Origin of the sequence: Psychrobacter cibarius (genome assembly GCF_016107535.1) — a bacterium.
GTDB classification, from domain to species: Bacteria; Pseudomonadota; Gammaproteobacteria; order Pseudomonadales; family Moraxellaceae; genus Psychrobacter; species Psychrobacter cibarius.
Genome location: NZ_JABASQ010000003.1, coordinates 173015 through 230685 on the forward strand (window position 1 = coordinate 173015; position 57671 = coordinate 230685).

Sequence of the window (57671 nt, forward strand, 5' to 3'; positions counted from 1 at the left end):
AAATGAGCATTACTTATCAGATGAGCATTCGCATCAGATAAAGCTCGCAAGTGGTTCGTTCTAAATATATTGCTGTACGAACTTACTTTGATAAGCTGGCAGTATCTTATCCCTGAGACTCTCATTAAACGGCGCTACTGCTCGTTGCATATGCGGTCTACCGTGCGCCTCTAACCATTCTAACTCGAACATTAAATCACGCATCACCTTAGGAATATCCGCCAAATAGCGGTCTTTGCCATCTCGCTCAGACAAGCGAATAAAAATTCCCAACACTTTTAAATGTCGCTGTACACCCATGACATTCATATCGTTTTCGAGCTGATCTATGCTATCTACCGTAGTCAAGCCCGCCTGCTTTTGCAACTGCCAAAAATCATTAAGCCATGCAGAGACTTGACTCTCTGGCCATTCTACATAAGCATCTCGCAGCAATGACACCAAATCATACGTATAAGAGCCGATGACGGCGTCTTGAAAGTCAATCACGCCTAAGCGCGAGCGATCCGCTTGGTCCTGCATCAAATTGCGACTGTGATAATCACGATGGACGATGACTTGTGGTTGCTGCAAAATCTCTTTTATTAAGGCTTCTTTTAAAGTATTCCATAATGCTTTATCAAACTCGACACCGATATAAGGTATAAACCAATCGCTGAATAAATCCATCTCACGATCTAATAACTCAGTATCATAATCTGGCAATTGATGTTGCGACTTTGCTGTTTCAACTGGCACAGTCTGTAGCGCGACCAACGTCTGCATTGCCAACTGATAATGCTCATCTATCTGCGCAGGCGTCGCATCAACGAGCAGATGAGCGAACTCTATCGCACCAAAATCCTGCAACACCAAAAATCCTTTCGTCACGTCTTGTGCGATGAGCGTCGGCACATTGATCGCTGGAGCCATCAGCTTAGTCACATTGATAAACTGGCGCATGGCGTCTTGTTCGTCCGCTGAATCCATGACAATATAATGTGCGACTGTCGTGTCATTACTGCCTGACAGCTGGATTCTATGGTATTGGCGAGCACTTGCGTCACCGGGTAGACTATCGAGTTGGAACGTTTGACCAGCAAATACTTGCTGCAACCAGCTCTCTAATTGTTGTAGACGGCTATTGAGTTTGGTATCGATCATATTAGGCTCTAAAAGTATTTTATCAGTCATAATGGGCATCGCAGGTTAAATATAAGTCATAAACAATTAAAGTAGTGATAAGTCAGGCAAAACCTTGTTAAAATAGCAACGTCTTGAGCCAAAAAAACTGCGATAGCAGGCGTATTGGGATATCATTCGACATCTAGCGCTGAGCATAACCTCAGCAACCATTCAAAAAACAGCTCGGCTGTATTATAAATTTTGGTAAATAGTGTAGCTGATTTGGTTTTTTTTGACTATGATTAGTCGTCATTATATGTAAAACAGCCAAATTCTTAAGATAGCATTATCAATCAGTGATTTTTTAGGCGTTTATTAACCGCCATACATGATTAATAATATGGTTACTAAATTCAGTATCGCAATCCAATAGGCTCTGCAATCATAGGTGTGCCCTTGTTATATTCTCCGCTTTACCAAAGCATCCGTTTGATCTTATTTGGTGCCTTAGGCTTGTCCAGCCTAGCCGTTAGTGCTGCGCCCAGCAATGCTGACACACAGCAAACTGAGTCGCTAATCACTGACAGTAGCACCCGTTATGTCTCTGATGTTACACCTGATGCCAATCGCAGTAGCGTCCAAAAAGACAGCGACTATAATGATATCCGCTATCAAAATAGCAATAATCAAAAAACTGACTTTCAGCGTAATACGTCTCAAAAGGCTGCTACTGATAACAATACTTCAGACAGTAGTTTTGACAATACTTTTAATGAAAGCGCCTTTAACGACAGCATCTCTAATGAGCGTGCTACTAATGAAAGCCCCCTAGACAACCGTCCTCTAGAAATTACCGCCATTAACGAGAGTGATGATAAAGGTTTTGTACCAGCATCGGATACGATTGCGACCACTCAGAACAATAGCACTGCTCAGCTTACTGAAACCACTGCATCTAAAGCCGCACAGAAGACTGGTAAAGTTGATGTGAGTGATGAAAGTATTCAAGATAGTCTGCTGCGTTTAGCAGAATTTTATGAGCTGACACCTGATACAGATGCCTCAACGTTAAACAATAGTGATAATGCGAACCAAAATGTCATTCAAAACGAGCTAACACCTACCCCGCAAACCATTCCAAAAGTGGGTAAAAACTTACAGTTATTACCGAATGCTGTAGATAGCGCCCAACGCTGCGAAGGTCAATGGGTTTATCCAAAGAGCAACCCTAACTATCAACGCTCGGTCAATGAGGCGGGAGCAACCAATGGACAGCCTGCGCCAAACTTAAATGGTCTCCCGAATAATCAAGCGCCGCTGTTTTCAGAATCAGATTATGGTTATTACGACAATGTCGACTATGCAGAGCTGTCGGGCAATGTCATCATCAATCAGGGTACCCAGCAGATAGAAGCAGAAAAAGTCTTGTTAGATTTGAGCAATGGCATTGCCGCCGCTCAAGGTAAAGTCATGTTTACTGACCAGGCGACAGGTCAGCAAGTATCACCTAGCAACGCACTAGATAGCAATGCGCCAAACCGCTCATCGAATAACCCCCAAGCCAATTTCACTGAAAAAGCATCAAAAGGCGGGCTTATTGGGGTCGCCGATAGTTTAAATTATAATACTGAAACTGGGCAGTCGACAGCCAATGATGTGGCTTTTGCTAGTGTAGAACTGCAAGCTCATGGTTATGCCAAGCGCTTGAACAGACCGAATGACAGTCAATATGAGCTAGATGATGTCATGTTTAGTACCTGTCCACCAACCAATCGTAAATGGCAGTTTGATGCCAAAAGCATTGATTTAGATACCGATACAGGTCGCGGCGAAGCCTATAACACTACTTTCCGTATCGCTGACGTGCCTGTGTTCTATTTGCCTTATTTCAACTTCCCGATTGATAATCGTCGCACCAGTGGTTTTTTATTGCCGAATGCCAGTATCAGTAGTGAAAGCGGTCTTGAGGTTGATATACCCTACTATTTCAATTTGGCACCCAATTATGATGCCACGCTCAATACCCATATTTATACCGATCGTAATCCTATGGTGTCAGGCGAGTTTCGCTATCTGACCGAAAGTTATGGCGAAGGTATTTTTAATGGTTCATATTTGCCTAATGACAAAGAGTACAATGACGAAGACCGCTCTAGCTTCTTTTATGATCATTATTGGTCATCTAAGAGCATTCCACGCTTAAGCGGTGATGCAAAATACAGCTATGTGTCAGATTCAGACTACCTCAATGATTTTGACACGCTGGGTCTATCAGACAGTACCATAAACTTACCACGCCGTGCGCGTGTCAATTATTATAATGACTATGTTGATGGTGAATTGAAGGTAGAAACCTTTCAAACTCTAGACGCTTTTACCAGTAATGGTAAACCCTTAGAAGACAAAGATAAGCCTTACTCAAGATTGCCACAGCTCAAGCTCGATTATCGACTGCCTTGGGCGAAGAGCTTCGATATTACTGGTGTACACGATTCCGCTTATTTCAAAAAATCCATCGACGATGGCTCTGAGAATGAAAAAAGTGGCGGGCGAATTTATAATAAACTCAGCGCCGTTTATCCAATGGAAAAATCTTGGGGTTATATCAAACCAAAACTGAGCTTACAACATCTCTATACTTCTTATGACGAAGACAGCTTAGCCGACAATCAGTTGAGTGATAAAGACGGTAGCCAGTCGGTATTTGTACCGCAAGCCAGTATTGATGCAGGTCTGAATTTCTATCAAGCAGGCTCGCCTTTTGGCGCATTCGACGATACCATGGGTGGCTATCGCTTGCTAAGCCCGCGATTGAAATACACCTACTCGCCATATGAAGACCAAAACGATATTCCGAACTTTAATACGCGTATTGCCTCTATTAACTATGAACAGCTGTTTTCTGACAGTTGGTTCTTAGGGCATGACCGCTTGCAAGATTTGCATTCGATTACTCCTGGTATCAATTATCGTTACATCGACGCAACGGGTGTGACACGTTTTGATGGTAGCATTGCAGAACAGTTTTATATCGATAATGGACGTGTTACGCTTGATGATCAGCAACCTGTCTTCACTTCTTCGTCTTCAGGGATGGTTTGGGATACCAGCACGCAGCCTTACAACAACTTTTGGGTTGATGTTAGTGGCGCACTGACCAATGATTATGATTTAAATTATATTACGACTGAGCTGCGTTATCAGCCGTCTGACAACAGCTTGTTTAATGTTGGATTTGTCAAACGTCAACGTGATGAAAACACCGATCAGCTGCCGCTCTCTGCTTTTACCGCATCGGCTGTCTTTCCAATCAATAACAGCTGGCGAATTTTGGCTCAAGGTCAATACGATTACAATCGTGATAAAGTTCTTGATTCGTTGGTCGGCGTTGATTACGAAGATTGCTGCTTTGGTTTTGCAGTTTATGGTCGTCGTTACTATAATGACTTAAATGTCAAAGACAAACCAACGCAAGCCATTATGGCAGAGATTAGATTGAATGGTTTGGGTAGTGGTAGCAGCCGCCTGACTCGCTTACTCTCTGATAAAATCTTGGGCTTTGAACCTGTCCAGACTGCTTGGAAAGATTAAGACCGTGCTTGTATAAATATTTTTGCTATGTATTTCATAACCCTGTTTGTAACCCTATTATGGTCAACCCTGTCTAATATTTGACTGTTAAAAGTATTAAACAGCGTTGACCAACTACCATCCGATGCGATGACATTGATGAGGAGCATCATGAGATTTTTTTCTTTACGTCAAACCAGCCGTGCTGTATTGCTATCTATGAGTGCCAGCCTTGCGCTTACATTGAGCGCCCAAGCTGCCACCGTTAAACCTGCAAAATCACAAGCGCCTCAAGCAAATGCCGTGACCGCGCAGAATAACGTCAATCGTTTGACGCCAGCCAATAGCACCGACGGTATTATTGCTTTAGTCAATGAAAATGCTATCTTAAAGAGTGATTTGATCGATGCTATCACCCAAGCACAAGCACGTGCACAAGCGGCTGGTGAACCAATAGCAAACTCAGCACAGCTACAGTCTGAGGTGTTAAATGCGCTCATATTGCGTGAGTTACAACTATCTATGGTCAAGCGCGTCGGTTTAAACCCTGATGAAGCGGCTATCAATCAACGCCTTAGTCAAATCGCTCAAGCAGAAGGGCTGACGAGCATCTCAGCTTTGCAACAGCGTTTGGACGCAGCAAAACCTGGTAGCTATGCGGCGCTACGTGCGCAATTAATCGAAGACGCAGCCATTCAAGCCTTGCAACAGCGCCAAATCGGTAACCGCGTGCGCATTAGCGAACAGGATATTGATGCATTTTTGGCCTCGCCTGAAGCCAAGCGCTTAAACCAGAGTGAGTATCAAACGATTCATGTACGAGTGCCTTACATGGATGACTACAGCCGACTATCAGAAGCCCAACGCAATGAGGCGTTAAAGGTAGCAGAAGCTCTGCGTACTCGCCTGCTTGCACCAAACGTTGATGTCGCTGAAGCGGTCGCTGCTAGCCAAGGCAACTATCCTATTCCGCTACAAGGTGGCGATATGGGCTTTCATAAAGCCGCGTCTCTACCTACAGAGCTATCAAGTGAGATTACCAAACTTGAGGTTGGCGCGGTCAGCGCACCATTAATAACGCCTGAAGGTATCGATATCATCAAACTTGCTGACAAAAAAGCCAGCGACACTATGCTGATACCGCAGTGGCGTACTCGTCACATATTGGTAAAAGTTGATGAGCTACAGACAGACGCGCTTGCTGAGCAAAAGATTAATGATTTGTATGAACAGCTACGCAGCGGCGCTGATTTTGCTGGTTTAGCATCGACCTATTCAGACGATCCCGGTTCCGCTGGCCGCGGTGGCGATCTTGATTGGGTGAGCGAAGAAGACATGATTGGTCCATTCGAAGCCATGATGAAAAATACGGCGGTTGGTGACTACTCTGCTCCTTTCAAAACTCAGTTTGGCTGGCATATATTGAAAATAGAAGGCAAACGCCAACAAGATGTTAGCGATCAATATCGTCGCAATATGGCACGTCAAGCGCTTTATCAGCGCTTAGCACCGCAAGCCAAAGAAGACTGGCTACAAGAGCTACGCGCAGGTGCTTACATCCAAGTACTTGGCTAACTGATATAGGCAACGATAAGTCAAATCTAATAATGCTTTGTCAAAAAGGGTATATGCTAATGCATGTACCCTTTTTTTATTGACGTTCATTTATGCGCTAAAAATAATCAGAAGGTAATCTCAAATATATTACAGCATGTCCAAACACAAGAATTAGGCTAAGTAAGTTTAACATCACTATTCGCTTTTTGGACTGATATAAGAGGGTATAGATTAAGAAAATTACACACAAAGAAAAGCCCCGAACCTAGGGCGATTGGTTCGGGGCTATGGCGCTTCATATTGTTGTTATTATTTCTTCCGTGCTGACTCATCCTGAGTCATAAACAGTATCCTATAAGACAGCGGGCTGACCTGTGCTTTTATTGATACTGTCTCAACACTGCATCCATGCGTATCCTTGTGTTGATGCAGGTATTGTAGGGTAATCAGTTTAATGCGACTAGAGGCTAAAGACCTTATTTAACGTAAGCATATGCTTACAGCCTCTTTTAAAATTGCATCATACGATGGCTATAGTATTAGCAGGCTATCAACCCTAACTTCTCTGCTCTTCTGCATGTTCCTTTGAGACTTTTTCACCTTCTTTTTTACCTTCTACTATTTTATTATCAGTCTCTTTTATATCTTCCGCTTCTGCAGTAGGGGCATTTTGCGCTTGATTGCTCTCCTCTTCTGGTTCGTATTGTAAAGTCGTCATAACAGGAAAGTGATCCGAACCTATCGACGGCATACGCCGAATATCCACTACCGTAAAGCAAGCACTATGGAAAATGTGATCCAGCGCCCAACGTAAAAATGGATAGCTGACATGAAACGTATTGATAAAATGTCGACCAATACGCGGATCCAACAATCCTGAGATACGTTGAAAGCGTCGCGTGGTCTTTGACCATGCTACATCATTGAGGTCGCCTGCCAATATCGCCGTTTGCTCATTTTCTTTGATGTGTTTGCCAACCATCAATAGCTCAGCATCGCGGGTAGTAGACTTATCCGCTTCCGTCGGGCTTGGCGGCATGGGATGCAAGCAATACAACCAAATCACGCGACCACTTTGCAGGCGCAGTTGGGCATGAATAGAAGGTATGTCATCAATCATCAAGTACTTAACTTCAGGATCAATCAACTCAAGCTTAGAATAAAGATGCATCCCATATAGATTATCTAGTGGCACTTTCACGGTGTAAGGATAATCAGCTTCGATTTGATGCAGCGCTTTTTCCCATTTGTTATCACTCTCTAGCGTAATTAAAATATCAGGCTGTCTTTGCTTCACCAAATCCACCAATTTTTGGGTGTCATCATTGGGCGTTAGTACGTTTGATACCATTATTTTTAGTTGATGCACCTGCCCTTCTGGCTTGTCTTTTGCCTTTTGAACTTCTTTTTTCCATAGCTTGGTATAAGGCAATACCATCCTGAGCTGAAAGGCTAATGTAATGCTTAAGACGGTAAATAACAGCCACTGTCCCAGCTGCCACTCTGACCAAAAAATCAGCATACCAATCCAAGCGATGACACCCAACACCATGATCTGAATACGCGGAAATTCAACACCGCGCACCCACCAATTATCCAGTGGTATCCAGCCCCAAATCGTCACAAATGCGATGAACCCTGCTAGCCACTGTATGCTGTAATATAATAGTGAGAGATCCATAGTATGTATTAGCCGTCTATTAAATGATGAATATCGCCATGGTTTTAACTGAACTGACGTTAGCTGTTTACTTTAGCATTTCAGAAGGTTATCGCCTACTAATGAGCATGGATTATTCGTTAACCGCTATAAAACATTACACTTTTAATTCGCCCACCATAACGAATACTACGGACGAACTTATTTTTAGGGCTATCTACTTGTGGCGAGTGAGGCATCGCCACTATCGCCATTAGGTTAATAACTTAAAGTTATACTGAACATCATTAATAGTGTATGAAAAACCACTAAAAACGGCCAAAACGCCTTGCTTTTTATGGCTATTCACGGCATTGTTATCGGCTGGCAATGCAACAATTTATGGTAAAAAGGATTGAGTTTCATGAGTAATTTAACAGTAGGCTTGGTAGGCTGGCGCGGCATGGTCGGTTCAGTATTAATACAACGTATGACTGAGGAAAAAGACTTTGACGGTATTACACCCGTGTTTTTCTCAACCAGCAACGCAGGTGGTGATGCCCCAAGCCTTGATGGTATTCATACCGGCCAATTAAAAGATGCTCATGATATTGACGCGCTAGCAGCTTGTGATGTCATCATTACCTGCCAAGGCGGCGACTATACCTCGCAAGTCCATCAACCGCTACGTGATAGTGGCTGGAATGGCTACTGGATTGATGCGGCAAGCACCTTGCGAATGGAAGATGACAGCATCATCATTCTCGATCCAGTCAATCGCGCCGTTATTGACAGCGCCCTAGCCAATGGCAAAAAAGACTTTATCGGTGGTAACTGTACCGTGTCATTGATGCTCATGGCGATTGGTGAGCTGTTTAATAAAGGCTGGGTAGAATGGGTCAGCGCCATGACTTATCAGGCCGCTAGTGGTTCTGGTGCTAACAACATGCGCGAATTAATCGCTGGCATGGGCGTGCTACACGATGCAGTCAAAGACGAGTTGGCTGACCCTGCCAGCGCCATCCTTGATATTGATAAAAAAATCGCTCAGACTCAGCGCTCAGATGATTTTCCTAAACAGTACTTTGGTGTGCCATTAGCAGGTAGCTTAATCCCCTATATCGATGTTCAGTTAGAAAACAAGCAATCCAAGGAAGAATGGAAAGGCGGCGTCGAGACCAATAAAATCCTTGGTAACGCAGAAGCTGATAAGATTGCTATCGACGGTATGTGTGTGCGCGTTGGCGCGATGCGCTGTCATGCGCAAGGCCTTACCATCAAGCTCAAAAAAGACATTCCGCTAGAAGAAATCGAAGCAGCACTTAAAAACAGCAGCAATGAGTGGTTAGACTTGGTCGAAGACGACAAAGAAGCGACCATGAATCGTTTAACGCCAGTGGCCGTGACTGGTACATTGACTGTTGCACTAGGTCGCTTGCGTAAGCTCAATATGGGCCCTGAGTATCTAGGCGCATTTACCGTTGGTGATCAACTATTATGGGGCGCAGCCGAGCCGCTACGTCGTATGCTTAATATCATCCGTGAGCAAAAAGACTAAGTTTATTTTCTTAAAAAGTCAGTACAAAAAAGACAGCAAATGCTGTCTTTTTTATGGGCATACCACTTCCAAAAATTTGAATAGCACGGCAAACAAATGCAAGTCCTACTTATAATAAGCTTAGCAAATGTGACAACGCTCATCTTATACTTTGAGGCTAGTATTACTTCGGCTTGTAAGCAATCATCACTTCATTACGGCGCAAAAAAGGCAGCGTCCAAGGCGGATTATAACGTGCCAGTTCAGGCTCGCCCGTTATAGTCAAATTTTGGGTTTGCATCCAAGATTGTAGCTCTTCCGTTTTAGTCGCTACTTTTTTACTGCCCGCCAACCCTGAGAACTTAATCACACCGTACGTCTGTGCTGGCACCTCGGTAATCGTGATGTTTGGATTATTTGGCTTTGGCAGTGTTTGCATCGTATATTGACTGGGCATAGTAAATTGTACACGCCACTTACCATCGTCTTGCTGCATGCTTACTGGTGCTGTCATCGCAATTTTTTGTGATTCACCATCACTCTTTTTGTTATTAGGCTGCATCGTAACGGGCGCAGTCATGCTAATTTTACTACTGCCGCCAGTTGCCGCTGTATTATTGCCAAATATATAGTCGGCTAACACTTTAAACCCTTCGCGACTGGCGGAGTCTTGGTCACCACTTACCAACGTTTGCGCCACTAGCTGCTTATCGTAACGACGCAGCTCAAAGTCATTCATTTGCGACAACACTGTATAATTCGGCTCTTCGGTTGCCATAGCTGCTCCTGAGGTTAATAGTGAACCACTTAATAATAAGTAGGTTACCTTTTTCATAGTATGTCTCCAGCAGTTAAAACATCGCTTAGCAATGGTTACTGTCTCGCCATTATGATTTCTACTTTACCAACTACTCATAAGTACTGTCTGTGTCTTTTGGTTATGACAAAAGACTATTAACCAAAAGACACATTTATCAGATATATCAATACCTCATAAACATCCATGTCCAAAAAAACTGCTAACAATGCTATAATTATCACCATTTTCATAGCGTAAATAGCGATAATCATATGCAATTTGTTTTACATAAAACGGCCAGCGGTGACACGCGTGCGCGCCGTGGTACGGTTCATCTCAATCATGGCGACGTGCAAACGCCAGCGTTTATGCCTGTTGGCACTTATGGTACAGTCAAGGGCATGCTGCCACGTGATATTGAAGCCATTGGTGCGGATATCATTTTAGGCAATACCTTTCATTTATGGTTACGTCCAGGTACTGAGGTCATCGATAAATTCGGCGGTTTGCATAAGTTCATGCATTGGGATAAGCCTATCTTGACCGATTCAGGTGGCTTTCAGGTATTCAGTCTAGGTGCCATGCGTAAAATCACCGAAGAAGGGGTCGACTTTAAATCTCCTATCGATGGTGCGAAAGTTTTTCTGTCGCCAGAAAAATCGATGCAGATTCAGTACAGCTTGAACTCAGACATCGTCATGCAATTTGATGAGTGTACGCCCTATCCTGCGACTCATGACGAAGCAAAAAAATCGTTAGAGCTGTCATTACGTTGGGGACAGCGCTGTGTTGATGAGCACAAAAGACTGGGCAGCACCAACGCATTATTTGGCATTATTCAAGGCAGTATGTATCCTGATTTGCGTCAGCAATCACTTGAAGGCCTGCTCGATATCGGCTTTGATGGTTATGCCATCGGTGGTCTGTCGGTTGGTGAACCAAAAGATGAAATGATAGATGTCCTAGACTACCTCCCTGATGATATGCCAGCAGATAAGCCACGCTATCTAATGGGCGTTGGTAAGCCTGAGGATTTAGTTGAAGGTGTACGTCGCGGTGTCGATATGTTCGACTGTGTGATGCCGACGCGTAACGCGCGTAATGGTCACTACTTCGTCACAGGCGATGCAGACAATGCTGGTGTGGTACGTATCCGTAACAGCCAGTATCGCAATGACGAAGGTCCACTAGATCCTGAGTGCGACTGCTATACTTGCCAAAACTTTAGCCGTGCTTATCTCTACCATCTTAATAAGTGTAAAGAGATGCTGGGCGCTCAATTAGCGACGATCCATAACTTGCGCTATTATCAGCGTTTGATGCAAGGTATTCGTGATGCCATTGAACAAGACAAATTTGATGAGTTTGTCAGCGAATTTTATAACAAACGTGGACAAACAGTACCTGAGTTAAATCTACGCTAATCATATTTTTGCCATTGTCATAGCTATAAAAAGGGCTTAAGATAATTCTTAAGCCCTTTTTAGTGTGTTGCTTTTATTATTTCTAGTTAATCAGTACTAGCCCATTAACGAGGTTACAAATACCACAAGCACGGCAATTGGTGCTACAAACTTAGCAACGATTTGCCATAATTGCCATGCACCATTAGACAGACCAAGCTCTTGCTGAATACTGCGTTGATCCATTCGCCAACCAACGAAAATAATTGCAGCAAGACCAGTTAGCGGGAGAAGGAATTTACTGGTAATTTTATCCAATGCATCAAAGATGCCATTACCCATGATAGTAAAGTCAGACCATAGGTTAAATGATAATAATGCCGCAACACCTAATAGCCAAATCACCGTACTGGCAACGATGGTTGATACCGTACGACTCATCGGTGTACGTTCTTCTAAAAACTCAACGGTTGGCTCAAGCAATGAGATTGATGAGGTAATAGCAGCAAAAGTAATAAGTAAGAAGAACAATGTACCAATGATCGTTCCTGCGCCCATGCTACCAAAAGCGATCGGTAAGCTGACAAAGATAAGACCAGGACCTGAAGCAGGGTCTAGACCATTGCTAAAGATGATTGGGAAGATTGCTAGACCAGCAGCCAAAGCAATAACCGTATCTAAAATCACAACAGTACGGGCAGTTTTTAGTAAGTTCACTTCACGACCCAAATATGAGCCATAAGCAATCATAATACCCATACCAATAGATAGGGTGAAGAATGCATGACCCAATGCTGCAAGCATCACATCGCCAGTCAACTTGCTAAGATCTGGTGTAAAGAGATAAGCCACTGCTTCGCCAAAACCACCGTTTATTACGTTGTAACCAACGATGACGAACAAAATCACGCCGAGTAGTGGCATTAAGACTTTAGCCGTGGTTTCGATACCTTTGGTCACACCAATACCGACAATCAAAGCAGTAATAGCCATAAACACGGTATGCCAAATCGTCAACGTACCTGCTGAAGCCAACATAGCATCAAAGGTCGCAGCAATAGAATCACTGTCTTGACCAATAAAACTGCCTGTACCTGCTTTAGTAATATAGTTGAGTGCCCAGCCGCCAATCACACTATAAAACGATAGAATTAAGAAACCACCTAAAATACCTGACGCACCGATGATGCCCCAACTGCGCGATTTACCTTCACTTGCTGCAACATCCGCAAAAGTGTTGACTGGGTTCTTTTGCCCACGGCGACCAATCAGCCATTCAGCGACTAGAATCGGAAAACCTACCAGCGCGATACAGAATAAATAAGCGATAACGAAAGCTGAACCACCGCTTTCACCGACCATATAGGGAAACTTCCATATGTTTCCCAAACCAACTGCTGAACCAACCGCTGCCAATACGAAGCCAAAACTTGAGCTCCACTGTGCATGTTCTTGTTTATTAATAGCCATTTTTTCCGTCCTCGTGCTTCAATTAACATCACTGATAATCTTCCTTGATTATCATAAATAGCCATGAAAAATATCAGGCTATTCAATAAACACCTCAATGTGAGGCGTCCAGCAACATTAAGAAAGAATTGTTTACAATATCGTAAAGGCTCAGTTTCTGCTAAGCCACCAAAAAAGTCAAGCGCTCATAAACATAAAAAGCCATAACAATTGGTTATGGCTTCTGGTAGTTTTATCTATAACTGACAAGAGTTTGGCTGATTAATGAATGCATACTATATATAATTTTCAGAAAAAGTCAATCGCCGTTCTAGCGCACCACACCACGACGGCTTTTTTGTAGTGAATCAATGAGCAACTGGATTTTCGGCTCTTTTGGTAGCAGCTCATTATTCAAAACCTCAAGCGCTTGCACGGTCGTCAGACCAGATCTAAAAATCATACGATAAGCTTGACGCAATACCTCAATTGTCTCTTTTGACCATCCTTTACGACGCATGCCTTCCACATTGAGACCATGAGTCGTTGCTGGATTTCCAGATACCATGGTAAAGGCGGCTACATCTTTTAGAATCAGACTTGCGCCCCCAATCAAGCTATAGTCATCAACCGTACAAAACTGATGAATACCTGAATTACCGCCAATGATCGTGTGATTACCAATAGTCACATGCCCTGCAACGCCAACATTGTTGGCCAATACATTATGATCGCCAATCACACAATCATGAGCCACATGAGTGTTCACCATCAGTAGATTATGGCTGCCTATCTTAGTGAGCTCACTATCTTGTGCGGTGCCGCGGTGTAAACTACAGGCTTCTCGAATGGTATTATGATCGCCAATCTCAAGCCAAGTACGCTCACCAGCATACTTCAAATCCTGAGGATCTTCGCCAATGCTCGCAAATTGATAAAACTCATTGTGTTGACCAATACGAGTCAATTTGGTAACAACTACATGGCGATGCAGAACCGTGTGAGCGCCAATAGTGACCTCATCACCGACGATACAATACGGACCAATGATAGCAGTCTCATCAATTTGGGCGGACGGTGAGATGAGTGCTGTTGGATGGATCTGACTCATAATGTGGACCTTTGTATGATCTGATGCGAGTAAATGGTAAAACAAATACAGCCAATTTAGTTTTATGAGAAAACCTAAGCATGGCTCTGCTGTTAAATGCGAGTGTCAATTATAATGCTTATGACCCGCTTTGACCTAATTCTTTAGACGCTTTGTTTAAAGAATTAGGTCGGCTACGAGACACAATGGCTATTAGTAAACCTTATTGTTCTTGGCGAGCAATCATTATTTGCGCACTGGCGGCTAGCTCATCGTCAACATGTACAGTGCAGTCAAATTTATAAATACCGCGCTTCTGCATCACTGTTTTAGCACGAATAGTCAGCTGATCACCAGGAATCACTCGACGCTTAAAACGGACTTTATCAACACCTGCAAATAGATATAAATAACCATCTTCTGCGGTTAGACCAGCACTGATAAATCCGAGCACGCCTGAGACCTGAGCCATGCACTCAACCATAAGTACCCCTGGCATAATCGGCTCATCAGGAAAATGACCATTAAAAAACTCTTCATTGATAGTCACATTCTTAATACCCGTAATGCACTCACCAGGCGTACAATCAATAATCTTATCTACTAAAAGAAAAGGATAACGGTGTGGCAAATAATGCTTTAACGTATGATAGGTTAATGGCAGCGTAAGACCTTGCTCAGCTAAGCTTTTCATTTCTTTATCATTCAAAATATCGATATCGGTGCTGCTCATAATGGTGCTTCCTTGCTATGTTTCAAATCGCTATGATTTTACTGTGTTTGTATATATGCATTGATATTTTCGCTAATCACGCCCAAGCTGACGGAAGCGTACAGCTGCCCGTCGCCAGTTAGCTGTCGGCATAGCAGCCGTTCCAGAGGAGTATGAACCAGCGGTTTTGATAGATTTGGTTACCATGGTCATCCCAGATAAAGTGACATCATCTGTAATCTCGATATGACCTGTGATACCGACCGCACCGCCAATAATACAGCGCTTGCCGATACTAGTACTGCCCGCGATACCCGTTTGAGCCGCGATGGCTGTGCCATCACCGATACGCACGTTATGAGCAACTTGTACCAAATTATCAATAATAACGTGATTGCCAATGACCGTATCATCAATGGCACCTCGGTCAATGCAAGTTTGACTACCAATTCGCACATGGTTGCCAATTACGACCCGTCCTAACTGAGCAATACGCTCCCAGCCAGTGGTACTAGGATCTTTTGTTGGTGCAAAACCAAAACCTTCTGCACCCACACTGACACCCGCGTGTAACCTCACATGATCACCAATAACACAATCATGCCCGATCACCACTTGTGATTTAATAACACCATCAGTACCAATAGTCGTATTTTCTTCGATCACCACATGCGCCGCAAGTGAGCTACGCGCACCAATTTGCACATAATCGGCAATCACACAAAAAGGTCCGATATTCACCTGCTCACCAATGACCGCACTATCAGCAATCACAGCGCTAGGATGAATACCACCAGACAGTGACTCACGAGCAAACAACTGGCTAGCACCAGCATAAGCTAAGTATGGGCTTGCGACGACTAACGCTATCGCTGTGGCGGGCACTTGATCGCGATATTCTGCAGTAACCAATACAGCCCCTGCCTCGCTGATAGCCAGACTAGAAATATAATGAGGATCGGCCAAAAAGCTTAACTGATTATGACCAGCCGTGGTCAAACTACCAATACTGCTGAATTTTTGACGTAACTGTTCGGCGCTGATTTCAGCCTTATTAGTGATGGGCTGACGCTGCTCAATCCGAGTGATAAGTTGCTCAATCGTTATCATAGTGACTATTAATATAAATATTATTATGAATAAGACAATCGCCAAGCTGAACAATCACCTTGGCGATCTACTAATATCTAACAGATGCTGCGTTCATTCAATTAGCTGCTATGGTTAACGACATGAACGCAAACAATCATGCTACGTTAGAACGTATTACCAATCTGGAACTGAACTTTTTCAGTTTCATCGCCTTCTTTATCACCGATAGGTACAGCATAACTTAATGAAATTGGACCAATTGGCGTATACCAGGTTATACCTGCACCCGCACTAAAGCGCATACTATTGTCTTGCGTCAGCAATGGAATATCAACAGGATTGCCATCTTTATCCACAGGGCGGTTACCAGTATTAGGATTAATAAAGTTACGATCTTCTTTATCCGAGGTATCAAATACCTGACCACCTTCGGCAAACAATACTGGACGCACTTGATCTGCCCAATCACCCTTAAACGGCATTGGCAAAATTAGCTCACTACCGAAGCTGACTAGCGCATTGCCACCGACCTCTTCTGCTAAAAAGGTTTGATTAGTTGGATCATTGACTGCATCATAATACGTTTGTGATTTTGGCCCAAGTGTTGAGGCCTCATAACCACGTACAGAGCCATAGCCACCAGCGTAAAAGTTTTCATAAAATGGCAAATCATTACCATAACCAAGCTTAGTATAACCGCGTGCTACCCAGTCTTTGTATAAAGGATAATAGATGTTGCCGCTATAAATAAGTTTTTGATAGTTGGTATCACCCAAGCCAATGGTGGCATCGACCGTATGGCTCATACCTTTGGTCGGAAACACTGGACGATCTAAGGTGCTGTAGTCCCAGCCAAACAGTAGGTTATAAGTATTGTAATCATTTTTGAAGCCTGTGCGTCCAGAAGCCTCATTGTCATCATTGACAAAGTTCTCAAACGTACCGCCATCATCAATAATTTGCTGAACGTTTGATATACCTAAGAAGCGACCACCACGTACTGAAGTGTTATCAACATTCAAACCGGCACTAACGCGTTTGGTTTCATCAACAGGATAACTATAGTTCAGCGTAGCACCATAAGAATCGGTGACATAGTTACTGACGTTTCTATCATCGTATTTCGTTTCACGATAATAGGCACTAAGACCTTGTGAGACGCCGTTTTCGGTAAAGTACGGATCGGTATAACCCAAGCTATAAGAATCACGGGTTTCTGAGCGTGATAGTGCCGCTTTCACACGGTTACCTGTACCCATAAAGTTGTTTTGTGTTAGATCTAACTGGAAAGTCACACCGCCGCTTTGCGAGTAACCCGCGGCAATCGTTGAACTACCAGAAGGCTGCTCTTCAACCGTATAATTGATGTCTACTTGGTCTGGTTGGTTCGGTACTGGTTTTACATCAACGTTGACGGCTTTAAAGAAGCCAGTACGCATCAGACGTGTCCGTGACAACTGGATTTTGTCACTAGTTGCCAATGCGCCTTCTAATTGACGCATTTCACGGCGCAGTACTTCGTCTTGAGTTTTGATGTTACCAGTAAAATTAATACGACGAACATAAATAGGACGTGCAGGATCGATGAAATAATCGATATCCACTACTTTAGTCTCGTCATTGATACGTGGTACTGGTCTCACCTGCGCCAAATAATAGCCTTCATTACCGTAACGACTCTTAAGTGCCGCGGTGGTTTCATCGAGCTTGGCTTGCGAGTATTTTTCATTAGGTGCAAAAGTCACCAACTCTGTTAGTTCATTGTTCTCAAAAGTCGGCTTACCTAAGAAATTCACTTCGCCAAACTGATATTGTTCGCCTTCGCTTAGACTCACTTCGATAAACACACTGCTCTTATCTTCACTGATGTTGAGCACCGCATTATCTACTGCAAAACGTACATAACCATCGTTTTGGTAAAGCGCTTTTAGATTCTCTAAACTGGCAGCCAGCTTTTCTTTGGCATAACGATCAGACTTTGACAGCAGACGTGTCCACGAAGACTCTTTTACCGCAAAAACGTCTTTGATTTCTTCATCACTAAAGTGTTTATTGCCAATGATATTAATATCGACCACTTTGGCAGGTTTGCCTTCGACAAAACGCACGTCGAGCTTGACGCGATTGCCATCAAGTAACGTTTGATCCACCTCGATATTGCTGTTGTAATAGCCTTGGCTGATATATTGCTGCTGTAGCTCATTGGCGACGCCTTGTAGTGTGGCTTGTTTCAGCACATTACCGGCAGACAGACCAGCATTGTCCAGCCCTTGCTCTAGCCCTTCTTTTGGAATGAGCTTATTGCCCTCAAAATTGACTTCAGCAATCGTTGGGCGCTCAACGACATCAAACCGTAGCTGTCCACCTTCGATACGGCTTTGAATATCAGCAAAATTTTCGGTCGCATAAAGCGCCTTAATACTGGCTGCTAAACTACTGTCATTTACCGTATCCCCTACCGAAATAGGTAGAACCGGATAGAGGCTATCGGGGGTTAAACGTTGCAAACCATTGAAACCGATGTCAGTGACTACAAATTCTGCAGCCTGTACTGGCATACTCATCATCGCTACAACTAACGGCAACCCTGCCGCGCTCATAAATAAAGGCGTACGCATAAACACTATCCGTCAATAAAAAACTTGCTTAAGTTAAGTTAAAAAGCCCATATTGTCTAGCGCATCTCGCATGAAATTTAAGCGCATACGCAGCAGACTCAGAACACTTTATATAAAATGCATCACAAAATAAACTAAAAATTACGTTTAGTACAGAGGCCATGATACAGAGCATGCTACCTATCATGGTCATAATCATCCCATAATAGGCGTAAAACCATTAGTATCTCGTGCCTTATCGATCATATTAGCGATTCGCTGGTCAAAACAGCCGACTGATATCATTACCAATTGCTAACACCATGAAACCTGCCAGCAAGAGTAAACCGATATTTAGTCCAATCATTTGCACCCCTTCCGAGAGTGGCTTACCGCGAATCAATTCAATAAGATAATACACAATATGACCGCCATCCAACACAGGAATGGGTAAAAGATTGAGTACAGCAAGACTCAAACTAATCAAAGCCGCCGTCGATAACACCATCTGCCAACTGATATCAAAACTCTGTTTGGCCACTTTAGCGATGGTAATCGGACCTGACAAATTGTCCAAACCAATCATGCCTGATAGCATCTTACCCATTGAGCTGACAGTCATCACTGCGAGCTGTTCAGTTTTCTCAAATGATTTCACCAATGACTCACCAGGGCCATAGACTACAGTGGTCTTGTAAGCGTCAGGAATAACAATTTCGGACTGTGCCACCATAGCACCAATTTGCCCATAATCGTTACCCAAATTGTCTTTTTTACCTTGCGGCATAATCTGTAATTGCACAGATTTACCATCACGCAATACTGTGAAGTTAAGCAAAGTTTCAGGACTGTCGCGGATGATACGAGTAGCACTGAGCCAATCTTTAATTGGTTGATCATTGATAGCAATAATACGATCGCCTACTTTTAGTCCTTGGCGACTGGCGGCACCATCAGCGGTCAAGTCACCTACTATCGGTGCAATATCTGGTTGCCATGGCAGCATGCCAAAGCTGGTCAACGCATCTTTACGTTGCGCGCTGCCTTGCATAAACTGAGTTACGGGCGCTTGATAAGTTTTGATCGCATTATCAGCTTGTGCCTCTGATTGCAGAGTAATACTGACATTGTCCGTCTCGCCCATCCGTCCAGCAAGCCGATAGTTGATGCCTTCCCACGTTTGTACCTCATGCCCATCAATCGCAACGATTTTGTCGCCAACTGGCAGCTGTGCCATAGCAGCAGGCGTATCAGGTAATACCTGCCCAATCTTCGTCGCCAGCTGCTCTGATGGTGTCATAAACAACACCCAAAACAGCGCAATAGCAATGATAAAGTTCATGATAGGACCAGCGGCGACAATCGCAATCTTTTTTAGTGGATGCTGACGATTAAACGCCAAATGTTGCTCAGCTTTTGCTACCTCACCTTCGCGCTCATCGAGCATTTTGACATAACCACCAAGTGGCAAAGCAGAAATACGATAATCAATACCGCTTTTTTTGCTCGTCCAGCCAAAGAGTTTGGGACCAAACCCGATAGAATAGGTCAAGACTTTAACGCCGCAAAGACGAGCGACGATATAGTGTCCCCACTCATGTAAGGCAATAAGCGGACCTAAGACAAATATTGCCGCAAGGAGCGTTAATAAAAACGTCATGATCTTTTCTCAGTATGGTTTCTCAGTATGGTTTCTCAGCATCTTTTATTAACATCATTTTTTAACGACGCAGTTATTGATACATTTATACCAACTTTGCCACAAGTTTTTCTGTAAGGTGACGTGCTATTTTATCAATTGCTAGTATATCTTCTATATCAGCCGTTTCATTTAACGGTGGCAGCTGTATGTCATTTAATGCTTGCTCATTGATATCAGCAATGTCGGTCAGGCGAATTTTTCCAGCCAAAAATGCCGCCACGGCAATTTCATTCGCCGCATTTAAGACAATCGTCGCTTGTGTGCCCGCTTGCATCGCCTGTCTTGCCAAACGCAAACAGGCGAATTTTTGCAAGTCAGGCTCAATAAACTCTAAGCCGCTGAGCGCAAATAAATCCAAAGGCTGCGAGCCACTCTCAATACGATCAGGATAACTGAGCGCATGGGCAATGGGCGTTTTCATATCGGGACTGCCGAGCTGCGCCAAAAAGCTACCATCGCTATATTCTACCATTGAGTGAATGATACTTTGTGGATGAATCACCACATTTATCTTATTTTCAGGCAAATCAAACAAATGGCAGGCTTCAATCAACTCAAGCCCTTTATTCATCATCGTAGCTGAATCGACGGATATCTTTTGACCCATTGACCAATTTGGATGTTTGACCGCTTCAGCGACGCTCGCGTGCTGCATTTGCGCAAACGATTTTTGCAAAAACGGCCCACCAGAGGCCGTTAACCATAGCTTACGCACGCCGTGGTTTGGCTGATGAATTTGGGTATTGTCCTGCTGAATAGCCAGTGGTAAACACTGAAAAATAGCATTGTGCTCCGAGTCAAGCGGCAGCAAAGTAGCGTTATGCGTTTTGACCGTATTAATCATCACTTGTCCTGCCATCACCAGCGCTTCTTTATTGGCTAGTAAAATACGCTTACCTGCACGAGCAGCGGCTAAAGTAGAAGGCAGACCAGCTGCGCCTACGATCGCAGCGACAACGGTATCCGTCTGCGAATCAGTGGCAATATCAACCAGCCCTGCTTCGCCGCCTACCACATCGATGTCAAGATCTACCGCACGAAGTCGCTGGGCAAAATCATCGACTGCGGCGGTCGGTACGCTCACGCGCTTTGGCAAAAACTGCTGGCAAAGTGCAAACAGTTTGTCTAAACGGTGATAGCCTGACAGAGCGTAGACCATGTAAAGCTGTGGTTGCGCCGCTAATATTGCTAACGTGCTATCGCCAATCGAACCTGTCGCGCCTAGTACGGCGATGCGTTGCGTCATAACCATCGGTGCCTGTAAATGATACTATAAAAAATTAAATAAGAAATCGATAAAACGTCTGATAAATAAGAGATAGACGATATCCAGTGTATTGATTAGTCACTCATCTTAACTACTATAATTAGGGCGTATCATCGTCTATGAATTATTTTTTCAGTCCTAAACCACTATCAAACCTAACTGCTGTATCGCCCAAAAACCAAGCGCAAATATCGGTGTGGCAGAGAGCAGTGAGTCGATACGGTCAAGCACGCCGCCATGCCCTGGTAAAATCGTTCCTGAATCTTTGACATCAGCGCGGCGCTTAAGCATCGACTCAAATAAATCGCCAAGTACCGAGGCTAAAATGGTCAAGGCTGATAATGCTACAAATGCGACTAACGGCACACCCGTCAATTGCAACTTAAATACACTGATGGCAATGACCACGAGCAGACCAGTGACCAAACCACCAGCCAGTCCTTCCATACTTTTATTGGGTGAGACGTTCGGTGCCATTTTGCGGCGACCAAGCTTACGCCCCACAAAATAAGCGCCACTATCTGCGCACCAGACTAAAAGGAACACATAGAGCAACCACCATGCTGACAGTTGCCACAAATAAAACATCGCCGTAATCGATGCGGTCAATATCACCGCACCCATCAATGCCAGTTTTTTGCCATACCAATTGGTATGAGTCGGGAACACTCGCACCCAAGACAGCGCCATTAGCCATATAGCCAGTGAAGCCACCCACCAAAACAGCCATGTCACTTTAAACATGAGTGATACTAGGGTCAACACCAAAACCAATAGCACAAACAGCGCAGGATGACGCCACTTAGGCATCAACTTAGTCCATTCGTGAGCGGCAATAATGACGCCAATCGCTAACAGCGGTGCAAATAAAATAGGGGTTTGGCTCGCAAACATTGCAATACCAACGATAATAACGAGAACAACTGCCGTCTTAATTCGTTGCCACATACTTATTGAGCCTTATAATAATGAAAAACGCATGGTCAAAACGTGCATTATAGCAGCTAATCTACAATAGCCCACTAATAGCAGTTGACGCTTATTGACGCGGTTTATTATTTCACAAACAAGCAATATTAACTACTTATACGATAGCGGCTTTGTAAGAGCTTTTTCCTTTACAAAATAACAGGTAAATGCTTAACACCATTAACGACTTGCTTGCTCTATCACTATCTGCTCACTGGTTTTGCCAAAACGGCGCTGCCGCTGAGCGAACTCTTTTACCATTGCTGCCAACTCATCAGCTGCAAAATTCGGCCATAATGTCTGGGTAAAGAATAGCTCAGCATAGGCTGACTGCCACAATAAAAAGTTAGAAATTCGGTATTCACCGCCTGTGCGTATCAGCATATCTACTGCTGGTGCATCTGCTAATTGCACATAGTTACCGAGCAATTCTTTATTAATATCATCAGCACGTAACTGACCAGCCTCTACTTGCTGCGCCAGCTGTTTTGCCGCATGGGCAATATCCCATTGCCCACCATAACTGATAGCGATGACTAGAGTCATGGCTTTAAAGTCTGCTGTTTTTGCTTCAGCGTCCGCCATCAATGCTTGCAAATCATCACTCAGCTGACTGCGGTCACCAATAAAACGTAGACGAATACGATACTCATTCATGCGTGGTATTTGCTCATGAATGGTTGAGGCTAACAGTTGCATGAGTAGTGCCACCTCACTGGGCGGGCGTTGCCAATTCTCACTAGAAAATGCAAATACCGTTAATACTTCGATACCCGTATTAACGCAATACTCGACGATAGGATCGAGTGCATCTTTGCCAGCCACATGCCCTTGGCCTTTGCCCAAATCATTGGCTTTACCATAACGATTGTTGCCATCCATGATGATAGCGATATGGCGTGGAATAAGATCAGAAGCCAAAAAGGCTGAAGTGGACATAGGCGAAAGTGCTTATTGTTAAGGTAAAATAATAATAACGGCTGCGATAACGATTAGAAAGCGTCATAACCATAATTCACAAACTTATCATAAACCTGTCTATGGGCGTGATTTAGTTTGCAAGATAGCGCTTATAAAATACAGTTTACAAATCTGAGAAAGCCTATTGCCGTATCCGATTGATATAACATTGACGCTATTATCGGTACCGTCTACACAATAATAAGCAGCCAATAGTACTGACAGATTGGCTGCTTATTATAAGGATATGACATAACGAATTTTTTCTAAAATGATCGAAAAACCAGTGCTTTATACGTCCATCAAGTCAGTTTCTTTTTTGCTCAAACGTTTATCGATGGTTTCGATATACTTGTCAGTGATTTTTTGAATATCATCACTCGCGCGGCGCTCGTCGTCTTCTGAGATCTCTTTTTCTTTGGCCAATTCTTTGATGTCATTCATCATGTCACGGCGAATATTACGGATAGAAACACGGCTACTTTCTGCTTCTCCACGCGCAAGCTTTTGCATGTCGCGGCGTGTCTCTTCTGTCAATGCTGGCATTGGCACACGAATCACATCGGCGGTCACTGGGTTGAGACCCAAATCTGCTTCGCGAATGGCCTTGTCAATTGCTTGTACCATGGTACGGTCAAACGGCTGAACCATGAGCGTACGTGAGTCTTCAACGTTGACACTCGCCACTTGATTCAAAGGTGTAGGCGACCCGTAGTAGCTAACCATCACGCCTGACAACATACCCGGATGTGCACGCCCTGTACGGACTTTGCTAAAAGTGCTCTCAAGCGCTTCCAAGGTTTTTTGCATACGCGCTTCGCCGTCTTGCTTAATCTCTTTGATCATTAGATATCCTTATTTATCGCTATCGATAAATCATTCATTTGTTAGTAAATATACGGGTGTTCACTACTAATTATTAGCGCTGGTAGTTATTAACGACTGGTCTAATTTTAATGACTGGTATTCTCGTATTAATATTTAGAGCGTTCAGAGCGTTTAAAGTATTCAGGCAAATCAGTGATAAACGCGTGTGCCTTCATTTTCGCCCATAATGACGTTTAATAATGCATTAGGCTTGGTCATATCAAACACTTGTAGCGGCACGTTGTGCTCACGGCATAAGGCAATGGCAGTTAAATCCATCACGCCAAGTTTTTGCTCTAATACTTCATCAAAAGTTAAACCATCATATTTAACTGCATCGTCATGTAAGCTTGGGTCTTTGTCATAAACGCCATCAACTTTGGTGGCTTTTAAAATCAAGCCAGCTTCGATCTCGATACCGCGTAAGCAAGCAGCCGTATCAGTGGTAAAGAAAGGGTTGCCCGTACCAGCAACAAAGATACATACTTCGCCATTTTTGAGATAGCGAATGGCATTGCGACTGCTATAGCTTTCGGTCACTTCACCAATTGGCAAGGCTGACATCAGGCGAGTTTTAATATTGCGGCGCTCAAGCGCATCACGCATCGCCAGACCGTTCATAACGGTTGCTAACATACCCATTTGATCACCAGTCACACGACCGACTAAGCCTTCTTGTTGCAACTGCGCGCCGCGATATAAGTTACCGCCGCCGACCACGATACCGACTTGAACACCAAGACCACGCAAATGGGCGATAGACAAGCTCATCTTATCGAGCACTTCGCTATCAATTCCCATCTCTTTGCCACCAGCTAAGGCTTCACCAGAGAGTTTCAGCAAGATACGAGAGTAACGCGGATTTTTGTCAGACATGAGGTCACCTTGTTAGCATTAAATTATAATTAAAATGAGCGGTAAAACACAAATAGAGTTTGCCTTCGAATTTACTCGAAGTGTCATCACCGAGGTACTATATAGGAAGCACCGCAACTGATGACAAACGTGTAAAAAAGCTAAATTGCGCTAATTGTAGCAAAAACTGCCCGCGATTGGGCAATTTTCACTCGTATATTGTAGTAACTAATCAGCTACAGTGACTGCTTAGCCTTTGTAACTGGCAAACAAATCATATTCGCTAGCGTCGTCAATCGTAACCGTTAGGAATTGTCCGACTTTAACTTGAGCGGTAATCTCATCAACGTAGACATGACCGTCAATCTCTGGTGCGTCAGCATAGCTACGACAAATTGCAACACCCTCTTCACTATCGATTTCATCGACCAATACCATCAAGGTTTTACCGACTTTCTCTTGTAGCTTTTGCGCTGAGATGTCTTGTTGCAGCGTCATCAAACGCTCATAGCGTTCTTGCTTAATCTCTTCTGGCACATGATTTGGCAGGTCATTAGCCACTGCGCCTTCGACTTCTGAATAGGTAAACGCACCAACGCGATCAAGGCGAGCTTCTACTAACCAATCAAGCAAGCATTGAAAATCTTCTTCTGTCTCGCCAGGGAAGCCCACAACGAAGGTTGAGCGAATGACGATATCAGGGCAAATCTCACGCCATGCATGGATACGTGCCAAGGTATTTTCGCTATGCGCTGGGCGTTTCATCGCTTTTAGGATGCGATGGCTAGCATGTTGGAACGGAATATCGAGATAAGGCAGTAGCTTCTTCTCGCCCATTAGCTCAACCACTTTATCGACATGCGGATACGGATAGACATAATGCAAGCGCACCCAAATGCCTAAATCATTTAAGGCTTGGCACAAGTCATAAAACTTCGACTTCAGCGGCATACCATTCCAAAAACTGGTCTTATATTTCAAATCCAGTCCATAAGCAGAGGTATCTTGCGAAATAATAAGCAATTCTTTCACGCCAGCATTTTTCAGCGCCAGCGCTTCATTCATCACGCTATCAATCGGACGTGAAACCAAGTCTCCACGTAAGCTTGGAATGATGCAGAAAGTGCAACGATGGTTACAGCCCTCTGAGATTTTTAGATAAGCATAATGGCTTGGCGTCAATTTGATACCCGCCTCATTAATCAAATCTATCTTTGGATCATAACCAGCGTCCTGACTGCGGTCAGGCTTGGGCACATGCAGCGAAACGGCTCTAATGACTTCATCATAAGCATGAGCGCCAGTTACTGCCAATACAGCGGGATGCATTTCACGGATTTTATCTGCTTCTTTACCCAAGCAACCTGTGACGATGACTTTACCGTTTTTGCTAATCGCTTCGCCGATGGCATCAAGCGACTCTTGTACTGCTGACTCAATAAAACCGCAAGTATTAACGACAACTAAATCTGCACCTTCGTAATCACTCGCCACTTGATAACCATCACGGCTAAGCTCAGTGATGATGCGCTCACTATCGACCAAGGCTTTTGGGCAACCTAGTGACACAAACCCAATCTTTGGCGCTGCGTTCACTGGCGCATTTTCAGTCGATAAAGCACCTGAAGTCACATCGCTGCTTTGCTCAATGCTACGGTTTTGATTGTGATTGGCTTTATGATGGTAAGGTTGGTTAGTGTTTGCTTGACTAACATCTGCCTGATTGTCTTGTGCTATATTTGGTTTGGCAGGATTAAAAACGGTGGCAGTGTCTTTTAACATAGAATCTGTTGGCGTAGAAGTTGACGGTGAGGTAGTAACAGTCGTATTAACCGACTCGGTAGAAGTGTTGGGCATGGCTGACCTTGCTAGAGATAAATTGGCTGTGCGCATTGTACGTTTTTTTTGCAAAAATCGCCAGTTTTGCCGCTCTATAGTGTTGATTTATGGTTAAATATTATATCGCGTCTTTTTTTATTCTAGGCAATAGCCATGACAACCCATTTGACAACCGTAAAACCGACACCTGACTTAGCATTCATGTCACAGCATTTGTTCACCGCTATTTTATGGATCAATGATGATTTATCGATCACTTGGCTAAATGCCCAAGCCGAACAACTACTCGCTATTAGTAGTGGACGCTTACTGGGTCAGTCTATATTGACCCTGCTTGCATCCGAAGCATCCAAAGCATCCAAAACGTTGAAATCAGCCGATAGCAATTATGACAGTGATAACCATGACAACCATGACAACCATGACAACCATATAACTGTCGATAAAAGTAGTGGTGAAGATATCCATGAACAACCGTGCTCTTTGAAAGAACGATTTCAGCAAGCAAAGCAGTATCAACAACCCTTTATCGATCATGATCACCTTATCAGCACACCGCTAAATGGTAATTTATCATTCTCGGTTGATTATAGCGTGACCCCTGTCATTTATGAGCAGCAACCTTATTTTATTATTGAGATGTGGGGTAAGGATCGCCAAAGTCGCATATCAGAGGAACAACGCCAGCAGCAACAATATAATGTTGCCCGTCATATGCTGCGCTCGGTCGCTCATGAAATCAAAAATCCGCTTGCCGGTATTCGCGGGGCGGCGCAATTATTACAGCGGCAATTCATCAAATTCAGTGACACCTCGCCTCTTAATAGTGCTCCTCCTGCTATTATTGGTACAAACCCTATGGTAAACCCGAATAGCCATCTGCAAAAAACGGCTGAAAAACTGCGCAATTATACTGATATCATCATCTCAGAAACGGACCGTCTAACCCATCTTATTGGGAAATTCCTTGGCTCCAATCAATTACCAAATTGGCAAACGCTAAATATCCATGAGCCACTGGAGCATGTTTTATCTTTGGTCGTCAATCAATATCCGCAAGTGACGCTACAGCGCGATTATGACTTGTCATTGCCTGAGTTATGCGCTGATAAAGATCAGCTGATACAAGTGTTTTTAAATCTGATTAATAATGCCTGTGAATCGATGACTGAGTTTGAGCAAACGCTGCAGCAAAGAGAGTTGTCCGAGCCTAAGGTGCAACAACCTGTCACTTCACAAACGAGTAATAACGACAGCACCAGTTATAAGCCAACACTGCACATTCAAACCCGCATTGCCTTTCAACATACCATTGCTGGGCAACAGCACAAGCAAGTGCTACAAATCAATATTGCCGATAACGGTTCAGGCATTGATCCTGCATTGATCGGACAGATATTTTTCCCAATGGTGACCAGCCGTGCCGCAGGGACGGGGCTAGGATTGTCTATCGTGCAAGATATCATCAGTCATCACCATGGTATGATTGACGTAAGCTCCCAGCTATCAAAAAGCCTTAACGACAGTGTCAAAAATAATCATAACCATCAACACACCAGTTTTACGCTGTACTTGCCTTTCAATCAGCCATCGCACCATGCTTAAAACAGCCAGCACCCAAGGCTTAGAAACCATGACCTAACTTATGAAACAATCACCCTGAATTACTTGCTTATTAGGCCTGATAAATGACTGCATATAATGACAACGCCACATCTAACAGCGACAATCAAGGCTCTGCCCAAACATCAGACAATCAAGAATCTAGTAACCGAGAGTCTGATAATCAAACTACAAAAGTAACGGTCAATAATGCGCCTGATGCTAACCCTGCAACGTTATGGCTCATCGATGACGATGCAGCCCTGCGTTTGGTATTGGCAGATACTTTTGAAGATGCCGGATTGACGGTTATCAGCTTTACCCAAGCGCAAGCGGCGTGGACACGCCTCAACGATATTTTGCAACATCAGGAATCAGTCGCTCAGTTGCCCGATGTGATATTGACCGATATTCGTATGCCCATGATGGATGGTTTGTCTTTTAGTGATTGGGTACATGAGCATTTCCCTAAGCTGCCCATTGTCATTATGACGGCGCATTCCGACCTCACCTCTGCTATTAATAGCTATCAAACAGGTGCTTTTGAATATCTGCCAAAACCTTTTGACTTAGATGATGCAGTCGTCACGATTTATAAAGCCATTAATTATCAGCCCGATATGCTGGCAGCGGCGGCAGCAAACTCTGCTCCGAAGACCATTACCAAAAATTCATCAGATACTTTACCAAATATCAAGGTAAAACCTGATACCAGATCCAAGCTTGCTAGCAAGGCTACTCTGATCAGCCAAACCAATAAAACATCCAGCCCTAAAATTAAAGTTAAACCTGCCATCAGCGCTAATGACAATCCGAGCGGCATCATTGGGCAATCACAAGCGATGCAGACGGTGTTTCGTGCCATTGGGCGCTTAGCGCACTCACCCATTACCGTCTTGATTACTGGTGAATCAGGTACGGGTAAAGAGTTGGTCGCCAGTGCGTTGCACCAGCATTCACCGCGTCACCAGCAACCTTTTATTGCCCTCAATATGGCCGCCATTCCACATGATTTAATTGAATCTGAATTATTCGGTCACGAAAAAGGGGCGTTTACTGGTGCGACGACGACGCGACAAGGGCGTTTTGAGCAAGCGGATGGTGGGACATTATTTCTAGATGAAATTGGTGATATGCCTTATAGCACCCAAACTCGGCTGCTACGAGTACTGGCCAATGGTGAGTTTTTTCGCGTCGGTGGACAGCAGCCGGTCAAAGTGAATGTACGCATCATTGCCGCTACTCATCAAAACTTAGAAGAACTGGTCAAACAAGGCAAATTCCGTGAAGATCTGTTTTATCGCCTCAATGTAATTCGCTTGCCGTTGCCGCCATTACGGACACGACCTGAAGACATTCCAGCATTAGCCCATTACTTTATGCAGCGCGCTGCTGAACAGATGAATAGTGCAGAGAAACAGTTACATCCGACAGCGCTACACATCATGCAGGCTTTTGAGTGGCGTGGCAATGTCCGCCAACTTGAGAATGTCTGCCTTTGGTTGACTGTAATGGCCACAGGCGACACCGTGATGGTGGATGATTTGCCACCAGAGCTACTTGAAAATATCTCGTCTGATTTAGAAGAATATCAAGAGCAAAGTCAGCCTACACAAGCTATGACTCACAATGACCAAATACGCCCTCATTCCCACAGTTCAAGTTGGCAACAAGCATTGGCTGCTTGGGCTGAGCAATCTCTACAAACAGGAGAAACCGATATCTTGCAGACGGCAACCCCTGAGTTTGAACGCGTTTTATTGACGGCAGCGCTCAACCATAGTGGTGGCAAAAAGATCGCTGCTGCCAATTTACTCGGTTGGGGGCGCAATACCCTGACACGTAAATTACAGCAATTAGATATTTCTTCAGTAGAAGGACAAAACAATCGTTATTAAGGGCGCAAATTCATAAATATAAATGCTATTAATATCAATTACTTATAAAACAAAGTGAAAATAAATGATAAATATTTAAAAATAATTGCAAATAGGGGTTGCCAAACGTTTCAAACTCTATATAATAGCCAACCACTGAGACGCACTACCGAATCAGTTAACTGTCTATATTGTGTTTGAGTTTAAACGCTAATAATGATAGAGTAACGGAAAATGGGGCTGTGGCGGAATTGGTAGACGCACCAGATTTAGGTTCTGGCGCCGCAAGGTGTGAGAGTTCGAGTCTCTCCAGCCCCACCATTTTCGGATAGTGATAAAAGTTCTCAAACCTATACTAGACCTGCTTTCGAGCAGGTTTTTTTATGTCTGCAATTTGAGTCTAATCCCACGATGGGATAGATCGTGGGATAGTATAATTTGCAATAATATCCTGAGAGTCTTACTTTACGTGCATTTGGTAGGTTTTTTATAACTTTAGATCTTACTGTGCCGTGGGATAGAAATAGTTTTTTACCTATATTTTCTCAAGTAAATTTTACGAAAAACATCTCACTGAATCTAACAAATAAAACAGCCATACAAACTATAGCTTATATGGCTGCTTCATTATGCTGTGTAGAATAGCTTGCTCTAACTTTAAATTCTGCACTGTAGGTTCTGATCTTCTTGGTATAGTAAACTCAAATTTATACTCTTAGTTTATCAAGTTAGTTGTACGGTTTCTTCAGCATAGCTCTATCTTCTTGGTAGCAGAGTTATACCTATAATTTACAATCTGCCCGTTCACTATCAAGTCAATTGCTGTATTTATCTGCTCTAAAGGCACACTGAACCATTCTCTAGGTTTGCACATATTACCTTGTAAATCTGCAACTTCCACATCGATGCAAACATCTTTAAATACGGTATGTACTAAGTTCTCGAACTTTTGCGTATTCATGTTATAGCATTCATAGCTGGCAACAATCTCTACTGGAGCCATTAAATAAGTAGGCTCATTGGCAGCATTTGCAATACGCTTTTTAACAGGAGTGCGTGAATAGCCTATTTTATATAAATTTGATATGGCTTGGATGCGAGAGTCTTGGCTTTGACTTGATAGAATGTAAATAAAACCAGCCGACTCGTCGTCTTCGTTGAGGCTTTTGATATCAGAGAAATACTCCCCTTTAGGCGAGACAATTTTCCCCTCTTTAGACAGAACTTTAGCAAGCGACCTATAGAGCATATTTGATTCTGTACCGTTCTCAAAAATACATCTTGTACGTCCATCTTTTCTTACGACAATCCCATCTATAACCTGATCTTTTGAGGTTAAGTTAATCTTATCTACATACAGTAAAATGCCATCTAAGATGTAAAAGCTGCCTTCATCAATATTGTAACCAGTTCCTTCAAACTCAATAATCTTACGTTGACCACTGTTTAACTCTTTCTGAACAACAGGAAATAAGTCTTTATATTTATCAAAATCCTTGCATGATTTACGGCGAGCGACAAAGTCAGTCTCGGCACGTTTATCTGCTTTAATATGCTTGATGTTGAAAATACTCTGATCAGAGTCACCGAGTAAGCCAAAATCATCATCATCGAAAATATCTTCAAACGAGGTGATTTCTTTTTCAGCTGGTTCAGGTTCTGGTGCAGCGACTTCATGAGTAAGTGGTAGCAGGTTAAATTCGTCAAAATCGACTAAAGCTAGGCACTGTTCATTGTTATTCTGGATAGACTCTAAACGCTTGAAAAGCATAAGCTCACTAATATTCGCCATGTTATGTTCAGGTAAGCGTTTATTAGTTTTGTAGAAGTCGCTTATCTCTTGGAATTTAGCGACTAAATGCTCATCTGCTGTAGGTGCCCGCGACTTTGCTTTAATCGTCGTAAGCCCTAAATCGTCATCACTATCAATAAATTTTAACCAATCATCTAATTCTATCGATTTTAAAGCTTGCCACTCTTCGTTTTTCATTATGCGGGCACTCTCTTGCGTTTTTGTTGCTTAATATAAATGACACATTCAGCAAGTCTTTTTTCATTGAAATCTGAGCTGTTCAAATCAGGCTCACGACCCTTTTCATGCACAAACTGTTTAACTTTAGGCCATAGCAATTTAGCCTCTTCAAAGTCCATTTGGATACGAGTGGTTTCAATAGATTCTTGGATAAGCTTGAGTACATCTGTTGTAATGGATTTTGATAGAATCTCAAAAGCTTTTTGGAAAGGATTGATTTGATCAATCAAGTCAATATGTAGCTCATCAATATTAATAAACTTGTCTGCCATACGGATGAACTTCTTACCGTCTTGCTCAGTTACTTCTGCTGAGCTTACTGCACTATCTACTATGACTTGCTGTCTGACCTCTTCAACTTCTGCTTCAGTCAGATCGGGATATTTTCGCTGAATTATTTTCGGTATAAGAATTTTATTCACTACTTCAGGATCGACTTTACCTGCCGAAGCTGCAATGACCTTATCATCTTGCAAGATAGCAGCTTTTAAATCAGCCAAATCAGACTCTATAATAGCTTTAGTGCGTTTGGTACTTGGTTCTTTAAAACCACCTATTTTGATTGTGCCCGGTGGCGTAGGTTCGAAGTCACCATCTTTTTTTGTTTTAAATTTAAAATTAGGAGCAAGCACTTGTTCCATTAATAAAGAGCCAGTGATAGCCTTCAACATATTGTTTACAGCAATGGTAACATTCTCGTTTGCAGCATCAGGTTGCGCGATAAGGTTGGTGAATTGGGCATGGCTTTTATTTGCGCTATCTCGAGTACAACGACCAATAATTTGAATGATTTCGGTTAGTGAGCTTCTATATCCAACAGTCAATGCGTGTTCGCACCATTCCCAGTCAAAACCCTCTTTCGCCATACCTAAAGCAATAATGACATCCATATCGTCTACGTGATTCATATTACGTAAATAATTTTGGATAATATCTCGATCGTTTTCTTCTACTAAATCTGCCACCTTAATAACTGTGCCATCAGATCGCGTAACAGGAATAACGCCTGTTATAGGATCTCTCTTACCGGCTTCACCTAATACTTCAAGAATAGCGTCTACTTCGTCATATTTTTCTTTGGTCGACTCACCTGAGTTTACGTTTGGTATATGAATAATGGTTTTTTTACCATAATTTTCTTCTGAATTAAGCACTTCATGAATGACATCAGTATAGCGGCCCTGATAAAAATGATAGCCAATACCAAGCGACTTCAAATAGTTATAACCATTGAGCTGCTCATAATAGTTAAAAGAAACCTTATCAAACTGAGCTTCATCCTCAGGTGTCAGCACAGGGATACTATCGCCACGGAAATACGAGCCTGTCATAGCGACAATATGAGCGTTAGTATTTGCCATGATACTACGCAAAACACCACCTAAGACGTTATCGCCATCGGCCGACACATGATGGAATTCATCGATTGCGAGTAGACAGTCATTAAAAATACTATCTTCTATTTCTTGAAAGGCAAAACGTAGCGTGGCGTGAGTACAAATCAATATCTTGTCATCGCTTGCCATAAAACGCTTAAACGCTTTGACCTTACTACTTTCACCACCAGGAATACAGAGGTTGTTTTCATCCTCAATGGTCCAATCGCAGAAGAAGCCATATTTACTGAGTTCGGTTGAACTGAATGAACCACCAATAGAACGCTCTGGAACCGCTACAATGGCTTTTTTGATACCTTGATTATGTAGCTTATCCAATGCCAAGAACATGAGAGCGCGTGACTTACCTGATGCAGGTGGTGCTTTTAGTAATAGGTACTGACTATTTCTAGCGGCATAGGCACGAGCTTGCATTGCTCTCATACCCATGGAGTTTTCGTTTGAGCTAGCACCTGTTTGATCGTATTCGAAGTACATTAAATTAGGCATTTTCATTTCCTATCATTTTTTTGTATAAGGAAAATAATAAATTGAGCTTTTCTTCTTCTGAATTTAACAATTTGGTTGAATAAAGTAGTTCGACCTTTTTATCTAATGTCTCATGAGCTTCTCTTAAAGAATCAGGCATAGAGTCTGAATATAATTTAGAAATACTCATATCACTATAAGCTTCTCTTTCCAGCAAAATGTTAAGAGCGGCAGATCGAACTTGATCTTTTTGCTTTTCAGTCACCTCAGGAACGGGGAAAGTGTTGTAACATATTTTAGAAGAGTATCTAATACCGTTTCCAAACTTCCCAGATACGGCAGTAGTCCAGATTAAGTGAATTTTCGAAGAAAGTAAGCCCATAAAAAATAAATCTTCAGATGAAACTACGTTCAGTAAGTCACTAGCTAAATCTTCTTTTTTCAACAACCCTACTGGTAAGTAGTCTTTTACAGATGAAGATACTTTAGGGATAATCAAAAAATTGGTACTTGGAAAGTTCTCAACATGAAATCTTTTAGGGGTATTAGCAAGTTTTATTGTTGGGTTACTGGTACTTTTAAGCCTAAAAGCTTTAACTTTTTCGACAACTTTAGCCACTTCAGGAAGTCTTGATACTTCCTCATCACTAACCTGTTGTAGGCTTAAGCACCATCTAGAAACACCAGAATTAAATTCTTGGGCCCCAAACCATTTTTTAAAATATGGTTCTGCCTCAGGTTCTATTTTAAGGAAATTATTCTTCTCATCATTAGTAAATAAAAAACCACCTCCATCTACAGGTTTGTTACCTATACCCATTTTGGGAAGGTTTGACAAAGGTTTACTTCTAGGACTTACAGCCGTGATATCTGTACTAGTTAAATAAGGATTTATATGTGTAACGGAGTTCCAATAATTTTCTAATAAGATCTTTTTGTTTGAATTCTTATTTTTAGAGCCTAAACCAACAATTACACAGTATACCCCAGCTTGTTTTTTTGCATTATTCGTCCATTTAAAAGCAGGAACAGCAAGAATTATATCTACATTTTTTCTTAATATGCCATTCCACATAAAGCTCACCTGCTCACCCTGACAAATTGAGCTGGTAGATACAAAGGCTAGCTTCTGAGGACCAAAAATGTAATTAGCTCCCTTTAAAAACCAACCAGCAATATAATCCAAGCTACCTATATTGAAACAACTTTCATTAAAAAATGTATGTTTCATATCTTCCTTTTGTTCGGGAGACTGCTTTCTGGCTCCAATATATGGTGGATTGCCTATTATGTAAATCTCTTCTCCGTTATTAGGACAAACTGACAACCAATTTAACCTCAAAGCATTACCAGCGAAAATATTGCCACCACTTTGTAAAGGTAATGTTGGTTCACAATCTCCAAACTCGGCTTTAAATTCTACATTCATCTGGTGTTCAGCCAACCAAAGAGACAAAATAGCAACCTCATGGGCAAAATCATCAAGCTCTATACCATAGAATTGAGAAAGCCTAATTTGTGAAAATGATGAATCTAGACTAATTTCGTCAAAGAAATCATCTTGCTGACCGTCCTTTACTCGCTCTTGACGTAGCTTAATGACTTCCATTTCAAGTTTTCTAAGCTCTTTAAAGGCAATAATAAGGAAGTTACCTGAACCACAAGCTGGGTCGAATATTTTGATATTAGCGATGCGATCATGAAGCTTTCTTAAACGGCTAGGTTTTAATTTTGGATCAATGTTTTCTACAATATTCTCTAGCTCTGCATACAAATCATCCAAGAATAGCGGTTCAATGACCTTCATGATATTGATGACAGAGGTATAATGCATCCCCATACCGCCACGCTGATCAGGATGCACAACGGCTTGAATCATAGAGCCAAAGATATCAGGGTTGATACCTGACCAATCTAGCTCACTGCCACACTCGATGAGCATTCTACGAGACTTAGTGGAGAACTTCGGTGAAGCGATAGGGTCAGCAAATAGGCCACCGTTAACGTATTCAAATTTGGCCAAATAATCTGGCAAATCGTGACGATTTTCTTTGCTAGTATTTAAAACCTCAAATAAACGGTTGAGGTAACTGTCTACATCAGAGCCATCTGCTTTGGTATGAGACTCAAGCTCAGCACTGAATTGGTTATCTGTGAATATGCCTGTGTCTTCTGCAAAGAAACAAAAGAGTAAACGAGTTAGAAATACGTTCAGACTATGAAGTGCGGCAGTATCATTCTTATTTTCTTCACTGAAATTATCTGCTTTAATCAAATCAAACAGCTTAGCCATTTTTTCAGCTGCTTTTACATCAGCTGGATTATCGCCTTGATATACCGCTTTTTCCATACCTGCCCAAGGTAAGAAAAAGTCAAAATGTTTACCAAGCTCACTAAATTCAATATCAAGTGTGTCATTAGTACGCGTATCTACCGCTACAAACTGATCAAAATCTGTTGCGATAATAAAGCGTATCTTCTCTCGTGTGACAGAAGGCTCTTTCTTCATGTCATCGATATCTGAGAACACTTTATTGCTATCACTATGCTTAAAGTAAATATGGCGCTTGGCCCTAACCTCCCCTGCGACCTTAGCTAGATTACGTTCACCGGATTTGATACGGCTTACTGTCGTCTTTCTATGCCCATAAGCTGCCATCAACTCGTATATGAACTGATCCTTTTCGACTGAGTTATTGATGACATCTAAAGCTAACTTTTTAACGATTTCTTCTATTTGGGTTACGTTCACTTTGTTTCCTTAAGCTGCTCTAAGTTAGCCGCAATATTCACTAATACTAATTTATGATTCTCAATAGATATTTTTCTATCCACGATAGTTGTGATTATTCTTATAAGCAGAATAGCTATTGTCGTCTAACAGCGAATCCTGTTCTCCATGATTAGTAGCAGCATCAAATGACGGCTGTTGATTGTTTATAGCATTACTGTCTTCCACTGTGACACCTTGATTTGTAGCCTCTTGATTATTTCCTTTTGTATTAGCCACAAACAGACCTATTTCTTCACCCAAGCCCATATCACCACCCAAACTTTCAATCATACTTTTAAATAAATGCTTATCAGATGCTCTTGTGAGAAAGTCCGGAAAATTCATCGCAAAATAATCCTGAATCATCTTTTCATCATCACCTTCACTTGCCAATATTTGACCTAAAAATGCTCCCATTAAAATTTTCTGCTTGTTCAGTCGTTTATCCAACTTTACTTGCTGAACCTTAGCTTGGCGTTTTAACTCCTCTAAACGTTGGTGCTCTTTTAAACCATGAGCATTTTGATTATCAAAAATAGACACAGATAATTTTTTATTAAAGTCTGACATAACATTTGCTCTCTATAGTAATACTTTTCCTAACCATAGCAAGGGATAAGTAATGGTTCAATATTTCATGATAGTCGTTAACATAAAACGATCCAAACTCTAAGTCATTCTATTTTAGTATGGAATGGTTGTGTCTCCCTGACTAAGGGCGAAGCAACGACTCTAAAATTACTATTTCCCACTTCGTGGTCATAGCAATTTTAGAATCGTTCTTCGTTGGGGAAACCCCAAACCCCATACCGCACGAAATGATGTGCGGCAAAAAAACCAAACGACGAGGCGGTCATTATGACCATAGTGCATTTTGATACTAAGGCAATTTCTCGAAAAGCAGGACAGTCAGCGGTAGCTTGTGCCGCCTATCGTGCTGGGGATGTTTTGGATGATGTGAGATATGGTAAAACGCACGACTATTCAAAAAAGCGTGGGGTGATGAGTAGTGACATCGTTCTACCATTTGCACTAAAGGCGCTTGGGGTGAGTGTGGATAGAGAAACACTTTGGAATTTAGCGGAGGCCGCAGAGAATCGATCGGACAGTCGGGTGGCGCGTGAGTGGCTGATTAATTTGCCCTATGAGTTGTCTGAGGAAGAACGCCATACGCTAGCAATAGAGTTCGCTCAAAAGCTTGTTGATGATATGGATGTGATTGCCGATGTGTGTATTCATCGTCCGGTGATGAAGTTGCCGTTTGATCCTGAGGCGAAGCCAAGCTCGAAGCGCTTGCGTGAGGGAGAGCAAAATCCTGATCCGCGCAATTTTCATGCGCATATTTTAGTGACCACTCGAGCGCCTATTGCTGGTCCTAATAAAACCTTGGCATTTGATCCAAAGCTCAAAATCCCTTTTGAGTGGTCGAATAAAAAACGCTTGGCACATGATCTGCCCTCATCAATGAAAGAAATTAAGCGCATGCGGCAGATCTGGGTAGATACCGCTAATGTGGTGTTGGCAAAGAAGCAGTTGCCTCTAATGGATGCTCGCAGTTATAAAGATCAGGGACGAGATCAGCAGCCCACCATCAAAATGGGCGTTGCAGCAACCGCCATGGAGCGCCGAGGTATTACGACGGAGAAGGGCGATATCAATCGGGAAATCATCGCACGTAATCAGGCCGTTACCGAACAAACCAGTCAACAAGGAGTAGAACATGATCGCCGAGTTAGAGCACTTAGAAAAGGACTTGCTTGGACAACTGAGCACAATGCAAGACTACCTAGCCTCATTGGAGACACAAAACAGCGAGCTGACAGCACGCAACGACGAATTAGCGACACAACATCAGGAATTGCTTGGGCAACTGAGCGCTGCCAAAAAATACCAAACGGCATTGACACAGTTAATAACAGAATCAAATCAGCAGACGACGGCATTAACTGGGCAACTGACCACACTGAAAGCCTCCCAGAGCTCATTAAAGACACAGCACAGCTTATTACAAACACAAAACCAAACCTTGAATGGACAGCTGAACGAACTGAGGAATTACATACTAGACGTGATGACACGCAACAAAGAATTGACAAAGCAGCACAACGAATTGATGACTCAAAACGGTGGGTTACTCAAAACTCAGAAAGAGTTCAAGCTAGCAAATCAATCACTGACGGAATCAATAGCGGCCTTACAGAGCGAGCAAGACCAGCCCCCAGCCCCTTTGATGACGACTACCAACGAGCCTTTTATGAGCGAAAAAGACGAGTTGATCGAGCGATTAGAGAAACAGATAGAAAGCTTGACGAATCGAGGGTCGGAGATGTTCAAAGAAGTAATGATGTTGAAGATGCAGTTAAGACACTAACTTATAGATTGCTGGATCGCCGTAAAGAGGGGCTTTTTGATAATAGAAAACTAATTATGCTTGATGACTTTGCGAAAAAATTAGGGATCAATGAAAATCAAAGTTTAGATTTTAAACAAAATGTAAGGCTTGCTACTGACAAGATCAATACTGTCGAAGTATTAGAGAACAATCCTCACGTATTTCGCTTATTAAACTTCCCTTCACAAGAAAGAGAGCATTACCAAACTGTCACAGCAGATTTTGATAGGTTTATTGCTCATGTAGACAAACAGAGGGCTGAGCTAAGACAAAAATATCAATCAAAACTAGGTAGAAACGATACGAGCAGAGTAACCGCAGAGATTTTAACAGTAGAACCTTATCTAGCTGCATTGACCAAATATGCAAACAATAGTGAAAAAACAGATGAGAGCAGAGCTTTAGCGGAACAACATATAAATAAGACGATCAGATTGACTGCTAAGAAATATGAGATCGCTTACAAAGGATTAAATACATTAGATAGAAACGAGAGCGTCCAGAAGCATATCAGAGAGCTTGGAGTCAGTCTGAATAATCTTACTACTGATTACTCAAATAAGCTAACTGAAAGTGATTTAAGAAGTATTAATGAGGGCTTAAAAGCCATTGATACAGGAATAGAGATTAGTAATACAAGTCAAAGAATAGTTACTCAGAATCTAGGGCCTTCAATCAGTATTTAACCTTGGTCAATCATGCCGTACCAAAAAGGTTCTTACCCACATGAACGTAATTATCCATCTAGGGTTGTTTATAAACCTAAAGATGAAGCTTGAAAGTTAGTTATTAAAAAATATACCTGTTCTGTTATTTCGGTCTACCGTAGTAGTAAAGCCGAAATGTTCCGCAATTCTTTTTGAAAGATGACCAATTTCTAATATTTCATCAAACTCTAATTGCTTGTTAGATAATTTAGATAAAATATCTTCATAAATACTATCTAACTCTAGGAAGTAGCTTAAAAACCAGCTGTTTTTCAGACTCTCATATAACTTTGTTTTTTCGGGTTTAAGTTCATTGTTGAACATCCAGCCTATATAGTAGCTAGAGAATTTGATTAAGTTTCCTATATTCTTATAGACGCTTATGAGTAAGTCTACAGGCTCAAGTCTCATGAGCTTGAAACTTTCAAGATCATCTACAATACCTTCTACTTTACTCTCAACTATATCTCTAAAGCTCTGTTCAGAACATTGGCCTATATGAGCGCTAAAAAAACATGCTGAAAACTCTGACCAACCTACTATAGATATATCAAAAACAAATGCTGAATAATGGCTTTTATATTCTTCTATTTTAGGAATGTCGCCCATAACTTCGTGAAACAAGTCATCCCCATGTATATGAGCACATTCATGCGCAATAACCTGAAGCATGAAAGCTACTTGCCCCCCATCTTTAGCAGCCTCTTCAACTAATAAAGGTACTATTGAAACATCTTTAAGAACAATATAACTTTCTAAGCCACCTTCTATGATATTAGTTATTGTTAAGGCACATCCAATTACCTCACCGTTGGATACTTGTCTACTACTATCGATCAGATCAATAGCTTTCCGATAGCCTTCATCACCAACTGCAATAGAAATACCTTTCAAACTCTTAATATTGAGCGTTCTACCAACTTCTTCAAATATCATTCGTAGTGATGCACAAATATCATCGCTTTTATCGTCGTCAATATTAACGCAGGTTATTGGAATATCATGATTGAAGGTAGAGGGATGATCATATGTATACGAATTTTCCGACATAAAAACCCTCCAGTTGATATTTTTATAGTACATGTGTCATCAAACAGCTAACGCAAGATGGCTATTCAAGGGTAACTTTTTAGAACTTCTGACCATTATATTTGGCGACCGTCACTTCCCAAAGCTGACTTTCATCATCAAGTTCATCAGATGACTCGTTTACATCAAATAAAGGACGTAGCTGTGCATAACTGATTCTCCCTTCACCTTTATTCACTATAGTCAGTAAATACTCACCCTCGTACTGTTTGACTAAACTTGCTTGAACATCATTCCCAATGAAAGTGGCATTTGGGTTGTTTTCAACGGCATATGCATCTGCAGTACGGACGCCATTACTGACAGCATATTGCCAACTTTCACCAGTTGCAGCTAACGGTTCATCAGATACACTACTGGCTGTATCATCAACTTTTGATTTGCATTGCCCCATTTTCATGAACAATGTAATCACCTTATGACAGTCCAGCTTCTGCAGCAATCTCATCCATATCAATTACTTGAGGCTCAGGCTCGCTACAGCCAATACTTGTTAACACTATACATGAGAAAGCTACTACAACTATTTTTTTAAACACTTACTAATCCTTTATTACTAATATCGACAGTATATTTCTAGCTATCTCAATAATAAATCTATCACTAAGTGGTCATATTCATATCAACAATGGCATCTCGTAAACAGATTCACGAATGCCATTATCTAAAATAATCCAAGCTACATTATTCAAAACATCAGATTAACTTAGCTTTGATGCCTATTTTTCCCTCGTCCAAGTTTCAACCACCATGCTGGTACGTATCCCTGAGCTTGATCACGTGACCATAGCGCGGTTAATATCCCTAAGCCTATGAGAGACACAAGGGCAAAAGTACTCTCTGAAATCATACCTAAAAAATATAAAGTAGACATAGTGATAACTATGAAACTATATGTGAGCCAACCTCTCACGCCGTACTCAATAAAAGCACAGGACGTATCTATGAAACCTTCTAACTTACTCATCACTATTTCTCACTTTAAGCCGACTCTTATAGTTGAAACAATAGCACTGTGTTACGTTTTTATCAATACAAATCCATAGATGTTAAATCGTTTCTGCTACATAAAAAAACCAGTCTTAATGGACTGGTTTTTTTATTATTATTCAGAAGGGGTATCATTGGATCTATTTTTGAACATTGCCTCAAATATACTGCTAGGAAAATAACCTAATATAAATATACAAGCTAAAACTAGCATTACGAAAGATAGCACTACTCCACCCCAAAAAAAGCCATTAATAAACAAGTAAACAGAAACAATTATCAGTAAAAGTATAAAGCCTGAAACAATATAAAGTTTTGACTGATTGAAAAACGTTTGTTCTTTACTGATATCAATATTTCTTTCATTGCTCTTCATATGCTCAGTATGTTGTGACTCAACCATTTTATGAGTAAAGCTTTGTTCTCTTTCTCCCATAGCTAGTATTCTATCAATAGCACCAGGGTAAGCCTTTTCAAGCGCTGCCATTTCCTTAGCAGGCATAATGGGATTATTAAAATTAAACTGGGCATTTTGAATAGCATTCTGCATTGTTGCTTGAGTTAAAGCATCAGGATTTTCATCAGTAAAAGATACGTCAACCTGACTATCAGGAGAATAATCAGGTTGGTTAGTAATAGTAGATTCTGTTGCATCTAGAGCCTGTTCATCAGGCTTCTCGTTTTTATCCATAGGAGCTTTCTAACTCTTTTTTATATGCTTCAACTGAGCGATTAAGTTGACGAGCTACATTTTCGAGGTGTTGCTTACTACCAGGTACATAATCACTAGATTGTACTCTTAGATAGTTAGGTGTAATCCAACTACCAGCCACACCATCCTGTATACCGAACGCTTCTAAACTTCTTGATTGCGTAAGGTGACGATTGTTTTTGGTATAAGTTTTCATGTTTATCTCTCTCTTTCTACATATACAAATGCTTTTAAGCATTACCTCAACTAGAAGCAACACTTAACTTAGCTTTTTAACTATATGTTATATAAACGATCTTTCAGAAATGAGGATCGTTTATAGTCAAAGTGTAGCACACTGCTACATCTCAAATCTATCTAGATATTTTTTTAAATATACTATCAATCTTACCTACTCATACATCTGAAATGAATACTTAGTGAAATATCACATCAAGCTATCTATGAATACACTCATTTAACTCTATTGATTAACCCTAGTCCGATATTGGCTAATGTTTTGTAGTCATAATCATTATTTACCTCCGCACCAGCTTGGATGAATGCTTCTTCAGCATGATACATAGCTACCAATAAAGCATCAGAAGGGTTCTCTATATCCATAATTTCAGGTAAGTAGATCAAACGTCGAGCATAGCGTGTTGGCGTATCGATATCATTAACTATGGCATCATTCGCTAACGTCTCTAATCTTATACCCAAAAGTACATACATCACATCAAACCCTATATTCCAGAGCTTGAAGGCTAATGATGATGGCATATCTCGCTTGCCTGTTTCATAATTTTTATAGGTATTTTGATGAACACCTAACTGGTTGTAAACATCAACTGCTTTCAAATTTAAACGTTCACGTTCTAATTCCAATCGCTTACCCATATCTTCAGGATTCATCTAACCCCCTCAAAAATACACTTTCATGTAAATAAATTATTGACATACACTCAAATGTAAGTATTATAATACACTCAAACGAGTGAAACATTTTAGAACAATACATTTTATCATAATAGGATACCACCAAAATGAAAGTGAGCACATTACAAGCTACGAACAAAGGACAGTTACATAAATCCAATCGTAAAGCCATACCTATTCGACTTCTACCAGAACAACACGCTGAACTTAAAAAAACTGCAGACACTGAGATTCGTTCTATGGGATTTATCGCATTACGTCGATACCAAGCTGGGCTGCAACTAGAGCAGTCAAAGCAACAATAAAACCGAAACCAGAAGAAAACCAAACTATGGATTCAAATGCCAAAAAAACTACGCGACAGTTCAATCAAAATCAATTTTTAGCGCTATGACTATCAGATATTACTGGCTCATTCTCAACACTCACATATAGAGATGACTACTCTAGTCAGACAACTTGCTATAAGCAAGATACATGACATAGTTTTGTACGGACAACCTAGTGTCTTGACACTGCCATCACAAAACACAGTTGAGATAACAGTGTCGTTTTTGGGCGATGAGGGAAGTACCGGTCAGTACTTCAGAAATCATCAGCCCTGTCTAACAATATTTATATTCATCCCACCCCTGTAGAGCAGCGCTCATCAGATCAGTAGTTTCATCACTGCTAGACATGCAAACAGTCAGTCCAGCGAAGGCATAGACCGAACCAGTTCACCAAACCAGACGAGCAATATTATGCAAACCATGCAAGATGATACCCGTAGTGAGCTAATCACTCGCCTCGTACAAGATTATGGTCTTAAATTCTCAAGCGACCGTCAGTTTTTGCGTTATGGCCGCTGCCCGTCATGCGGCAAAAAAGAGCTGTACACCGGCGCCAACGCGCCGTGGACGATCCAGTGTGGCCGCGCCAACAAATGCAGCTATCAAGCCTCTACCCGCGATATTTACCCAGATATTTTTGCCAACTGGACTGAGCGCAATCCGCCCACACCTACCAATCCCCATGCTACAGCTGATGCTTACTTGCAGTCTGGGCGCGGCTTTGATGTCGTCAAGTGGCAAGGCAGTTACAGCCAAGAAGTCTATAAAGACTATCAATCAGGCTTCACCTGCCCCACCGTGCGCTTTAACCTTACCAGCAATGGTCAAACCATCGGCTATTGGGAACGCTTGATAGAGCCAGCACAAGGTATTGCTAAAGCAAAAGTACAGACTGGCTTTAAATTCAAAGGTCACGCATGGCTACCGCCAAAGCTACATCTAAGACAAGGGGTCTGGTCATATGTCAAAGAATTGTGGATAGTTGAGGGCATCTTTGATGCCATGGCGCTGACTGAGAACGGTCTGCACGCGATCAGTAACATCACCGCTGGCAACTTCCCAGCGCACACCCTAGCACAAATCAAAGCGCGCATGGACGGGCTTGGCAAGCCACTGCCAAAGCTTATCATCGCATTAGATAGCGACACCGCCGGACGCAAAGCCACGGATAAGTTAGTAGCGCAAGCACGCCAAAATGGTTGGGACGTTGCCGCCGCGCAGTCGAGTGAGTACAGCGATGGCGCGGACTGGAACGACTTACATAAGGCCGGCAAACTCACCAAATCAGACCTTGAGCGCTACCGCTTTTACGGTGAACTACTGATTGCCGATACGGCGAAAGACAAGGCGCTGCTGACCTATAACCAATATGGCAGCACCAGCTTTTATATGTTTTTTGATAGCTGCACGTACTGGGTAAAAGTCGATATTGAAACTTTTGACAGATCTAAAGTATTGAATGAGTCGAACGAACCAACCCAAGATTTATTTAATACCGAAGAAGAACTCAAAGAAGCGCATCAACTATGGCATGACGATCTGATGCAGTCCTGCATGAGTGTCACTCAGATCATGAACTGCCAACCGCAAGCGCTCTATTATCAGCAAAACTTAGTCACTGATGAATCGTGGTACTTCTTCCGTATCCGCACCCCGCAAGGCGATACCAAAAACACTTTCACAGGTAGCCAGTTATCAGCCGCCGGTGAGTTTAAAAAGCGCCTATTGTCAGTCGCGCCAGGCGTCATCTATCAAGGCAACTCCAAGCAGCTCGATATTATGCTAGGACGCATGATTAACGGTATCAAAACCGTAGAGACCATTGATTTTATAGGCTACAGCAAAGACCACCAGACCTATATTTTCAATGATACCGCCATCCGCCATGGCGTGACTTATGCACTCAACAAAGATGACTATTTTGACCTGCCAAATAACAAAAGCCTCAAAACGTTGGCGGCCAGTCCAAACATCAACATCGCAGCGCATCCCAGTCAGCCGGTCAATTGGATAGCAGACATCATCAGCGGTTGGGGCGTGCAAGGGGTAATCAGTCTAGTGGGCTTTATGGGCAGTCTGTTTGCCCAGCAAATCCGTGATCGTCAAAAGTCATTCCCTTTTTTAGAGATTGTCGGCGAACCTGGGACGGGTAAATCGACACTGCTTAGCTTTTTTTGGCGCCTTATCGGCCGTGACTCTTATGAGGGTATCGACCCCAACAAAACCACTAAAGCTGGCCGTATGCGCTCACTCTCGCAGGCATCAAACATGCCATCCGTCTTGATCGAGTCCGACCGTGACGGCGCAGGGACAGGCCGCAATTCTCAATTCAACTGGGACGAATTAAAAAACCTATACGACGGCGGCACCATTGGCACACGCGGCGTCAAATCCGCAGGCAACGAAGTCTATGAACCACCCTTTCGCGGCACGATTGTCATCAGTCAAAATCTACCCGTGGTCGCCTCCAAGGCCATACTAAGCCGTATCTGTCATCTATTTTTTACCGTTGAGCGTCAGACCCGCGATAGCGAGGCGGCGGCGCGTCGCATCGAAGCGCTACAGTCTGAGGATGTCAGCCATTTTTTGGTTAATGTGTTAAAGATGGAAGACAAGTTTTTACAGACCTTTTTTGATACCAAAATGACACATGAGAACTGGCTAAAAGACAGCGGTGTCAAGGCGTTTCGTGTCGCCCATTGTCACGCGCAGCTGCTTGCCTTGTTTGACGCAATGAAGCTGTTACTGCCGGATTTGGTGAGATTGGACGGCGCATTCAAGCAAGCCATATTTGAAATGGCAACAGAACGTGATCAGACGCTAAACACTGAGCATCCGCTGAATATTCAGTTCTTTGATGTACTCGAACGATTGAATGCGGCACCCAACGCAATCGAAGGTGCAGCGCATCATATCCGCCGTTTGCACATCAATCACAGCAAAAACCCAGATCTATTGGCAATCAGCATGTCAGAAATCTATCAGCTTGCGAATGAGTACCGCTATGACCTACCGCCACAATCCGACATGCATCACGCGCTGCGCCAGTCTAGACAGTTCAAGTTTGTGGCAGCAAACAAGACGGTAGCGTCTCAAATAACAGGCCGTAGCATTCGTTGCTGGGTGTTTGAAATGCCTAAAAACCTAAGCCTCACTTAATCAAAAAGGAACCCAAACCATGAATCTATTACTAGCAGGACTACAGACTGAAGAAGAGTATGCGCGTGAGCGAGCTGCTAAAAGCAAACAGCATAAAGAAGCGCTTACCAAGGTATTAAAAATGGCATTGGATGATTGCGGTGGCAGTCGTGTCTGTCGTGATTTTCTATTGTCGTTATATAACGGTCACGCTTACCCATTCAATATGAACGGCTTACGCAATCTAGATGGCGGATTATATGCGGCTTGCATCACGATAATGAATATCGATTGCAGACCGAATCCACCGTTTGAGATTCATAACTGGTTTATCAATGGCGATGAAGTATTTGCAAGACTTAAAGCCAGTCGCGCCGAATCGGATAAAGGAAAATAACTAATGGACTTAAACAAATTAATGCAAATGGCGATAGAACATCAGCAGCAGCAAGAAGCCTCAAAGCTACAGCACAATGCCACTTTTGAACTATTGGCTTTAACCTTTATCTGAACCATTCCACCAGTCCAACGTAAGCACGGATTATCTCTTTCTATGAAAGAATTTATCAATAACGTTGGCTATCTTGGTAACGAACAAGAAGATGTATTCCTTGAGCTGATAAGCAACGCAAAAAACATGATTATTGATATGGCAAGTAAAACAGAGGACAGTCGATGAGCATCTAAACCATGACCGCATGGGTAGAAAATCCCTTGTAAAAGAATATGATAGACATTAGTTTTATCTTACATAACAACAAGCTCTACGGTATAGATACCCCATTTTCAATCATCATTAATAGCAGGCCTATCAAATAATGATTCCACTTAGGCACAAAAAAACAGCCCTCACCATAACGAGGACTGTTTTAACAGATAATTTGAGCCAAAAGCCCCAAACCAAGAACTTTTTAGTGGCTCATTAGTTACCAAACCAGATTTTTATTATAGCGTCGATTTAGCATAAAAGCTAGTTATATTAATACCTTAAGGTTTTCACACATACATTTTTACGCACAGGAGAACACCAAGTGGCCAGTATCGAACCACTCAAGACCAGTATTCGCATTATTTGGTATATGAACGGCGAAAAAGACAGCGAAACACTGCTAAACACATCGCCCACTGCTGCAAACAAAGCCAATGCTCAAAAAATAGCGGATATGGTAGAGCAGCAGATTCAAATGGGCATATTTGACCGTGATGCCGTATTCCCAGCGTCACCAAAGCGACAAGCCTCGTACTTTGGCTACTATATCCCGATTTGGCAAAATGCCGAACAGAGCAAAGTCTCTCCTACGTCATGGGACACATATATTGGTAAAGTGGCCAATCATATAACGCCCTATTGGCAAAGTAAGCAGATCAGTAAGATTAGTGCTGAAGATGTGGAATATTGGGTTTATAAAGTATTGCGAGCTGAGCTATCACCGAAGACAATAGTCGATATACTAGGATTATGGCGCTCGATTTGGAGCTACTGGGCCCGTCATCAAAAGAACCCTAACGATCCTAGCCAGTACATCAAGCTCAACGCCAAAGATCCAAAAGACATCGATCCTTTTACTCGCGCAGAGATAGATACGATTATCGGCACCGAAACTGATGCCATGTTTCGCAACCTTTGGACGGTTATGCTGTGGTCTGGCTTATCCAGTCATGAGCTATTGCCACTGGCCATAGAAGATATCGACTTTGCAGAGTCCACAGCTCATATCAAGCGCGGCTTTGTCAAAGGCATGCATAAAGCGACTAAGAATAGGCGACGCAAACGTCAAATCGAACTACTCCCCATCGTAGCGGAAGCTTCAGCCAAACAGCGCGACTTAGTAGCCGATCATAAGCCGCAAACCATCAAAGTCTTAGAGCGGGACAATCACACCTATGAGCAGCAGCAGCTTACTTGGCTTTGGCTTAACCCTCGCACTGGCAGCCACTATACCTATCCGCAATTAGAGAAGCGCTGGAAACGTCACCTAGACAGCTGCGACATTCCCTATCGCGCTTTGAATAACGGTCGCCATACTTACGCAAGCCAAGTGCTATCGACAGGCATCATCAGCGCTGAGTGGTTAGCCAATCAGCTAGGCCACGTCAACACAGACATGATCCACAAACACTACGGCAAATTCATTCCCAGTGATAGCCGACACATCATCCGCAACCTAGAAAACGCCTTAAACAATAATCACAATCAGCCCTAAATTTAGGGCTTTTTTATTCCTATATTATTAGTTCAGGTAATTAAATACCATATGGGTAGCGATAATAGGTAATTGTAGTAATAGCTCGATAAACAAGGCTTAAGTTATTGATATAATTGTTATTTATAAATACCTTAATATAGTAATAAAAAGTAATAATAATTACATATATTAGATAAGTATATGATATATATAGCTTTCATAGTCTCTTAATAAGTACCTTTTAGCTATGTGTCTGATTACCTAAGAATTACCTCAAAATTACATAAAAAACCTAACGAAATCAATATGATTACATTAATTACCTATTTTGCACACCCCCCCTAATATTTTAAAAACCTCCAAATCTGCTCTTATCACTCACGCTTATGGTTATTACTGCTAATTCGCGCGGGATAAGCATGGGACGGCTCATAACTTAATAAATATCGCACATGCTAGGCAAATCAGCACCTTAGCTGCTATAATAAACACCAGCAGTGAGTAATAGAGGGTTCGAGTCTCTCCAGCCCCACCATTTTCGGATAGTACATCTTAGACCAAATATCAAAGCCTGCTTTTTAGCAGGTTTTTTTGTGTCTGTTCTTTTTGTATTTAGAGTGTGGTGGATTTATATTTTCCGATTTATTTGCGTAGAGCCATTACCTGTCAATACTTTCTAAATCTAAAAGTATCTGCTTCATATTCTGATACCTTCTTTCCACCCGCTTTGCCAATGCTTTATTAATGATACCTTGATAGTGACTATATTCTAACGGTAAGGTTGGAATAGGCTGTTGGCAATGCTGAATCGCCCATGCTTTTAATTTGTCATTACTGTTAGCACTTATCTGAAACGGTCGCTTGCCTGTTAGTATTTCAACCATCATGATGCCAAACGCATAGATATCACTTTGCACTGTTGCACTCTGACTCTTACTCTGACTTTGCCAGCGTTCAGGGGCAAGATACGCAGGTGTACCAGCAGGACTTGCCAAAATTGGGGCGTTAAGACATTCTGCTAAAGCAAAATCGGTTAACAATAAATCAGCCTTGATACAGCTATCATCCGCATGATTTGGTAAAAAATCATCTAGCAAAATATTGCTAGGCTTAATATCATTGTGTAGCCAGCCAGCGCTATGTAGAGTGGCGATAAGGTGCGCAGATTGCACAATAAAATGATGCTTTTTTTGAGTGGTTAATAAAGAGTAATTTCGAATATTAAGCTGAGTTGCTAAGCTACCACTGAGATAATATGGCATGGTAAGTATCGTCAGCTGCGAAAACTGATCTAATACCTTTACCCTTAGAGTTTCATAAGCGAGCATTGGCGGAGCAATAGCAAAAAGACTGTCTTGAAATCTCTTTTGATTGGCTGATAAATTATTGATAGATTTTAGAACACCGATTTCATGGGTTAAGCCCGCCAAATTTTGATTGCTAGCAGCCGTTAACTGCCATTTAATCATCACTCGACCAAATTGTGGATGCTGGGCACGCGCCAAGCCTTGAAAGTCATTCTCATTATAGTTACTTTGCTGGCTGATGCGCTGATGCGAAATCTCGCTATAATTCAAGCTTGAGAATAACGCAGTCAATGTTGGCAACATTTGCTGCGCTTGCATTTGTAATGCTTGTTTTGCACACGCTTTTGCATTAGAGGAATTACTGGCACTATTTTTCATGGTAAAGTGATACCTCTATATAGCTAGTATGCCACACGTCATTTTAATTTTATGAGCGACTGAGTATTATGCCCCAATCCACTAAGCCTGTTACGAATTACGCCCTACCCGACCATTTATTGGATTTACTCGGACAGTATTTACAAGAGAAAGTCACGCCCACTATCGAGATTGATCCTGCACAGTTGGCCTATCGCTGGGTCGGTGGTCATAATGGACATTTGGAGCCATTGGCAGTGAACTTATTTTTAAGTTTAGATGATTTGCATGGTATCGATACGCAAAAGGCAAAACTGGTACAAAACACACGGCAATTTCTAAAGGGCTATCCTGCCAATCATGTCTTGATGACAGGGACACGTGGTGCTGGCAAATCATCGCTGATCCGGGCATTGCTACAAGCCTATCATAGCGAAGGACTGCGCATTATTGAAATTGCCCGTGATGACCTGCGAGTGCTTGATAAGATACGCGCCGCCATTAATGCACTGCCGACCGAGTGTAGTTGTCACTATATGGTGTACTGTGATGACTTGGCATTTAATGGTCAAGACGAGAGTTATCGGACGTTAAAAAGCGTATTGGACGGCTCGCTAGACTCAGAGCAAGACAAGTTATTGGTTTATGCGACCAGTAATCGCCGTCATCTATTGCCTCAGCTAATGAAAGACAATGTCAATATTTATAATGGTCAAACCGATGAGGTCAATCCTTATGAAACCATTGATGAGACGGTATCGCTGTCTGATCGCTTTGGGCTTTGGTTGTCCTTTCATCCAATGGATCAAAACACCTATTTGCACATCGTACGCCATTATTTATCACTTTCGCCAAACCGAAATCTAGATAATGCGAATGACGTTAAAGAAACTAATAATGAAGAAAAAAATAAGATGCTACCTGATAACATCAGAGCAGCAGCGCTACGTTGGGCATCAGAGCGTGGTGGACGTTCAGGACGAGTGGCGTATCAGTTTAGCCGCTACTGGATAGGACAGACACGATTAGCAGCTGAAGACAGTCCATCGTAAAGCTTCATTAAAAGTTATTTTTATGATGACGCTCAGTGCTTAATGACCGCGTGCAGAACCCAGATATTGTACGCGGTTATTTTCGTTAATATCTGCTAAATCAACCGCACCATCGACCATATATTGGTCAAAATCTGCGGCTAACCATAGATTACCTTTGTAAACGCTCTCAGCATCTAAACGAATATGCGCCATGTTGGGCGTGCTGCTGCTTGGATTATCAAAGCTTTGATAACGAGCGCTGAAGTGAGTCAAAATTAGATTATTTACACCACTGTTTTCTACAAAACCCGCCACCGATTGCGCACTACTATGCATTGGATCAAACTCTGGATTTTTGGCTTGAATCTTAGTCAATACCTCATGCGTATATGTCGCTTCATGCACCAATAAATCCGTATCAACCAACGCCGCAGTGAGACACGCTGGCGTATCGTTATCACCAGCCACCACTACTCGCGTTCGTGACAGGGCATCATTGACATAATCTACTGCACATAACTGCTGACCATCTCCAGTGATGACATCGTGACCTTGTTGCAATTTACCCCATAGCGCGCTTGCAGGAATACCTTGCGCTAGCAGTTTATCCGTATCAAGCGTGCGATGATGGATAGTCTGCGTGATACCAAATGCATGAGAAGCAACCCGATGTGACAGCGCCGTGATATCGATATCAAGCTGATGTTGGTCGCTTAAGCGAATATTTACCTTGTTTGTATCACTTTGCTCAGACAGTACCTCTTCAATGGCTACAAAATTGAGAGCAAAGGGTAGATACAATTCCGTGGTTAAGGTAATGGCTTCGAGCAATGTCGCGATGGCTTTGGGAGCAATCAGGGTCAATGGCTCATGGCGTCCTGACATCGCGGCACTTGCCAACAGTCCTGGCAGACCATAACAATGATCGCCATGCACATGGGTGATACAGATAGCGGCTAGTTGATGCAAAGACAGTTTGGTATGTAACAGTTGCTGCTGCGTGCCTTCACCGCAATCCATCAGTAGCCATGGACGCGATTTTTTATTTTGATTGGCATTCTGTGGTTGATTGCCTTGCTGTGAACCAGAGGTATGAGGATTCAGACATTCAATCGCCATTGCAGTCACATTACGCTGCTTGGTTGGCACACCAGCAGAGGTACCCAAAAAAGTCAGCTTCAACATAGATTACCTCTCTTACACATGATACTTATCTGCTATGACAATTGGCACATCATGGTTTTTTGCGCTGCAACCATCTGCCCACCATTGGCCGTACATTCACTGACCATATTGGACTCATAAGATTTCCAGCCGCCATAAAAGCTGGCCACACACAATATAACCACGAGCAATTTTTGTGACCATGCTTTAATGGATACCTGCTGATGGTTCACATTGTCAGCAGTAGTATCAAGCGCGGGCTTAGCAGCAATGCCAGTATCAACATCAGTATGCTTGTTATGCGATTTATTTAAGTCTGTCATTTCTTATCCTAAAAAAGGTTTTGTCTATGAATAAACAAAACCCTTCATTTTAATATCAAATCAGTCATTTATGAACGATTAAATGCGCCGCTTTTAGAACTGCAAACGACCACCCTTTTCTTCTGCACGCTTAAAGGCATCACGCTCTTCACAGCGTTTTAGCCAAATTAAGATATTGGCATATTTACTGCTATCTAATCCTGTACCAGCATTAGCACCTACAACCGCAAGATGCATTTGGATATCAGCGGCACTAAATTCAGCCCCTGCAAACCAATGATTATCTTGCAAATGCTGCTCCATCATCGCCAATATAGCATCCAGACTTTTGCTTATCATATTTTTTTCGACTTGGTTGCGGATGCTTTTGCTCACAGGCTTGATGAGCATGGGCGACTGCTCAACCACTTTGGTGAAGACCAAACGCATGACCAATGGCGGCATCACTGATGCTTCAGCGAAATGTAACCAAAACGTGTAAGCCTCCCACGCCGCTTCATTATTATCCGCAGGCTTGAACTGTTTCTCGCTATCATAATGCTTCAACAAGTACTCAATAATAAAACCTGATTCGATGAGCACACGGTCATTTACTTCTAACATGGGTGCATGACCGAGCGGATGTATTTTTTTTAAACTGTCAGGCGCACGGTATGCTTTATTGCGCTCATAGCAAGTCAATTGATAATCGACGCCAAGCTCCTCTAACAGCCAAATAATACGAAATGAGCGCGAATTTGCTAAATGATGAAGGTGTAACATAAACCATCCTAGTTATAATGTGAATAAGTTATCGTATGAATAAGTCATAATATGTATAGTTGGTGCCACGCATTTCATTGGTAAACGTTGTTAAGCGTGGCAGCAATGCTATCGATAATAGCGTAATTAATGCCTCTTTAACACAGAAACTGTGTAGAGTAATGACGAAAAATACTGCCCGCTAAGTCAAGTCTATATCGACTTGCTGGCAGACGCTACTTTGAATGCAGCTCTTCAATTTTGCGTGTCATCTTATGGATTTTTTGCTGATACTTTCTAATTTTGCGGAAACGATGCGCAGTTAACACACCTTTAATACGGTGGTTTTTCAGGCGGCGACGTGGCGGGAAGCTACCCACTTGTGGCTCATTATAACCATGCAAACGGTCATCACGCTTACGTGCCAAGTAACCAAGCGCACTATCCACAATCATCATCAACAGCGCGACAAAAATCATGCCGTACATAAATAAAGAGCCTCCCTCATCGATACTTTGATGCAAAATCGTGATGGAAAATATGAATAAAAATATCGGCTCAAGGTAGCATAAGGTGCCAAATAATGAGACGGGCAGCTTTTGACTGGCAACCATGGTCAACGACATCGCAGCCGTACTGATAATGCCTAATAGTGGCAACAGATACCAAAACTTATCGGTAGATATCGCCAGCGCAAATCCGCCATTGAGATATAAAGCAATCAACACCACCGGCGTCAATAAAACAAGGTCAGAGATAAGCCCTGTAATCGGCGGCACTGCCAATTTACGACGCAGTAGATAATAGGGCGGATAACCCAAGCAAACAAATAAAGTCGCCCAAGAAATACTGCCGTACTGAAAGACATCATAGGCAATACCTGCGCCTGCGCAAATGGTGGCAATCCATTGTAACAAGCTCATGTCTTCGTTATAAAAAAACCGACCAACCATAATCATAATCATTGGATATAAAAAGTAACCCAATGTCACCTCAAGCCCTAAATCATTGACAGGTGCCCACATAAATATCCAGATTTGCGCGCCCAATATTGGTGTGGGTATGATAAATAAAAACCATTCTTTTGGCGTCTTTAGGGTTTTTAGATAATCAAAAATATGCTGCCATTGCTTAAGCACACTAATCAGCAGCACCAGACTCAATAGCATCATCAGTACGCGCCAAGAAGCGACTTGCGTCCCTGACAACGGCTGCATCAATAGACCAAATAAGAATAGCAATGAATATAAAAAATTTGCTGCCACTGCAGCGATGGTACCTTGCGACGTTTGATTCGTGGTGAGCATAACGACAACCTTGAAAAATGAGCGCACGTCCTTGGCAATTTTAGAAAAAAACAAAAGCCTCCGACGCGGACGTCGAAGGCTTTTTGATCTATCAACTCTGTTATCTACAACATAATCATATAATATTGAGATAAACACTTGGAATATATCGTGTTTATCTTGTGGTCGGTATTATGTCAAAGTCAGAATAGATAAGCAATACAACTGCTTCACTAAAGCGTTCACCTATCCATTCAGCATCTTACTTTGCACTCAGCTGCTCGATTTTTTGCTGTATTCTATCCATCTTTTTTTGATAGCGCCGAATCTTGCGAAAACGATGCGCGGTTAAAACCCCATCAATACGCTGATCTATGAAACGACGACGCGGCGGAAACCCGCCCACTTGTGGCTCTCGATAGCCATGCAAATGATTGTCACGGCGGCGCTTAAGATAACCTTTTATACTATCAGCAATCATCACCAGTAACGCCAAACTTACCATACCATACATAAATAGCGAGCCGCCCTCATCGAGACTTTGACTTAGAACAGTGATGGATAAAACAAACAGCAGCATAGGCTCGACATAGCTTAACGCCCCAAATAATGACACGGGTAATTTGCTACTGGCAATCATGGTTAAGGACATCGCCAGCGCACTAAAAGCTCCTAGCAGTGGTAATAAATACCAGAACTTGATGTCCTGTGCTGCCGTACTAAAGCCGCCGCTAAAATACAACATAATGAGCACCACTGGCGTTAACAGAGCCAAATCAGACAACAGCCCTGTGATAGGCGGCACAGCCAGTTTACGCCGCAATAGATAATAGGGTGGATAGCCCAAGCACACAAACAACGTTACCCAAGATACTGAGCCATATTGAAAGATATCATAGCCAATACCTAAGGCTGCACATAGCGCGGCCACCCACTGCAACGCACTCATATGCTCGTGATAAAAGAAACGGCCCAGCACTATCATCACCAGCGGTAACAGAAAATAGCCCAAGGTAACATCCAGCCCAAAGCCATTGACCGGTGCCCACATAAATAGCCAAATTTGACCACCCAAAATCGGTGTGGGCAAAATAAATATCAGCCACTCTTTCGGAGTTTTTAAGGTTTTCAAATAATCAAAAACGTGTTGCCATTGCTTGGTAAAACTGACCAACAATAGCAAACTTAGCAGCATCATGAGCACGCGCCATGAAGCTACCTGCGTACCTGTCAAAGGCAGCATAAATAGCCCAAACACAAACATCATCGAAAATAAAAAGCTCGATGATATCGAAGCAAGGGTTCCTTGAAAAGTTTGATTGGTCGAGAGCATAACAACAGCCTTAAAAAATAGAACTTTATGGGCATTATTTATAAAAAATTAGAGCAGCGGAAACTTAGAGGCAGACTCTAACAATAGATGACGTACTGAAAAAAATAAAAGCCTCCGACGATAACGTCAGAGGCTTTTTATAGAACAATCATATAAGACTAGATCAAAAAGCTAACTACTGAGACATTTATTCGTCGTCTGTGTTTTCACCGTCTGTACTATCAACATCTAATTCATTGTCAGTAGCAATATCCATAACGTCATTCGTTGCTGTGTTGCCAGTCGCCGCATCAATATCTATCTGCTCTTGACCTGCCACATCAAATGTACCGTCTTCTCTCATGGCATCAACCAGCTCATCGTCACCTTCTTCATGCTCAACACGCGCCATAGCGACCAGCTTCTCGTCTTTTGATAGACGAATCAGCGTCACACCTTGCGTATTACGACCAGAGCTAGCGACATGCTCAACGGGCGTACGAACCAACGTACCTTTGTCAGAGAT

At 42.4% G+C, this 57671-nt stretch carries 43 protein-coding genes and 1 tRNA gene (1 of these 44 cut by a window edge); 13 read left to right on the plus strand and 31 right to left on the minus strand.

Going from position 1 to position 57671, the window contains the following annotated elements; genetic code table 11:
* Positions 1–60 precede the first annotated feature (60 nt).
* On the minus strand, positions 61–1173 hold the full coding sequence (locus JFC08_RS03990; RefSeq protein WP_227697636.1) for an aminoglycoside phosphotransferase family protein: 1113 nt from the start codon (positions 1171–1173) through the stop codon (positions 61–63).
* A gap of 387 nt (positions 1174–1560) precedes the next feature.
* Between JFC08_RS03990 and JFC08_RS03995 the strand changes: the two genes are divergently transcribed.
* Together JFC08_RS03995 and JFC08_RS04000 are read left to right on the plus strand one after the other, a co-directional pair.
* Positions 1561–4695, plus strand: a complete 3135-nt coding sequence (locus JFC08_RS03995; protein WP_198329781.1) for an LPS-assembly protein LptD — start codon at positions 1561–1563, stop codon at positions 4693–4695.
* A gap of 150 nt (positions 4696–4845) precedes the next feature.
* Complete coding sequence (locus JFC08_RS04000; protein ID WP_109590426.1) at positions 4846–6249, plus strand: peptidylprolyl isomerase; 1404 nt, start codon at positions 4846–4848, stop codon at positions 6247–6249.
* A 538-nt stretch (positions 6250–6787) separates the two neighbouring features.
* Here JFC08_RS04000 and JFC08_RS04005 read toward each other — a convergent pair.
* Positions 6788–7912 carry an endonuclease/exonuclease/phosphatase family protein gene (locus tag JFC08_RS04005; RefSeq protein WP_198329782.1) on the minus strand — a complete coding sequence of 375 codons (1125 nt, stop codon included), beginning with the start codon at positions 7910–7912 and terminating at the stop codon, positions 6788–6790.
* Positions 7913–8294: 382 nt separating this feature from the next.
* On the opposite strand from JFC08_RS04005, the gene asd reads away from it, so the two are divergent.
* A complete protein-coding gene (asd, locus tag JFC08_RS04010) occupies positions 8295–9428 on the plus strand; it encodes an aspartate-semialdehyde dehydrogenase (protein ID WP_198329783.1) in 1134 nt (377 codons plus the stop codon).
* 163 nt (positions 9429–9591) lie between these two features.
* Here the strand turns inward: asd and JFC08_RS04015 are convergent, their stop codons facing one another.
* A complete protein-coding gene (locus JFC08_RS04015; protein WP_198329784.1) occupies positions 9592–10242 on the minus strand; it encodes an SOUL family heme-binding protein in 651 nt (216 codons plus the stop codon).
* 236 nt (positions 10243–10478) lie between these two features.
* Here JFC08_RS04015 and tgt point away from each other — a divergent pair, with 236 nt between their 5' ends.
* A complete protein-coding gene (gene tgt, locus JFC08_RS04020) occupies positions 10479–11630 on the plus strand; it encodes a tRNA guanosine(34) transglycosylase Tgt (RefSeq protein WP_198329785.1) in 1152 nt (383 codons plus the stop codon).
* 96 nt (positions 11631–11726) lie between these two features.
* Here tgt and JFC08_RS04025 read toward each other — a convergent pair whose 3' ends face one another.
* The 12 genes from JFC08_RS04025 to rimO all read right to left on the minus strand — a co-directional run bounded on the left by JFC08_RS04025 (position 11727) and on the right by rimO (position 27026).
* Positions 11727–13079, minus strand: coding sequence for a sodium-dependent transporter (locus tag JFC08_RS04025; RefSeq protein WP_198329786.1), 1353 nt, complete (start codon positions 13077–13079; stop codon positions 11727–11729).
* 310 nt (positions 13080–13389) lie between these two features.
* Positions 13390–14169, minus strand: a complete 780-nt coding sequence (gene lpxA, locus JFC08_RS04030) for an acyl-ACP--UDP-N-acetylglucosamine O-acyltransferase (RefSeq protein WP_060490688.1) — start codon at positions 14167–14169, stop codon at positions 13390–13392.
* A 202-nt stretch (positions 14170–14371) separates the two neighbouring features.
* Positions 14372–14881, minus strand: a complete 510-nt coding sequence (fabZ, locus tag JFC08_RS04035) for a 3-hydroxyacyl-ACP dehydratase FabZ (RefSeq protein ID WP_045444990.1) — start codon at positions 14879–14881, stop codon at positions 14372–14374.
* Positions 14882–14953: 72 nt separating this feature from the next.
* Positions 14954–15970 (minus strand): UDP-3-O-(3-hydroxymyristoyl)glucosamine N-acyltransferase, encoded by a 1017-nt coding sequence (lpxD, locus tag JFC08_RS04040; protein WP_198329787.1) that lies wholly within the window; start codon positions 15968–15970, stop codon positions 14954–14956.
* Between the two features lie 146 nt (positions 15971–16116).
* A complete protein-coding gene (bamA, locus tag JFC08_RS04045; RefSeq protein WP_198329788.1) occupies positions 16117–18570 on the minus strand; it encodes an outer membrane protein assembly factor BamA in 2454 nt (817 codons plus the stop codon).
* Positions 18571–18832: 262 nt separating this feature from the next.
* The gene (rseP, locus tag JFC08_RS04050; RefSeq protein ID WP_198329789.1) at positions 18833–20209 is read right to left on the minus strand and encodes an RIP metalloprotease RseP; all 1377 of its coding nucleotides are present in this window, start codon (positions 20207–20209) and stop codon (positions 18833–18835) included.
* Between the two features lie 85 nt (positions 20210–20294).
* Entirely contained in the window at positions 20295–21503 is a 1209-nt protein-coding gene (gene ispC, locus JFC08_RS04055) for a 1-deoxy-D-xylulose-5-phosphate reductoisomerase (RefSeq protein WP_198329790.1), read from the minus strand.
* Positions 21504–21656: 153 nt separating this feature from the next.
* Positions 21657–22466, minus strand: a complete 810-nt coding sequence (locus tag JFC08_RS04060; RefSeq protein WP_045451791.1) for a phosphatidate cytidylyltransferase — start codon at positions 22464–22466, stop codon at positions 21657–21659.
* Between the two features lie 201 nt (positions 22467–22667).
* Positions 22668–23426: a polyprenyl diphosphate synthase gene (gene uppS / locus JFC08_RS04065; RefSeq protein WP_198329791.1), complete on the minus strand. Its 759-nt coding sequence runs from the start codon at positions 23424–23426 to the stop codon at positions 22668–22670.
* A 312-nt stretch (positions 23427–23738) separates the two neighbouring features.
* Entirely contained in the window at positions 23739–24293 is a 555-nt protein-coding gene (gene frr / locus JFC08_RS04070; protein WP_045451790.1) for a ribosome recycling factor, read from the minus strand.
* A 171-nt stretch (positions 24294–24464) separates the two neighbouring features.
* Positions 24465–25190, minus strand: coding sequence for a UMP kinase (pyrH, locus tag JFC08_RS04075; RefSeq protein WP_045444979.1), 726 nt, complete (start codon positions 25188–25190; stop codon positions 24465–24467).
* Positions 25191–25418: 228 nt separating this feature from the next.
* Positions 25419–27026 carry a 30S ribosomal protein S12 methylthiotransferase RimO gene (gene rimO / locus JFC08_RS04080; protein WP_198329792.1) on the minus strand — a complete coding sequence of 536 codons (1608 nt, stop codon included), beginning with the start codon at positions 27024–27026 and terminating at the stop codon, positions 25419–25421.
* A gap of 135 nt (positions 27027–27161) precedes the next feature.
* On the opposite strand from rimO, the gene JFC08_RS04085 reads away from it, so the two are divergent.
* The 3 genes from JFC08_RS04085 to JFC08_RS04095 all read left to right on the plus strand — a co-directional run bounded on the left by JFC08_RS04085 (position 27162) and on the right by JFC08_RS04095 (position 30808).
* Positions 27162–28613, plus strand: coding sequence for a two-component system sensor histidine kinase NtrB (locus tag JFC08_RS04085; protein WP_198329793.1), 1452 nt, complete (start codon positions 27162–27164; stop codon positions 28611–28613).
* Between the two features lie 83 nt (positions 28614–28696).
* Positions 28697–30508, plus strand: a complete 1812-nt coding sequence (locus JFC08_RS04090; protein WP_198329794.1) for a sigma 54-interacting transcriptional regulator — start codon at positions 28697–28699, stop codon at positions 30506–30508.
* A 215-nt stretch (positions 30509–30723) separates the two neighbouring features.
* A tRNA-Leu gene (locus JFC08_RS04095) sits at positions 30724–30808 on the plus strand.
* A 424-nt stretch (positions 30809–31232) separates the two neighbouring features.
* On the opposite strand, the gene JFC08_RS04100 is transcribed toward JFC08_RS04095, so the two are convergent.
* The 4 genes from JFC08_RS04100 to JFC08_RS04115 all read right to left on the minus strand — a co-directional run bounded on the left by JFC08_RS04100 (position 31233) and on the right by JFC08_RS04115 (position 37727).
* Positions 31233–32477, minus strand: coding sequence for a GIY-YIG nuclease family protein (locus tag JFC08_RS04100; RefSeq protein WP_227697637.1), 1245 nt, complete (start codon positions 32475–32477; stop codon positions 31233–31235).
* Positions 32477–34405 carry a DEAD/DEAH box helicase gene (locus JFC08_RS04105; protein WP_198329795.1) on the minus strand — a complete coding sequence of 643 codons (1929 nt, stop codon included), beginning with the start codon at positions 34403–34405 and terminating at the stop codon, positions 32477–32479. The genes JFC08_RS04100 and JFC08_RS04105 overlap by 1 nt, the downstream gene beginning before the upstream one ends.
* Positions 34398–37136, minus strand: coding sequence for a class I SAM-dependent DNA methyltransferase (locus tag JFC08_RS04110; protein ID WP_198329796.1), 2739 nt, complete (start codon positions 37134–37136; stop codon positions 34398–34400). The genes JFC08_RS04105 and JFC08_RS04110 overlap by 8 nt, the downstream gene beginning before the upstream one ends.
* 75 nt (positions 37137–37211) lie before the next feature.
* Positions 37212–37727 (minus strand): hypothetical protein, encoded by a 516-nt coding sequence (locus JFC08_RS04115; RefSeq protein ID WP_198329797.1) that lies wholly within the window; start codon positions 37725–37727, stop codon positions 37212–37214.
* Between the two features lie 288 nt (positions 37728–38015).
* Between JFC08_RS04115 and JFC08_RS04120 the strand changes: the two genes are divergently transcribed.
* Positions 38016–40235 carry a MobA/MobL family protein gene (locus JFC08_RS04120; RefSeq protein ID WP_198329798.1) on the plus strand — a complete coding sequence of 740 codons (2220 nt, stop codon included), beginning with the start codon at positions 38016–38018 and terminating at the stop codon, positions 40233–40235.
* 96 nt (positions 40236–40331) lie between these two features.
* On the opposite strand, the gene JFC08_RS04125 is transcribed toward JFC08_RS04120, so the two are convergent.
* The 5 genes from JFC08_RS04125 to JFC08_RS04145 all read right to left on the minus strand — a co-directional run bounded on the left by JFC08_RS04125 (position 40332) and on the right by JFC08_RS04145 (position 43941).
* Entirely contained in the window at positions 40332–41306 is a 975-nt protein-coding gene (locus tag JFC08_RS04125; protein WP_198329799.1) for a hypothetical protein, read from the minus strand.
* 79 nt (positions 41307–41385) lie between these two features.
* Positions 41386–41745 (minus strand): hypothetical protein, encoded by a 360-nt coding sequence (locus JFC08_RS04130; RefSeq protein ID WP_198329800.1) that lies wholly within the window; start codon positions 41743–41745, stop codon positions 41386–41388.
* A gap of 705 nt (positions 41746–42450) precedes the next feature.
* On the minus strand, positions 42451–43026 hold the full coding sequence (locus JFC08_RS04135; RefSeq protein ID WP_198329801.1) for a DUF2335 domain-containing protein: 576 nt from the start codon (positions 43024–43026) through the stop codon (positions 42451–42453).
* Positions 43019–43243 (minus strand): hypothetical protein, encoded by a 225-nt coding sequence (locus JFC08_RS04140; protein ID WP_198329802.1) that lies wholly within the window; start codon positions 43241–43243, stop codon positions 43019–43021. The genes JFC08_RS04135 and JFC08_RS04140 overlap by 8 nt, the downstream gene beginning before the upstream one ends.
* Positions 43244–43500: 257 nt before the next feature.
* The gene (locus JFC08_RS04145) at positions 43501–43941 is read right to left on the minus strand and encodes a helix-turn-helix transcriptional regulator (protein WP_198329803.1); all 441 of its coding nucleotides are present in this window, start codon (positions 43939–43941) and stop codon (positions 43501–43503) included.
* A gap of 767 nt (positions 43942–44708) precedes the next feature.
* On the opposite strand from JFC08_RS04145, the gene JFC08_RS04150 reads away from it, so the two are divergent.
* The 4 genes from JFC08_RS04150 to JFC08_RS04160 all read left to right on the plus strand — a co-directional run bounded on the left by JFC08_RS04150 (position 44709) and on the right by JFC08_RS04160 (position 49639).
* Positions 44709–47456 (plus strand): toprim domain-containing protein, encoded by a 2748-nt coding sequence (locus JFC08_RS04150; RefSeq protein WP_198329804.1) that lies wholly within the window; start codon positions 44709–44711, stop codon positions 47454–47456.
* Positions 47457–47475: 19 nt separating this feature from the next.
* A complete protein-coding gene (locus tag JFC08_RS04155; protein ID WP_198329805.1) occupies positions 47476–47832 on the plus strand; it encodes a DUF7673 family protein in 357 nt (118 codons plus the stop codon).
* Between the two features lie 156 nt (positions 47833–47988).
* Complete coding sequence (locus JFC08_RS13865) at positions 47989–48114, plus strand: hypothetical protein (RefSeq protein WP_265091439.1); 126 nt, start codon at positions 47989–47991, stop codon at positions 48112–48114.
* A 352-nt stretch (positions 48115–48466) separates the two neighbouring features.
* Positions 48467–49639 carry an Arm DNA-binding domain-containing protein gene (locus JFC08_RS04160; protein WP_244656530.1) on the plus strand — a complete coding sequence of 391 codons (1173 nt, stop codon included), beginning with the start codon at positions 48467–48469 and terminating at the stop codon, positions 49637–49639.
* A 641-nt stretch (positions 49640–50280) separates the two neighbouring features.
* Here the strand turns inward: JFC08_RS04160 and JFC08_RS04165 are convergent.
* A complete protein-coding gene (locus tag JFC08_RS04165) occupies positions 50281–51306 on the minus strand; it encodes a protein kinase domain-containing protein (protein WP_198329806.1) in 1026 nt (341 codons plus the stop codon).
* Between the two features lie 68 nt (positions 51307–51374).
* On the opposite strand from JFC08_RS04165, the gene JFC08_RS04170 reads away from it, so the two are divergent.
* A complete protein-coding gene (locus JFC08_RS04170) occupies positions 51375–52337 on the plus strand; it encodes an ATP-binding protein (protein WP_198329807.1) in 963 nt (320 codons plus the stop codon).
* 39 nt (positions 52338–52376) lie between these two features.
* On the opposite strand, the gene JFC08_RS04175 is transcribed toward JFC08_RS04170, so the two are convergent.
* The 6 genes from JFC08_RS04175 to gyrA all read right to left on the minus strand — a co-directional run.
* Positions 52377–53504, minus strand: coding sequence for a ribonuclease Z (locus JFC08_RS04175; RefSeq protein WP_198329808.1), 1128 nt, complete (start codon positions 53502–53504; stop codon positions 52377–52379).
* A gap of 32 nt (positions 53505–53536) precedes the next feature.
* Positions 53537–53806: a hypothetical protein gene (locus JFC08_RS04180; protein ID WP_060490674.1), complete on the minus strand. Its 270-nt coding sequence runs from the start codon at positions 53804–53806 to the stop codon at positions 53537–53539.
* Positions 53807–53899: 93 nt separating this feature from the next.
* Positions 53900–54568 (minus strand): glutathione S-transferase, encoded by a 669-nt coding sequence (locus JFC08_RS04185; protein WP_198329809.1) that lies wholly within the window; start codon positions 54566–54568, stop codon positions 53900–53902.
* Positions 54569–54783: 215 nt separating this feature from the next.
* A complete protein-coding gene (gene rarD, locus JFC08_RS04190) occupies positions 54784–55854 on the minus strand; it encodes an EamA family transporter RarD (RefSeq protein WP_198329810.1) in 1071 nt (356 codons plus the stop codon).
* Between the two features lie 241 nt (positions 55855–56095).
* Positions 56096–57166, minus strand: a complete 1071-nt coding sequence (gene rarD, locus JFC08_RS04195; protein ID WP_060490672.1) for an EamA family transporter RarD — start codon at positions 57164–57166, stop codon at positions 56096–56098.
* A 187-nt stretch (positions 57167–57353) separates the two neighbouring features.
* Positions 57354–57671, minus strand: partial view of a DNA gyrase subunit A gene (gene gyrA / locus JFC08_RS04200; RefSeq protein WP_198329811.1) — the 3' end only. Its footprint extends 2517 nt past the window's final position; only the last 318 of its 2835 coding nucleotides appear in the window; its start codon lies beyond the right edge, outside the window; it ends in the stop codon at positions 57354–57356.

Bases quoted from the DNA above. Each gene is read 5' to 3' on its own strand.
- JFC08_RS04025 (WP_198329786.1), bottom strand. From the start codon at position 13,079: ATGGCTATTAATAAACAAGAACATGCACAGTGGAGCTCAAGTTTTGGC.
- JFC08_RS04115 (WP_198329797.1), bottom strand. From the start codon at position 37,727: ATGTCAGACTTTAATAAAAAATTATCTGTGTCTATTTTTGATAATCAA.
- ispC (WP_198329790.1), bottom strand. From the start codon at position 21,503: ATGGTTATGACGCAACGCATCGCCGTACTAGGCGCGACAGGTTCGATT.
- uppS (WP_198329791.1), bottom strand. From the start codon at position 23,426: ATGTCCACTTCAGCCTTTTTGGCTTCTGATCTTATTCCACGCCATATC.
- JFC08_RS04185 (WP_198329809.1), bottom strand. From the start codon at position 54,568: ATGTTACACCTTCATCATTTAGCAAATTCGCGCTCATTTCGTATTATT.
- JFC08_RS04015 (WP_198329784.1), bottom strand. From the start codon at position 10,242: ATGAAAAAGGTAACCTACTTATTATTAAGTGGTTCACTATTAACCTCA.
- tgt (WP_198329785.1), top strand. From the start codon at position 10,479: ATGCAATTTGTTTTACATAAAACGGCCAGCGGTGACACGCGTGCGCGC.
- lpxD (WP_198329787.1), bottom strand. From the start codon at position 15,970: ATGATAACGATTGAGCAACTTATCACTCGGATTGAGCAGCGTCAGCCC.
- pyrH (WP_045444979.1), bottom strand. From the start codon at position 25,190: ATGTCTGACAAAAATCCGCGTTACTCTCGTATCTTGCTGAAACTCTCT.
- JFC08_RS13865 (WP_265091439.1), top strand. From the start codon at position 47,989: ATGAAAGAATTTATCAATAACGTTGGCTATCTTGGTAACGAACAAGAA.
- rarD (WP_198329810.1), bottom strand. From the start codon at position 55,854: ATGCTCACCACGAATCAAACGTCGCAAGGTACCATCGCTGCAGTGGCA.
- bamA (WP_198329788.1), bottom strand. From the start codon at position 18,570: ATGCGTACGCCTTTATTTATGAGCGCGGCAGGGTTGCCGTTAGTTGTA.
- JFC08_RS04085 (WP_198329793.1), top strand. From the start codon at position 27,162: ATGACAACCCATTTGACAACCGTAAAACCGACACCTGACTTAGCATTC.
- lpxA (WP_060490688.1), bottom strand. From the start codon at position 14,169: ATGAGTCAGATCCATCCAACAGCACTCATCTCACCGTCCGCCCAAATT.
- asd (WP_198329783.1), top strand. From the start codon at position 8,295: ATGAGTAATTTAACAGTAGGCTTGGTAGGCTGGCGCGGCATGGTCGGT.
- rseP (WP_198329789.1), bottom strand. From the start codon at position 20,209: ATGACGTTTTTATTAACGCTCCTTGCGGCAATATTTGTCTTAGGTCCG.
- JFC08_RS04165 (WP_198329806.1), bottom strand. From the start codon at position 51,306: ATGAAAAATAGTGCCAGTAATTCCTCTAATGCAAAAGCGTGTGCAAAA.
- JFC08_RS04105 (WP_198329795.1), bottom strand. From the start codon at position 34,405: ATGCCTAATTTAATGTACTTCGAATACGATCAAACAGGTGCTAGCTCA.
- rimO (WP_198329792.1), bottom strand. From the start codon at position 27,026: ATGCCCAACACTTCTACCGAGTCGGTTAATACGACTGTTACTACCTCA.
- JFC08_RS04090 (WP_198329794.1), top strand. From the start codon at position 28,697: ATGACTGCATATAATGACAACGCCACATCTAACAGCGACAATCAAGGC.
- rarD (WP_060490672.1), bottom strand. From the start codon at position 57,166: ATGCTCTCGACCAATCAAACTTTTCAAGGAACCCTTGCTTCGATATCA.
- fabZ (WP_045444990.1), bottom strand. From the start codon at position 14,881: ATGAGCAGCACCGATATCGATATTTTGAATGATAAAGAAATGAAAAGC.
- JFC08_RS04170 (WP_198329807.1), top strand. From the start codon at position 51,375: ATGCCCCAATCCACTAAGCCTGTTACGAATTACGCCCTACCCGACCAT.
- JFC08_RS04060 (WP_045451791.1), bottom strand. From the start codon at position 22,466: ATGTGGCAACGAATTAAGACGGCAGTTGTTCTCGTTATTATCGTTGGT.
- JFC08_RS04130 (WP_198329800.1), bottom strand. From the start codon at position 41,745: ATGAAAATGGGGCAATGCAAATCAAAAGTTGATGATACAGCCAGTAGT.
- JFC08_RS03990 (WP_227697636.1), bottom strand. From the start codon at position 1,173: ATGACTGATAAAATACTTTTAGAGCCTAATATGATCGATACCAAACTC.
- frr (WP_045451790.1), bottom strand. From the start codon at position 24,293: ATGATCAAAGAGATTAAGCAAGACGGCGAAGCGCGTATGCAAAAAACC.
- JFC08_RS04000 (WP_109590426.1), top strand. From the start codon at position 4,846: ATGAGATTTTTTTCTTTACGTCAAACCAGCCGTGCTGTATTGCTATCT.
- JFC08_RS04100 (WP_227697637.1), bottom strand. From the start codon at position 32,477: ATGAAAAACGAAGAGTGGCAAGCTTTAAAATCGATAGAATTAGATGAT.
- JFC08_RS04150 (WP_198329804.1), top strand. From the start codon at position 44,709: ATGCAAACCATGCAAGATGATACCCGTAGTGAGCTAATCACTCGCCTC.
- JFC08_RS04120 (WP_198329798.1), top strand. From the start codon at position 38,016: ATGACCATAGTGCATTTTGATACTAAGGCAATTTCTCGAAAAGCAGGA.
- JFC08_RS04155 (WP_198329805.1), top strand. From the start codon at position 47,476: ATGAATCTATTACTAGCAGGACTACAGACTGAAGAAGAGTATGCGCGT.
- JFC08_RS04005 (WP_198329782.1), bottom strand. From the start codon at position 7,912: ATGGATCTCTCACTATTATATTACAGCATACAGTGGCTAGCAGGGTTC.
- JFC08_RS04175 (WP_198329808.1), bottom strand. From the start codon at position 53,504: ATGTTGAAGCTGACTTTTTTGGGTACCTCTGCTGGTGTGCCAACCAAG.
- JFC08_RS04135 (WP_198329801.1), bottom strand. From the start codon at position 43,026: ATGGATAAAAACGAGAAGCCTGATGAACAGGCTCTAGATGCAACAGAA.
- JFC08_RS04180 (WP_060490674.1), bottom strand. From the start codon at position 53,806: ATGACAGACTTAAATAAATCGCATAACAAGCATACTGATGTTGATACT.
- JFC08_RS04140 (WP_198329802.1), bottom strand. From the start codon at position 43,243: ATGAAAACTTATACCAAAAACAATCGTCACCTTACGCAATCAAGAAGT.
- JFC08_RS04125 (WP_198329799.1), bottom strand. From the start codon at position 41,306: ATGTCGGAAAATTCGTATACATATGATCATCCCTCTACCTTCAATCAT.
- JFC08_RS04145 (WP_198329803.1), bottom strand. From the start codon at position 43,941: ATGAATCCTGAAGATATGGGTAAGCGATTGGAATTAGAACGTGAACGT.